This window comes from Sphingobium cupriresistens LL01 (genome assembly GCF_001046645.1).
GTDB classification, from domain to species: domain Bacteria; phylum Pseudomonadota; class Alphaproteobacteria; order Sphingomonadales; family Sphingomonadaceae; genus Sphingobium; species Sphingobium cupriresistens.
The window spans coordinates 1,417,909-1,471,075 of record NZ_KQ130434.1; the positions used below are offsets into that span (position 1 = coordinate 1,417,909).

Annotated in this window: 64 protein-coding genes, 3 tRNA genes and 2 pseudogenes (1 of these 69 cut by a window edge); 45 read left to right on the forward strand and 24 right to left on the reverse strand. The window is 62.8% G+C overall.

Annotation, left to right across the window (positions count from 1 at the left end; genetic code table 11):
- The 16 genes from V473_RS06890 (at position 1) to V473_RS06975 (ending at position 8,607) form a co-directional block, all read left to right on the forward strand.
- The gene (locus tag V473_RS06890; RefSeq protein ID WP_148648336.1) at positions 1-450 is read left to right on the forward strand and encodes a hypothetical protein; all 450 of its coding nucleotides are present in this window, start codon (positions 1-3) and stop codon (positions 448-450) included.
- A 1-nt stretch (position 451) separates the two neighbouring features.
- Positions 452-910 carry a hypothetical protein gene (locus tag V473_RS06895; protein WP_066601864.1) on the forward strand — a complete coding sequence of 153 codons (459 nt, stop codon included), beginning with the start codon at positions 452-454 and terminating at the stop codon, positions 908-910.
- Positions 911-1,012: 102 nt separating this feature from the next.
- Positions 1,013-1,225, forward strand: coding sequence for a hypothetical protein (locus V473_RS23465; protein WP_148648337.1), 213 nt, complete (start codon positions 1,013-1,015; stop codon positions 1,223-1,225).
- Complete coding sequence (locus V473_RS06905) at positions 1,218-1,970, forward strand: hypothetical protein (protein ID WP_066601869.1); 753 nt, start codon at positions 1,218-1,220, stop codon at positions 1,968-1,970. Before V473_RS23465 ends, V473_RS06905 begins: the two co-directional genes overlap by 8 nt.
- An 11-nt stretch (positions 1,971-1,981) precedes the next feature.
- On the forward strand, positions 1,982-2,953 hold the full coding sequence (locus V473_RS06910) for a hypothetical protein (RefSeq protein WP_066601872.1): 972 nt from the start codon (positions 1,982-1,984) through the stop codon (positions 2,951-2,953).
- On the forward strand, positions 2,953-3,447 hold the full coding sequence (locus V473_RS24245; protein ID WP_082678999.1) for an HNH endonuclease signature motif containing protein: 495 nt from the start codon (positions 2,953-2,955) through the stop codon (positions 3,445-3,447). The genes V473_RS06910 and V473_RS24245 overlap by 1 nt, the downstream gene beginning before the upstream one ends.
- Positions 3,432-3,908: a single-stranded DNA-binding protein gene (gene ssb, locus V473_RS06920; protein WP_066601876.1), complete on the forward strand. Its 477-nt coding sequence runs from the start codon at positions 3,432-3,434 to the stop codon at positions 3,906-3,908. The genes V473_RS24245 and ssb overlap by 16 nt, the downstream gene beginning before the upstream one ends.
- The gene (locus tag V473_RS22805) at positions 3,908-4,246 is read left to right on the forward strand and encodes a DUF968 domain-containing protein (RefSeq protein ID WP_082679000.1); all 339 of its coding nucleotides are present in this window, start codon (positions 3,908-3,910) and stop codon (positions 4,244-4,246) included. Before ssb ends, V473_RS22805 begins: the two co-directional genes overlap by 1 nt.
- Positions 4,239-4,643 (forward strand): recombination protein NinB, encoded by a 405-nt coding sequence (locus tag V473_RS06930; protein WP_066601878.1) that lies wholly within the window; start codon positions 4,239-4,241, stop codon positions 4,641-4,643. The genes V473_RS22805 and V473_RS06930 overlap by 8 nt, the downstream gene beginning before the upstream one ends.
- Positions 4,615-4,941 (forward strand): hypothetical protein, encoded by a 327-nt coding sequence (locus tag V473_RS06935; RefSeq protein WP_148648338.1) that lies wholly within the window; start codon positions 4,615-4,617, stop codon positions 4,939-4,941. The genes V473_RS06930 and V473_RS06935 overlap by 29 nt, the downstream gene beginning before the upstream one ends.
- A gap of 364 nt (positions 4,942-5,305) precedes the next feature.
- Positions 5,306-5,968 carry a hypothetical protein gene (locus V473_RS06940; RefSeq protein WP_066601884.1) on the forward strand — a complete coding sequence of 221 codons (663 nt, stop codon included), beginning with the start codon at positions 5,306-5,308 and terminating at the stop codon, positions 5,966-5,968.
- A gap of 408 nt (positions 5,969-6,376) precedes the next feature.
- On the forward strand, positions 6,377-6,856 hold the full coding sequence (locus tag V473_RS06955) for a hypothetical protein (RefSeq protein ID WP_066601891.1): 480 nt from the start codon (positions 6,377-6,379) through the stop codon (positions 6,854-6,856).
- Positions 6,853-7,137, forward strand: a complete 285-nt coding sequence (locus V473_RS06960; RefSeq protein WP_066601894.1) for a hypothetical protein — start codon at positions 6,853-6,855, stop codon at positions 7,135-7,137. Before V473_RS06955 ends, V473_RS06960 begins: the two co-directional genes overlap by 4 nt.
- Before the next feature lie 47 nt (positions 7,138-7,184).
- Positions 7,185-7,361: a DUF4326 domain-containing protein gene (locus V473_RS24250; RefSeq protein ID WP_269076435.1), complete on the forward strand. Its 177-nt coding sequence runs from the start codon at positions 7,185-7,187 to the stop codon at positions 7,359-7,361.
- A gap of 17 nt (positions 7,362-7,378) precedes the next feature.
- Positions 7,379-7,741, forward strand: a complete 363-nt coding sequence (locus V473_RS24615; RefSeq protein ID WP_408021506.1) for a helix-turn-helix domain-containing protein — start codon at positions 7,379-7,381, stop codon at positions 7,739-7,741.
- Positions 7,741-8,607, forward strand: a complete 867-nt coding sequence (locus V473_RS06975) for a tyrosine-type recombinase/integrase (RefSeq protein ID WP_066601900.1) — start codon at positions 7,741-7,743, stop codon at positions 8,605-8,607. Before V473_RS24615 ends, V473_RS06975 begins: the two co-directional genes overlap by 1 nt.
- A 70-nt stretch (positions 8,608-8,677) precedes the next feature.
- Here the strand turns inward: V473_RS06975 and V473_RS06980 are convergent.
- The 4 genes from V473_RS06980 to dapB all read right to left on the reverse strand — a co-directional run bounded on the left by V473_RS06980 (position 8,678) and on the right by dapB (position 10,802).
- Positions 8,678-8,754, reverse strand: a tRNA-Arg gene (locus tag V473_RS06980).
- 132 nt (positions 8,755-8,886) lie between these two features.
- The gene (locus V473_RS06985; protein ID WP_066601901.1) at positions 8,887-9,273 is read right to left on the reverse strand and encodes a hypothetical protein; all 387 of its coding nucleotides are present in this window, start codon (positions 9,271-9,273) and stop codon (positions 8,887-8,889) included.
- Positions 9,274-9,374: 101 nt separating this feature from the next.
- On the reverse strand, positions 9,375-10,037 hold the full coding sequence (gene nth, locus V473_RS06990) for an endonuclease III (protein ID WP_066601902.1): 663 nt from the start codon (positions 10,035-10,037) through the stop codon (positions 9,375-9,377).
- Entirely contained in the window at positions 10,038-10,802 is a 765-nt protein-coding gene (gene dapB, locus V473_RS06995) for a 4-hydroxy-tetrahydrodipicolinate reductase (protein ID WP_066605252.1), read from the reverse strand.
- 106 nt (positions 10,803-10,908) lie between these two features.
- Between dapB and V473_RS07000 the strand changes: the two genes are divergently transcribed.
- From V473_RS07000 to V473_RS07025, 6 genes are all read left to right on the forward strand, one after another.
- Positions 10,909-11,610: an NAD-dependent deacylase gene (locus tag V473_RS07000; RefSeq protein WP_066601903.1), complete on the forward strand. Its 702-nt coding sequence runs from the start codon at positions 10,909-10,911 to the stop codon at positions 11,608-11,610.
- An 84-nt stretch (positions 11,611-11,694) separates the two neighbouring features.
- Positions 11,695-12,447, forward strand: a complete 753-nt coding sequence (locus V473_RS07005; protein ID WP_066601906.1) for a class I SAM-dependent methyltransferase — start codon at positions 11,695-11,697, stop codon at positions 12,445-12,447.
- A complete protein-coding gene (locus V473_RS07010) occupies positions 12,444-13,748 on the forward strand; it encodes a hypothetical protein (RefSeq protein WP_201785485.1) in 1,305 nt (434 codons plus the stop codon). Before V473_RS07005 ends, V473_RS07010 begins: the two co-directional genes overlap by 4 nt.
- Positions 13,745-14,890 carry a glycosyltransferase family 4 protein gene (locus V473_RS07015; protein WP_066601909.1) on the forward strand — a complete coding sequence of 382 codons (1,146 nt, stop codon included), beginning with the start codon at positions 13,745-13,747 and terminating at the stop codon, positions 14,888-14,890. The genes V473_RS07010 and V473_RS07015 overlap by 4 nt, the downstream gene beginning before the upstream one ends.
- Positions 14,887-15,633: an FkbM family methyltransferase gene (locus V473_RS07020; protein ID WP_066601913.1), complete on the forward strand. Its 747-nt coding sequence runs from the start codon at positions 14,887-14,889 to the stop codon at positions 15,631-15,633. Before V473_RS07015 ends, V473_RS07020 begins: the two co-directional genes overlap by 4 nt.
- 2 nt (positions 15,634-15,635) lie before the next feature.
- Positions 15,636-17,378 (forward strand): MFS transporter, encoded by a 1,743-nt coding sequence (locus V473_RS07025; RefSeq protein WP_066601915.1) that lies wholly within the window; start codon positions 15,636-15,638, stop codon positions 17,376-17,378.
- Between the two features lie 3 nt (positions 17,379-17,381).
- On the opposite strand, the gene V473_RS07030 is transcribed toward V473_RS07025, so the two are convergent.
- From V473_RS07030 to V473_RS07040, 3 genes are all read right to left on the reverse strand, one after another.
- Positions 17,382-18,410, reverse strand: a complete 1,029-nt coding sequence (locus tag V473_RS07030) for a FecR family protein (protein ID WP_066601918.1) — start codon at positions 18,408-18,410, stop codon at positions 17,382-17,384.
- Positions 18,328-18,933 (reverse strand): sigma-70 family RNA polymerase sigma factor, encoded by a 606-nt coding sequence (locus tag V473_RS07035; protein ID WP_066601922.1) that lies wholly within the window; start codon positions 18,931-18,933, stop codon positions 18,328-18,330. The genes V473_RS07030 and V473_RS07035 overlap by 83 nt, the downstream gene beginning before the upstream one ends.
- Before the next feature lie 211 nt (positions 18,934-19,144).
- Positions 19,145-19,342 (reverse strand): hypothetical protein, encoded by a 198-nt coding sequence (locus V473_RS07040; protein WP_066605257.1) that lies wholly within the window; start codon positions 19,340-19,342, stop codon positions 19,145-19,147.
- 125 nt (positions 19,343-19,467) lie between these two features.
- Between V473_RS07040 and V473_RS07045 the strand changes: the two genes are divergently transcribed.
- The 6 genes from V473_RS07045 to V473_RS07070 all read left to right on the forward strand — a co-directional run bounded on the left by V473_RS07045 (position 19,468) and on the right by V473_RS07070 (position 27,412).
- Positions 19,468-19,552 (forward strand) — tRNA-Leu (locus V473_RS07045).
- Between the two features lie 59 nt (positions 19,553-19,611).
- Positions 19,612-21,207, forward strand: coding sequence for a trigger factor (gene tig, locus V473_RS07050; RefSeq protein WP_066601925.1), 1,596 nt, complete (start codon positions 19,612-19,614; stop codon positions 21,205-21,207).
- A gap of 150 nt (positions 21,208-21,357) precedes the next feature.
- Positions 21,358-22,347 (forward strand): glycosyltransferase family 2 protein, encoded by a 990-nt coding sequence (locus V473_RS07055; RefSeq protein WP_066601927.1) that lies wholly within the window; start codon positions 21,358-21,360, stop codon positions 22,345-22,347.
- An 89-nt stretch (positions 22,348-22,436) separates the two neighbouring features.
- Complete coding sequence (clpP, locus tag V473_RS07060; protein ID WP_066601929.1) at positions 22,437-23,072, forward strand: ATP-dependent Clp endopeptidase proteolytic subunit ClpP; 636 nt, start codon at positions 22,437-22,439, stop codon at positions 23,070-23,072.
- 140 nt (positions 23,073-23,212) lie between these two features.
- A complete protein-coding gene (gene clpX / locus V473_RS07065; RefSeq protein ID WP_066601934.1) occupies positions 23,213-24,481 on the forward strand; it encodes an ATP-dependent Clp protease ATP-binding subunit ClpX in 1,269 nt (422 codons plus the stop codon).
- A 369-nt stretch (positions 24,482-24,850) separates the two neighbouring features.
- Positions 24,851-27,412: a TonB-dependent receptor gene (locus V473_RS07070; protein WP_066601935.1), complete on the forward strand. Its 2,562-nt coding sequence runs from the start codon at positions 24,851-24,853 to the stop codon at positions 27,410-27,412.
- A gap of 151 nt (positions 27,413-27,563) precedes the next feature.
- On the opposite strand, the gene mtgA is transcribed toward V473_RS07070, so the two are convergent.
- Positions 27,564-28,259 carry a monofunctional biosynthetic peptidoglycan transglycosylase gene (gene mtgA / locus V473_RS07075; protein ID WP_066601939.1) on the reverse strand — a complete coding sequence of 232 codons (696 nt, stop codon included), beginning with the start codon at positions 28,257-28,259 and terminating at the stop codon, positions 27,564-27,566.
- A gap of 33 nt (positions 28,260-28,292) precedes the next feature.
- The gene (locus V473_RS07080; RefSeq protein WP_066601940.1) at positions 28,293-29,585 is read right to left on the reverse strand and encodes an MFS transporter; all 1,293 of its coding nucleotides are present in this window, start codon (positions 29,583-29,585) and stop codon (positions 28,293-28,295) included.
- Between the two features lie 87 nt (positions 29,586-29,672).
- On the opposite strand from V473_RS07080, the gene V473_RS07085 reads away from it, so the two are divergent.
- Both V473_RS07085 and V473_RS07090 read left to right on the forward strand, forming a co-directional pair.
- Positions 29,673-30,236, forward strand: coding sequence for a TetR/AcrR family transcriptional regulator (locus tag V473_RS07085; protein ID WP_066605259.1), 564 nt, complete (start codon positions 29,673-29,675; stop codon positions 30,234-30,236).
- Positions 30,237-30,250: 14 nt separating this feature from the next.
- The gene (locus tag V473_RS07090) at positions 30,251-30,712 is read left to right on the forward strand and encodes a GNAT family N-acetyltransferase (RefSeq protein WP_244884345.1); all 462 of its coding nucleotides are present in this window, start codon (positions 30,251-30,253) and stop codon (positions 30,710-30,712) included.
- A gap of 81 nt (positions 30,713-30,793) precedes the next feature.
- On the opposite strand, the gene rpoH is transcribed toward V473_RS07090, so the two are convergent.
- Together rpoH and V473_RS07100 are read right to left on the reverse strand one after the other, a co-directional pair.
- Positions 30,794-31,705, reverse strand: a complete 912-nt coding sequence (gene rpoH / locus V473_RS07095; RefSeq protein ID WP_066605261.1) for an RNA polymerase sigma factor RpoH — start codon at positions 31,703-31,705, stop codon at positions 30,794-30,796.
- A 76-nt stretch (positions 31,706-31,781) separates the two neighbouring features.
- Entirely contained in the window at positions 31,782-32,735 is a 954-nt protein-coding gene (locus tag V473_RS07100; RefSeq protein ID WP_066601945.1) for an RluA family pseudouridine synthase, read from the reverse strand.
- A gap of 17 nt (positions 32,736-32,752) precedes the next feature.
- Between V473_RS07100 and V473_RS07105 the strand changes: the two genes are divergently transcribed.
- Positions 32,753-33,154 (forward strand): M67 family metallopeptidase, encoded by a 402-nt coding sequence (locus V473_RS07105; RefSeq protein ID WP_066601948.1) that lies wholly within the window; start codon positions 32,753-32,755, stop codon positions 33,152-33,154.
- A gap of 97 nt (positions 33,155-33,251) precedes the next feature.
- Complete coding sequence (locus tag V473_RS07110) at positions 33,252-33,908, forward strand: histidine phosphotransferase family protein (RefSeq protein ID WP_066601950.1); 657 nt, start codon at positions 33,252-33,254, stop codon at positions 33,906-33,908.
- A 43-nt stretch (positions 33,909-33,951) separates the two neighbouring features.
- On the opposite strand, the gene V473_RS07115 is transcribed toward V473_RS07110, so the two are convergent.
- The 4 genes from V473_RS07115 to map all read right to left on the reverse strand — a co-directional run bounded on the left by V473_RS07115 (position 33,952) and on the right by map (position 38,012).
- Positions 33,952-35,013 carry an NAD(P)H-dependent flavin oxidoreductase gene (locus tag V473_RS07115; protein WP_066601952.1) on the reverse strand — a complete coding sequence of 354 codons (1,062 nt, stop codon included), beginning with the start codon at positions 35,011-35,013 and terminating at the stop codon, positions 33,952-33,954.
- 89 nt (positions 35,014-35,102) lie between these two features.
- Positions 35,103-36,515 (reverse strand): type I glutamate--ammonia ligase, encoded by a 1,413-nt coding sequence (gene glnA / locus V473_RS07120; RefSeq protein WP_066601954.1) that lies wholly within the window; start codon positions 36,513-36,515, stop codon positions 35,103-35,105.
- An 84-nt stretch (positions 36,516-36,599) separates the two neighbouring features.
- The gene (locus V473_RS07125) at positions 36,600-36,938 is read right to left on the reverse strand and encodes a P-II family nitrogen regulator (protein ID WP_066601956.1); all 339 of its coding nucleotides are present in this window, start codon (positions 36,936-36,938) and stop codon (positions 36,600-36,602) included.
- A gap of 243 nt (positions 36,939-37,181) precedes the next feature.
- Positions 37,182-38,012 carry a type I methionyl aminopeptidase gene (gene map / locus V473_RS07130; RefSeq protein ID WP_066601959.1) on the reverse strand — a complete coding sequence of 277 codons (831 nt, stop codon included), beginning with the start codon at positions 38,010-38,012 and terminating at the stop codon, positions 37,182-37,184.
- An 80-nt stretch (positions 38,013-38,092) separates the two neighbouring features.
- Between map and V473_RS07135 the strand changes: the two genes are divergently transcribed.
- Positions 38,093-38,854 (forward strand): competence/damage-inducible protein A, encoded by a 762-nt coding sequence (locus V473_RS07135; protein ID WP_066601964.1) that lies wholly within the window; start codon positions 38,093-38,095, stop codon positions 38,852-38,854.
- A 7-nt stretch (positions 38,855-38,861) separates the two neighbouring features.
- Here the strand turns inward: V473_RS07135 and V473_RS07140 are convergent, their stop codons facing one another.
- The 3 genes and pseudogenes from V473_RS07140 to V473_RS22815 form a co-directional block, all read right to left on the reverse strand.
- Positions 38,862-39,245: a c-type cytochrome gene (locus V473_RS07140; protein ID WP_066601967.1), complete on the reverse strand. Its 384-nt coding sequence runs from the start codon at positions 39,243-39,245 to the stop codon at positions 38,862-38,864.
- Between the two features lie 253 nt (positions 39,246-39,498).
- A pseudogene (locus V473_RS22810) lies at positions 39,499-39,731 on the reverse strand (deoxyribodipyrimidine photo-lyase); the annotation flags it as partial.
- 19 nt (positions 39,732-39,750) lie between these two features.
- A pseudogene (locus tag V473_RS22815) lies at positions 39,751-39,876 on the reverse strand (IS5-like element IS711 family transposase); the annotation flags it as partial.
- A gap of 189 nt (positions 39,877-40,065) precedes the next feature.
- On the opposite strand from V473_RS22815, the gene V473_RS22820 reads away from it, so the two are divergent.
- Positions 40,066-40,215: a DUF2256 domain-containing protein gene (locus tag V473_RS22820; RefSeq protein ID WP_082679002.1), complete on the forward strand. Its 150-nt coding sequence runs from the start codon at positions 40,066-40,068 to the stop codon at positions 40,213-40,215.
- A 58-nt stretch (positions 40,216-40,273) separates the two neighbouring features.
- Here V473_RS22820 and V473_RS07145 read toward each other — a convergent pair whose 3' ends face one another.
- Together V473_RS07145 and V473_RS07150 are read right to left on the reverse strand one after the other, a co-directional pair.
- A complete protein-coding gene (locus V473_RS07145; RefSeq protein WP_066605265.1) occupies positions 40,274-41,446 on the reverse strand; it encodes an acetyl-CoA C-acetyltransferase in 1,173 nt (390 codons plus the stop codon).
- 47 nt (positions 41,447-41,493) lie between these two features.
- Positions 41,494-42,582, reverse strand: a complete 1,089-nt coding sequence (locus V473_RS07150; protein ID WP_244884346.1) for an alpha/beta hydrolase — start codon at positions 42,580-42,582, stop codon at positions 41,494-41,496.
- Here V473_RS07150 and phaR point away from each other — a divergent pair.
- The 3 genes from phaR (at position 42,581) to proS (ending at position 45,178) form a co-directional block, all read left to right on the forward strand.
- Entirely contained in the window at positions 42,581-43,201 is a 621-nt protein-coding gene (gene phaR, locus V473_RS07155; protein WP_066601974.1) for a polyhydroxyalkanoate synthesis repressor PhaR, read from the forward strand. The two genes, V473_RS07150 and phaR, sit on opposite strands and share 2 nt — an antisense overlap.
- A gap of 4 nt (positions 43,202-43,205) precedes the next feature.
- Entirely contained in the window at positions 43,206-43,550 is a 345-nt protein-coding gene (locus V473_RS07160; protein ID WP_066601977.1) for a hypothetical protein, read from the forward strand.
- Between the two features lie 101 nt (positions 43,551-43,651).
- Positions 43,652-45,178 carry a proline--tRNA ligase gene (gene proS, locus V473_RS07165; protein WP_066601979.1) on the forward strand — a complete coding sequence of 509 codons (1,527 nt, stop codon included), beginning with the start codon at positions 43,652-43,654 and terminating at the stop codon, positions 45,176-45,178.
- 106 nt (positions 45,179-45,284) lie between these two features.
- Here proS and hslU read toward each other — a convergent pair whose 3' ends face one another.
- Together hslU and hslV are read right to left on the reverse strand one after the other, a co-directional pair.
- A complete protein-coding gene (hslU, locus tag V473_RS07170; RefSeq protein ID WP_066601980.1) occupies positions 45,285-46,586 on the reverse strand; it encodes an ATP-dependent protease ATPase subunit HslU in 1,302 nt (433 codons plus the stop codon).
- Positions 46,587-46,629: 43 nt separating this feature from the next.
- Positions 46,630-47,172, reverse strand: a complete 543-nt coding sequence (gene hslV / locus V473_RS07175; RefSeq protein ID WP_201785510.1) for an ATP-dependent protease subunit HslV — start codon at positions 47,170-47,172, stop codon at positions 46,630-46,632.
- 200 nt (positions 47,173-47,372) lie between these two features.
- On the opposite strand from hslV, the gene V473_RS07180 reads away from it, so the two are divergent.
- Positions 47,373-47,561 (forward strand): hypothetical protein, encoded by a 189-nt coding sequence (locus V473_RS07180; protein ID WP_066601986.1) that lies wholly within the window; start codon positions 47,373-47,375, stop codon positions 47,559-47,561.
- A gap of 4 nt (positions 47,562-47,565) precedes the next feature.
- Here the strand turns inward: V473_RS07180 and V473_RS07185 are convergent, their stop codons facing one another.
- Positions 47,566-47,694: an entericidin A/B family lipoprotein gene (locus V473_RS07185; protein WP_066601988.1), complete on the reverse strand. Its 129-nt coding sequence runs from the start codon at positions 47,692-47,694 to the stop codon at positions 47,566-47,568.
- Positions 47,695-47,828: 134 nt separating this feature from the next.
- On the opposite strand from V473_RS07185, the gene V473_RS07190 reads away from it, so the two are divergent.
- Both V473_RS07190 and V473_RS07195 read left to right on the forward strand, forming a co-directional pair.
- Positions 47,829-47,903: transfer RNA gene (locus V473_RS07190), tRNA-Val, on the forward strand.
- A 116-nt stretch (positions 47,904-48,019) separates the two neighbouring features.
- Positions 48,020-50,236, forward strand: a complete 2,217-nt coding sequence (locus V473_RS07195) for a S9 family peptidase (protein ID WP_066601989.1) — start codon at positions 48,020-48,022, stop codon at positions 50,234-50,236.
- Positions 50,237-50,248: 12 nt separating this feature from the next.
- Here V473_RS07195 and V473_RS07200 read toward each other — a convergent pair whose 3' ends face one another.
- The gene (locus V473_RS07200; protein WP_066601991.1) at positions 50,249-50,959 is read right to left on the reverse strand and encodes a class I SAM-dependent methyltransferase; all 711 of its coding nucleotides are present in this window, start codon (positions 50,957-50,959) and stop codon (positions 50,249-50,251) included.
- A gap of 140 nt (positions 50,960-51,099) precedes the next feature.
- Here V473_RS07200 and V473_RS07205 point away from each other — a divergent pair, with 140 nt between their 5' ends.
- The 5 genes from V473_RS07205 to V473_RS07215 all read left to right on the forward strand — a co-directional run.
- Positions 51,100-52,125, forward strand: coding sequence for an aspartate-semialdehyde dehydrogenase (locus tag V473_RS07205; protein ID WP_066601999.1), 1,026 nt, complete (start codon positions 51,100-51,102; stop codon positions 52,123-52,125).
- A gap of 45 nt (positions 52,126-52,170) precedes the next feature.
- On the forward strand, positions 52,171-52,413 hold the full coding sequence (locus V473_RS07210; protein ID WP_066602001.1) for a FitA-like ribbon-helix-helix domain-containing protein: 243 nt from the start codon (positions 52,171-52,173) through the stop codon (positions 52,411-52,413).
- Entirely contained in the window at positions 52,413-52,583 is a 171-nt protein-coding gene (locus V473_RS23475; protein WP_148648339.1) for a type II toxin-antitoxin system VapC family toxin, read from the forward strand. The genes V473_RS07210 and V473_RS23475 overlap by 1 nt, the downstream gene beginning before the upstream one ends.
- Before the next feature lie 87 nt (positions 52,584-52,670).
- The gene (locus V473_RS23480) at positions 52,671-52,847 is read left to right on the forward strand and encodes a PIN domain-containing protein (RefSeq protein ID WP_148648340.1); all 177 of its coding nucleotides are present in this window, start codon (positions 52,671-52,673) and stop codon (positions 52,845-52,847) included.
- Positions 52,848-52,919: 72 nt separating this feature from the next.
- Positions 52,920-53,167 carry the 5' portion of an alpha/beta fold hydrolase gene (locus tag V473_RS07215; protein WP_066602003.1) on the forward strand. Its footprint extends 526 nt past the window's final position, so only the first 248 of its 774 coding nucleotides appear in the window; it begins with the start codon at positions 52,920-52,922; the stop codon falls past the right edge of the window.

Here is a 53,167-nt window from a genome sequence, read left to right on the forward strand (position 1 = left end):
TTGCAGATGCAGAAAAGCCCGGTTGATCGGACACTTGCTTTCCTGCGCAATGCCGCTCGCCGCGCCAATGATGATCGCGGCCCGCTGCGGACTATTGGCGAGGTCAAGCAGGCGATCGGCGCAGATAAGGAGGCTGTTCGCGGCTACCTTATCAAGCTGGTCGCTCGCGGAGATATCCTGTTGCACGATTGGTCTGGCGGCCAGTGCTGGGAAGCGGTCATGCCGAAGAAGGTAGCGCCGGTTGAAGTGGCTGACGGCCATTTCATTCTCCAGCGCGAGTTGCTGGACGGCAACCGCAGCTCTTGGTTTGATGCCGAGACTTTCACGAACTTCGCCCGCGCAAAGCAGGCTCTTGAGTTCGCCAAGTCCGCCGAACTGGCACGGTCGCAGGAATTTTTCGGCCGCCGTGCCCAGCGCATCCGCCTCCTCTCCGTGCCGATGGGAGCCTGACATGCTCCACCCCATAGCAGCCTTCGCAGCCCACCCCAGCGACTTTACCCGCGCGCAAATCCTGATCCAAGGTCACATCGCGCAGATTGACGCAGCGCTTGTCCAATTGCGGCTGCATCGGGCATCGATGGTCCCGTCGATTGCTGACATGCATGAGGCTGGCTTGCATCGCTACCGTGACGCGCTGATCCGCGATCTGGATGCCGTGCTGGCCGCCCCTGATGGCGCTCAGGGATATGCGGGGGTTTGGGGCGGCGATGGTCATGGTCCGCGCATCGCTGACGCCTGCGAGGCTGTGGATCGCTCCATCAGCAAGCGCAACGCCTATCGCGACATGCTCGCGGCCCGGCGTGGCAGCCCCACCAACGACAACCACCGCCAGAAATGCGGCTACTGCGAGGACATCGTTTCGGGTCCGTGCGCGCATCCGAGGTGTCCGGCGAAGGGGGCGAGGAAGTGACCCGCCTCCTCACCATCCCGCAGATGCTCGCATGGGCCTCCATGCTAACCCTGACTTTTTACGCAGCTTTGATGCTGCTGCCTAATCCCGGAGGAATTTGAGATGGACCATTTTGCCAGTCTCGAAAAAGCGGTTCAGCGCCTCAATCCTCTCCCTGCCCAGCGCCGCGAATGGGCTGAACAGGACGCCATTCTGCATCAACGCCTCGCCGCCATGGCTGAGTGCGATGCCAACGCCGCATGGATCATCAGCGCCGCCGAAGCTGGCCGCAATGACCCCGATCCGTTTTTCTCGAAAGGCCAGAACCATGACTGACGCCGTGTCGGCGCTCGCCAAGCTGCGCGAGCCTTTTGCCGCCAACCACATCAGCAAATTGCCGAAGCCGACCAAGGCGCAAACCGAAGCAGTACGCGCTGATTTCAAGAAGGGCGTCCGCTGCAAGGATTGCGGTAGCTGGCATCATCCCGACGTTGTCCACCTAGACTATGTCGGCCACGCCGCCCTGACTGACCGGCTGTTGGACACCGATCCCCTATGGTCATGGGAGCCTGTCGCTTTTCGTGATGGCCTTCCCGCCTTCGACCAGACTGGCGGCCTTTGGATCAAGCTGACCGTCTGCGGCGTCACGCGCCTTGGATATGGCCACGCCGCGTCCAAGCAGGGCGTCGATCCCGGCGCGCGGGAAAAGGAGGTCATTGGCGATGCGTTGCGCAATGCCGCGATGCGCTTCGGTGCGGCGCTCGACCTCTGGCACAAGGGCGATCTCCACGGCGATGATGCTGCTGACGAAAAGCAGGATAGCGGCCAGTCCGATCGCCAGAAGGTGGAGCGCATCACTCCTGCGCAGGAAATTATGCTTGAAGACAAGATGCGGGAGGCAGGGGTTGATCCGGCCAAGTTCCTCGCGCCTTCCGACGTATCCTGCGCCCGCGATCTTCCCGCTGGTCACTTCGCCGCCGCCATGAAGTCGCTGAACGACAGGATCACCAAGCAGAGCAAACAGCAGCGGCAGCAAAGCCAGTCGCCGAGCGCCGATCTGGATGACGAAATCCCCTACTGAAAGGATCGGCCATGACCATGTATCTTTCGAGCAAAGGGGCGGTCCCTATCGCCACCATGCCGTTCCCGTACGCCACCAACGCGCTCAAGAAATTGAACAGGGAAAGCCCTGAGCGTATCGAAGAAATCAAGGCCCTCACCGAGCATATCGCCAAGCTGGAAGCGGAAGGCCCCGACAACTCGCGCGCCGTCGTAGGCGATAATCAGCCGCCGGAAGACGTGGCGCCTGCGGTCAAGATTTCGGGACGGGCAGCGATCGACGCGCATGTCTCCGATCTTCTGACTGAGGCCGTGAATTGGGCCGATGGCGTGGCGATCGAAAACGAGGGTCAGGCTGCTGAGGTCGGCAAGCTGTATCGCTCGCTGCAACAGGCCGCCGAGCTGGTCAAGGACAATGCTGCTGCGGAGAAAAAGCCGCACAACGACGCGGTGACCGAAATCCAGTCGTGGAACAATGGCTATGTCGCCAAGGGCCTCAAGGGCACGCCGGACGGCACCTTGACGAAAGCCATCGCCGCCACCGGTCGGCTCTCCACCGCATGGATGACAAAACAGGAAGACGAGCGGAAGGCGCGCGAGAAGATCGCTGCGGACGCCGCACTGGCTGCTGCCAAGGAAGCAATGGCGCTGCGCGAAGAGGCGAAGGAAACCACCGATATCGCGGTGATGGATCGCGCTGAGGATGCACTGGCTGGTGCGAAAGCGCTGTTGCGGCAGGCTGATGGCGTGGCCAAGGAAAAGGTGCGGGTTGCTGCGGGGCAGGGCGTCCGCGCTGTTGGCCTGCGCTCTGTCTGGCATGCTGATCTTGTCGATGGCCCGAATAGCTGGGCGCTGGCCTACAGCCATTACAAGCAGAACCCGGAGTTCATGGCCGAATTTCACGCGCTGATAAAGCGCTGGGCTGATCGTGACGCCAAAATCGAAGCGCACCGTGGCGCTGGCGTTCCCGGCTTCAACTTCCGTGAAGAAAAGGTGGCAGCATAATGGACCAGTCCAAGTCCTGCGAGGTGTGCGGAGCCTCATACGCCCGCCGCGCGCGGGACAGCCAGTCACAGTGGGAGGCTCGGCAGTTCTGTTCGTGCGCTTGCGCCAATAAAGTCAAAAAGGCGAAACCGATTTCGGCTGCACTTCTCCGCAACTTGGCGGGCGATCGGTGCATAGTCTGGGGCGGAACCTTCAATGGCCACGGCTATGGCGTTGTCCAGCATGATGGCAAGCGGTGGATGGCGCATCGTCTGGCTTATGTGCTGGCTTACGGTGAGATCGATGATGATCAGATTGTCTGTCACCGCTGCGACAATCCCGGCTGCGTAAATCCGAAGCATCTGTTCGCCGGAACGCAAGCTGACAACGCCCAGGACATGGCCCGCAAGGGCCGAATGAATCCGTCATCCATCCTCAATCTTCGCCCCGGCAAGCGCGGCTTCCACGGCGCGGGGCCACTTTCTCGAAAGGAACTCGCATGGCGGGCTCAGTGAATAAGGTCATTTTGGTCGGAAATCTTGGTTCTGATCCAGAAGTTAAATCCTTCGCCAGCGGCGGCAAAATCGCAAATCTTAGGATCGCGACCACCGAAAGCTGGAAGGATAAACAGTCCGGCGAGCGTAAAACCAGAACCGAATGGCACAGCGTAACCATCATGGGTGACGGACTGGTCGGGGTTGCCGAGCGGTTCCTGCGCAAGGGCAGCAAGGTCTATATCGAAGGCCAGTTGCGCACGCGCAAGTGGCAGGACCAGACCGGCAATGACCGCTACAGTACCGAGGTTGTCTTGTCCGGTCCCGGCGCGGTTCTAACCATGCTGGATAGCTCCAACGGCGGGGAGGGTGGTCAGCGCGAACTTACCCACCATAATCAGAACGGCTTCGGCGTCGGCGACCGCGGCGGCGGGTCGTGGGGCAATGACCTTGATGACGACTTCGTGCCGGGCTTCGACTGATGCTGCCGCGTCGGATTTCGAAGGCGCCCAAGCGCTCAACCCGCTGGCGGTCCCAAGCGCATTGCAACTTCGTGCGCTCGCACGCTTGCAGCGCTTGCGCCTCCACGGCGGCGATCGAGGTCGCCCATGTGCGCACCGGAACCGGCGCAGGCATGGGCCAGAAGCCGCACGATTACTGGACGATATCGCTGTGCCGAGATTGTCACGCAACGCAGCACCGCATCGGTGAAACCACATTTGAGCGGATGCACAACATCAACATGAAGGCGCTGGCGGAAGAGTTTGCCGCCAAGTCCCCGCGCCGGGTCGAGATCATGGAGGCAAAGCGCAATGGCTGACGGACAGACGATCATCCTGACCAGCGATTACCGCCGTATGGAGGCGCATCGCTTGATCGAGAAAGTGCCGGCTGGCGCGGTGCTAAATATACGCCCTGCGCGCCGCACCAACGACCAGAACGCCCTTATGTGGGCGCTCCTCTCGCAGATCAGCCGGGCAAAGCCTGATGGCCGCTGCCTGTCGCCGGAAGTTTGGAAGTGCCTGTTCATGAACGCGGCGGGCTTCACCTGCACCTTTGAGCCGTCGCTGGACGGATCGGGCGTAGTTCCGCTTGGATTCAAGTCCTCGCGACTGAACAAGGCCGAATTTTCCGATCTTATCGAGGCGATCCACGCCTTTGCCGCCGAGAAGGGCATCGCCCTCTCGGATGAAATTCACCCGGCCCGCGCGGCTTAACCCAGGGAGACGAGAAATGTCCTTTTTGGAAAAATTCGGATTGATGACAGTGAAGGCGCATGAGGCGGCGATGGCCGTGTTCATCAGCGATCGGGCGAAGGCGATGGTTGACGCGCAGCAGGAACGCGAAACGGCGGGCCGATTGCTGGGCAAGAACGTGGCCCTGCGGTCCGAGGTTGCTGCGCTGACCGCAGAACTCGCCACCCTCAAAGCCGAGCGCGACCGCCGCATGGCCCCGCTGATCGCTGCCAATGCTGAACGTGCCGCAAAGGCCAAGCGCAGGCAGCAGGCCGCCTAACCGTTCCCCCAGAAGGCGGGGCGCCAGTCTAACAAACGGCCCCGGAAATTTCGATGACCCGTGACCCCGCCCTATCCCAAGCGATCCGCGCGAAGACGCTGGCCCTGATGAGCAACCCTCTACGTCCGATCGATCCGAAACCCCGCGGCCATCGCGAATGGATGGTGCCGCTTGCTGAGAGGAAAAGCCGGTGAGTGATTCCCAAAACCCCGCGCAGGATTTGCGGAGCGCGCTGGAGCCTTGCCCGTTTTGTGGCGGTCCAGCCAAAAAGATAGATTTTGGATCGCGCGTCGGCATCAAATGTGCGGACGGACATTGTGGAGGAACGACTAGGCTGGCGCTCCCCGGCGAAGATTACGCGGCGATGTGGAACGCCCGCGCCGCCCTCGCCCAACCCGCAGAAAACGCAAAGTCGGGAGGGCTTGGTCGTTTCGGCCATTTGCTCAAACTTGTCGATCGCGGCGCGGCGGAAAACGCAAAGGGCGGGGAGGTGGTGGCTGATGCGATCATCGCAGCGAAAGCGCGTGAAGCTCTTGGGACTTGGCTGGCATGGCCTGATGCGCCTCGCGACGGCCCTCGCCTAGTCACGAATGGGCAGATCGAAAGCTGGCTGGCTGGCCTACCCAACCGCCTAGCCCACCCTCCCGCCGCTGAGCCGGTTGGGCTGCGGGAGGCGGCGCGTACTCTTCTTGGGGACATTGCGGACCATCCAGATGCGTCACGCCGCCTGTCCGGCAAAAAGATCCTGGCGCTCAGCGCAGCCCTCGCCACCCCGGCGCGAACGGATGATGCCGCGCAGGCGGGTGGGGCGGTGGCGGAGGTGTGCGCATTCAATCGCGGCGATCACGTCGAGAAAATCAGCGGATCGAAATGGCGTGGCGTAGTGGTTGGTGAATATTCGACCAGTCTGACGCCAGAAGGTTACGCCGTCGAAAGCGATACTGAAACCGGCAGCGTGCAAATTTACCCGGCGAAGGCCCTGCGCTCCACCTCGGCCGCCGCCCTCCACCAAGGATCGGGCCAATGAGCGGGGAGATAGAGCGTGCTGCCACCGGCTTGGACGCGCAGCATCTTTCCGTTCTGGACGCTTTGGCGGAGGGTCGTCGGTTGGGCTTGGCGTCGCGGAACCAGGACAAAATTAGGCGTAAACTCCGCGAGCGGGGCTTGATCGCGTATTGCGGGAACCCGAAGCGCTGGCAGATTAGCGGCGACGGCTTGGCAGTTCGCGCGACCATGAAGGAACTCCAGCCATGAAGCGCGGACGGGACCAATGCGCCATGTCCGAAGCGTGCGCCGGCAAAGATGCGGACCACGGCCTGATGTGCGCCGAACACAGGGCCGAAGATCGAGAGATCACGCGCATGTTTTCCGACGATGTTCAGCCCAGCCAGAGGCCGCCGTTGCCTTTGCGGGTGGTGGAAACGAGGATCAACCAATGACTGACACCATCGCAGAACTGCGCGAGTTGCTGGCGGCTTGCACGAAAGGCGACCTAACGACTGCTGAGCGGCGCATCGCCTGTGAAACGGTTGAATGCCCTGCTTGCCAAGGTGACGGCGAAGTCGAGGCCGCGGATTACTGCAACTTCGATAGCGTGGCGCTCGGTGTCCAGTTCTATGGCATCGGTCAGGAGTTTGGCGTGCATGAGAAGCTGTGGACCGCTGTCGTTGCAGCCCTTCCCGCCCTGCTGGATCGGGTGGAGGCGGGGGAGGTGTGGCGGAAGCACTATTTTGACATGGCGAAGGCGGCAGGGGATTTGAAGGCGGCGATCAGGCCGCAGTTGGATGCCATGACATTCGCCGATCATGCCGAAGTACGGAAAGCATTCAACGACATCGCTATCGTGGCAGGCAGGGCGCTCGATCACATGCAGGGATCAATGAAACCACCTCAGAAGAAGGCCGACATCCCATGAGCAAGATGATTGAGAGGGTGGCCTTGGCCATCCTCAACAGCGATCGACGGGCGGCGGGACTGACGCCAGTCAATAGCCGGGGCCGTATCCCTGACAGCGACGGTTATGTTCGCAATGCGATAGCCGCAATCAATGAGATGCGCGTGCCAACCGAAGAAATGATCGTGGCGATGCACGACGGCGCAATGGGCGGCTTTGGTGAGGACATGGGCGATGCTCAGCGGCAATATGTCGTTGATTGCTGGGCCGACATGATCGTTGCGGCGGGGGCGGACCAATGAGCCGCCAACCAATGCGCGTCCAACTGCGCCGGACCAAGGGATGGAGGATGCCTGAGAGTGGTGTCGAGAGCGAGGCAAGGCGGTCTGTTATCTTGGCTGAGATTGCAAACCTGCGGGGCAAGAACCTCGCCTGCTGGTGTCCGCTCGATCAACCATGCCACGCCGACGTGCTGCTGGAGATCGCTAATGCACCGATCGACGCTGTTTTGCGGGGGGAGGGGTGATGGAAGCCATGCATCTCATGACAGCCGAACAGGTGGCGCAGGACTTCGGCTTGCCGTCGAAGCGAACCGTCCGCACCATGCGCGATCAGGGGCTTCCCTCTGTCCGTCTGGGCAAGGGCTACCTATACGACCGCGCCGATGTGATCGCCTTTATCCAGGGGGCAAAGGAAACGAGATGCCAAGACCGAATCGCGGTGCCTACCTCAAATGGATCGAGGAGAGGGGCTGCTTCTATATCCAGTGGTATGAGCAGGGACGCCCACGAAAGCGCTCGACTGGTTTTGCAGATGTGCGGGAGGCAGAGCAAGCCCTCTCCGAGTTCATCGCGAGCCGGCAACGTGAGCGCGTTTCCGGGCCGTCCGAGCCGGGACGCCTCCTAGTGACCGACGCGCTCGCCTATTATGTGGAGCATCACGCCGACACGACCGCCGATCCAACGCGGATCAAGCAGGCGGTCAAGGCGCTGGTCCCGTTCTGGCTGGGCGTCCTGATCGACGGCGTGACTAAAGGGACATGCCAGCGATACCAGAAGCAGCGGGAGAAGGCTGTTGCAACCGTGCGACGCGAGCTGACGACATTGCGCGCTGCGATCAACTTCGCCCACAGCGAAGGCATCCTGACTCGGCCGGTCCCGGTATGGTTGCCTGAGAAGCCGGACAGCAAGGATCGCTGGCTGACCCGCGCGGAGGCGGCGCGGCTGATGAATCATGCGCGCACCGGGCGCAGCGACGTGCGCGCCTATCTGCCGCTGTTCATTGTGCTGGGCCTCTACACCGGCAAGCGGAAGCAGGCGATCCTCGACCTTCGCTGGCCGCAGGTGGACTTCAAAAACCGGCTGATCGATTTTCGCGGGCGCGATGATAAAGGTGACCTCAAAGCGAAGACCAGCAAGCGCCGGGGTCGGCAACCGATACCCAACCGGCTGATGACGTTCCTGCGACTGGCCTATCGTCGCCGGCATAGCGATATCGGCTATGTGATCCACGACAAGGGCCGCCGCATCATCGACATTGGCGACGGCAAGAGCGGCAGCTTTGGCACGGCCTGCAAGAACGCGAAACTGATCGGGGTCACCCCTCACACGCTGCGCCATACATGCGGGACATGGCTCGCGCAAAAAGGGGTGCCGCTGTTCCAGATCGGCGGCTGGCTGGATCACTCAGATAGCCGGACAACCGAACTCTACGCGCATCATCATCCCGATTTTCAGGGGGAAGCATTGGACGCTTTCAACCGCCGAAATTGAGGGTAACATACACATTACCGCACACAAATTTCTCAACGCGAGAGAAAGGATCAGCTAAGTGATTGAAAATTGGTGCACCCAAGTGGATTCGAACCACTGGCCTTTGCCTTCGGAGGGCAACGCTCTATCCAGCTGAGCTATGGGTGCAAGACGCTGGTCAGGAGGGGCGGGTAGCAAAGTCCACCGCGCTGCGCCAGCGTCAAAATCACCCTGAAGCGATTTCTAATCAGATGGAATCATCTGATGACTCGAAAATCGCCTTACAATCGCCAATCCATCTTATTTCGAGGCCTTCTCCATCGGCTGGAACTTGCCCAGGCCGCAACTCGCGCCCTGCTGCAATCCGGGGCCGCCATTCCACAGCACGGTTATGATATCGACCGAACAAAGCTGCGACAGGCTCGTCTTATAAAGGAACCGCTTCTCGAAGCCCAGGCTGGGGCAGCTATTGGGGAGGATGTTCCGATAGACCTTGTTGCCGTTCATGATGAAATCGATGGTGCGGTCGTCACGCACATCGGTCGACCGGATCGACTGAATCTGGACGCAGTTGACCGGCTCTCCCTTGGCCATAAAGGGATCGGGCTTGTCCTTGGCGATGGCGGGCAGGGCGGCGCAGCTAAGCGCCAGGCTCAGTGCGAGCCGGGCAGGGGCAAAGATGGACATGGCTTCTCTCCTCATATCATGCCGAATCGACGGCACGGCGCACGCCTTTCCGTCATGCTCCTAGCGAGCCATGGCTGAACAGGGAGCGAATGGATGCGTGCCTAAGCGGCCTTCGCAGTCGCTATCTTGGGCGCAGGCGTCTTGGGCTTGAACCGGCACAGATCGGCGACGATGCAGCGCCAACATTCGGGCTTGCGCGCCTTGCACACATAGCGGCCATGCAGGATCAGCCAGTGATGCGCATCGCGGCGGAACGGGCCGGGCACTTTCTTGTCCAACTGCTGTTCGACCGCCAGCACCGTCTTGCCCGGCGCCAACCCGGTGCGATTGCCGACGCGGAAAATATGGGTGTCGACCGCGAACGTCTCCTGCCCGAAGGCGGTGTTGACCACCACATTGGCGGTCTTGCGCCCGACGCCGGGCAGGGTGGTCAGCGTGTCGCGATCCTCCGGTACCTCGCCGCCGAAATCGCGCACCAATATCTCCGACAGGCCGATGACATTTTTCGCCTTGGTATTGAACAGGCCGATGGTCTTGATATGCGCCTTCAATCCCTCTTCGCCCAGGTCGACCATCTGCTGCGGCGTCTCGACCTCGCGGAACAGCGCGCGGGTCGCCTTGTTCACCCCGACATCGGTCGCCTGCGCCGACAGCGTCACCGCGACCAGCAACTGATAGGGATTGCCATATTCCAGCTCGGTCACCGGCGCGGGATTGGCTTCGGCCAGGCGGCTGAAAAAGTCGAATATATCGGCCTTCTTCATCTACAGCCCCAGCACGCCTTTCATGTCATAACGCCCGGCCGGTTGCCCTACCAGCCAGCGCGCCGCCTTCACCGCGCCGCGTGCAAAGATGGTGCGGTTTTCCGCGCGATGACCGATCTCGATCCGCTCGCCTTCGGCCGCGAAGATCACCTGATGATCCCCCGCGACTGATCCGCCGCGCAGCGCGGCAAAGCCGATCGCGCCCTTCGCCCGCGCGCCGGTAATGCCGTCGCGCCCACGCTCGCTATGCTGCGCCAACGCGATCCCGCGCCCCCGCGCCGCCGCCTCGCCCAGCAGCAGCGCCGTGCCGGACGGCGCATCGACCTTGTGCCGATGATGCATCTCGACGATCTCGATATCCCAATCGTCGCCCAAACCCGCTGCCGCCTGCTCGACCAGCGCGGCGAGCAGGTTGACGCCCAGCGACGTATTGCCCGTCTGCAACACCGCAATATGGACGGCAGCTTCGTCGATCAGCGCATGATGCACCGCCTCCAGTCCGGTGGTGCCGATCAGCACCGGCTTGCGCGCAGCGATACAGGCGTCCAGATGCGCGCTGAGCGCACCTGGCACCGAAAAGTCGATCAGCACCGCGCTCGCCTCCGCCAGCGCAAGCGGATCGGCGGTCATGGCGATGCCCGGCGCGATCTCGCCCGCCGGATCGCGATCGGTGCCGCCCGCAATGCCCAGGCCCGCATCGGTCGCCGCCTGTGCAATCGCCCGGCCCATGCGGCCCGCCGCCCCGAAAATGCCGATCGTCGTCATGATGGTCCGTTTCATTATCTGTACTCGCTCCGCCGATGCCAGAGCAGCGCGACTTTGTCATCCCTCCGCCTTGGCGCGGACGCATGACGTCTCTAGAAGTTCAGCCATGAACCCCGACATCCACAACATCGTCATCCTCACTGGCGCGGGTATTTCCGCCGAAAGCGGTCTCGCCACCTTCCGCGGTCCCGATGGCCTGTGGGAAGGCCATCGCGTCGAGGACGTCTGCACGCCAGAGGCGCTGGCCCGCGACGAAGCGCTCGTACATCGCTTCTACGATGAGCGCCGCGCCAAGCTGGCGGAGGTCCAGCCCAATGCCGCGCATCAGGCGCTGGCCGCGCTCGACGCACAGTGGCCGGGCGACCTGCTGATCGTCACCCAGAATGTCGATGACCTGCACGAACGGGCAGGGGCCACGCGCCTCATCCACATGCACGGAGAACTCAAATCGGCGCTTTGCGCGGCCTGCGGCAAGGCAGTTCCCTGGGCCGCAGCCTTGCCGCCCGGCACGCCCTGCGACGGGTGCCGCAAACCCGCACTCCGCCCCGACATCGTCTTTTTCGGCGAAATGCCATACGAAATGGATCGGATCGACGCCGCCGTGCGCGACGCGGATCTGTTCGTGTCGATCGGCACGTCGGGCGCGGTCTATCCGGCAGCGGGCTTCGTCCAGACTGCCCGCCATGTCGGCGCGCGCACGCTGGAACTCAATCTCGATCCGTCGGCGGGCAGTATCTATTTCCACGAAACCCGACTGGGGCCGGCCAGTGCGCTGGTGCCCGATCTGGTACGCGAACTGCTGGCCTGATCGGGACGAACCCCGAAACCCCCTCGCATTGCCCGGCGCTTATAGTATAGCGCGGCCTTTCCCCATGACGGCGCGGAGCGATCGGTGATTACTGTCCAGCGGGTGGCCAAGGCCGCCGGCAAGCATCTGACCAAGGCGGCGTTGACGCTGCGCAAGGCCCTCGGCGCGCGCGCGACGCGCAGCTGCCCGGCCTGCGGCTCTGCCGTGGTCGGCTTCTTCCGCTATGGTGATAACGCGGAATGGGGCTGCCCCGCCTGCGGCGCATCTCCGCGCGAGCGTCTCATGAATTGGTTGGTCCAGCAAGGCACGCTCGATGTGCCCACGGACGGCGCCATCCTGCATATGGCCCCCAATGAGCGCAGTCTGGTGCGTCGTTTCTCTTCAGCCGCCGACTACACCCCCGCCGATCTCGACCCATCGCGTTACGTCGTTGCCGATATGCGCCGCGTCGATCTGATGGACTTCTCCGAGCGCGATCGCTACGACCTCTTCTACGCCAGCCATGTGATGGAGCATGTGCCGGACGACATGGCCGTGCTGCGCAACATCTACCATGCGTTGAAGCCCGGCGGCGAAGCCTGGCTGATCGTGCCATTATGGGACAGGCCTACCGAGGATGGCAGCTTCGACATCCCACCGCGCGAACGCGAACGCCGCTTTGGCCAATGGGATCATGTCCGCCAGTATGGCCCCGATTTCGCTGATCGAATCCGCGCTGCCGGCTTCGATCTGGAGGAAATCGACGCCGCAGCGATCGACACGGACACGCGCCATTTCCACGGCTTGGACGACCGTTTGTTCCGCGCGCGCAAGCCGGGCGGAGAACCCGCGCGGTGAGCCGCCTCGCGCGGCTGGAAGGGTCCGCCCGCTTCCTGGCGCTGGTGAAGCTCGCCAATGTCGGGCTGGTGCTGATCTGGGGCTTCGCCGTGACCTTCGTCTTCGTGCGCGTCCTGCCGATCGCCGAGTTTCAGGCGTTCCTGCTGCTCGTCGCCTTCGGTAACTTCACCATTTCGGCGGAATTTGGCCTCACCAGCATCATCTATGCCCGGCTGCGTCGCCATTGGCTGAATGATGGCGCTGGCGACGATGATGATGGCGGCTTCCGGCTGGAGGAAATGGGCGTCCTCTTCCTTTTCCTCGGCCTGCTGGTCGTGGGCGCCAGCCTGATCCTGATCGTCGCGCTGGCTTTGGGCTGGCTCTCAACCGGCCTGCCTTTGCTCTTACTGCTCTTCTTCCTATCTGCAAGCCTCAACCTGCCGGCCCTGCTCGCCAAGCGGGCGCTGGCGGCGGTCGATGGCAATTTCCTGTGGGAAGGGGTGGATTGCGCGCGGCGTGTGGTGACGATCGGGCTGTTGCTGGCGATGCTGGCGGGCATGGACCCGCGCCTGTCGGTGGCGTTGCAACTGGCCGTCAGCATCGTGGTGATCGCCTATGCGATCAGCCATGTCCATCGCCGCCTGGACATGAAGCGCAGCCATTGGCTCGCCTTCCGCGTCGGCGGGGGCCATGTCCGCGCGCATTATCTGCGCGACATCGGCGCATCGGCGGCCTTCACCGTCTCCGATATCGTCGCCTACAACGCGCCCTATTTCACCATTGCGCTGGCGACCAGCGACCCAAGGCCGATGCTCATCTTCGACTTCTTCTTCAAGGTGTCCAGGTCGCTGTCCATGTTGGTCCGCGCCACGGTGGAGGCCGCCCTGCCGCGCATCACCCGCGCCTATCATGCCGGCGACCGGGTCCGTCTGGGCCAATTGCTGGGCCGCGCGCTCGGCGCGGCGATGATCTTCGCGGTCGGCCTGTCCGCCGTGCTGCTGCTGGCGGGCGACCGGTTGTTCACGATCCTGTTCGACGGCCGCGCCACCATCGACCGGGCGGATATCACCTTCATCATCCTGGCGCTGTTCGCGCTGACCCTGCTCTGCGTCTCTGTCTATGTGCAGGCGGCGCTCGGCCGGTTTAGCGCGTTGCTCGCACGCTCGCTCCCTTTCCTCGCCGGTTCCTTGGCGAGCGCCCCGCTGGCGCTGCTCCTCTGGCCCGGCCGCTTCGACCTCGCCTTCCTCGGCCTCTACGCGCTCGCGTTGCTGGCCGTGGCCGGGCTGCACCTCGTCTCGCTGCGCAGGCTGGCGCGGACATGAAGGTGGCCATGCTCGATCCCTCGCTCTTCACCGGGCGCTATGACGACAGCCTGTGCGCCGCACTGGCGGGCGAGGGTGCCGACGTCACCCTGCTCGGCCGCCCGATGCGTCCCACCGACGCGATCATGCCGCAGGGCTATCTGTACAAGCCGCATTTCTTTCCCCGCAGCGAAGCCTTGCGCGCGCGGCTGGGCGAAGGCCGCGCCTTCCGCGTCGCCAAGGCGGTGGAATATGGCCTTGCTTGCGCACTGGGCGACATGAGCGCGCTCACCAACGCCCCCGTCGTCCACGCCCAGTGGCTCCCGCTCGCTCCCGCCGACGCCTTGATGCTCAAACGGCTGAAGGGCCGCACCGCGCTGGTTCACACCGTGCACAATGCCGACGCCTACCATGCCGATGCCGGCCTGCAGGGGCGCGGCTACCGCGCGCTGCTCGACCTGTTCGATGCTCTGATCGTCCATGGCGACACGACCCGCGCCGCGCTGTTAGGGCAGGGCATCGACCCCGCCCGCATCCATGTGACCCCGCACCCGCCGATGCGCCTTGCCCCCGCAACCCCGGCTGATCTCGCCGCCATCTCCGTGCCCACGGTCCCGCGCCTGCTCTTCTTCGGCACGATCCGCCCATACAAAGGCGTCGATATCCTGATCGACGCCTGCCTCCAGCTTTGGCGCGCCGCGCATGTGTTCGAACTGGTGCTGGTGGGCAAGCCCTTCATGGACCTCGCCCCTTTCCTGGACGCCGTAACCCAGGCCGGGTTCGCCGACCGCCTCGTCACCGATTTCGGCTTCCTCACCGAATCCCGGCTCGACGCCCACATGGTCCGCGCCGACATGATCGCCTTCCCCTATCGCCATATCGATTCGAGCGGCGCTTTCCTCTCCGCGCTCCACCATGGCAAGGCGATGGTGACGTCGGACGCGGGCATGTTCGGCCAGTTGCCCGACGATGTCGCCGTCCGCGCCCGCGCGGGAAATGCGCCTGCATTGGCCCAAGCCCTCTTGCCGCTGATCGAAAGCGCGGCCATCAGGCAAGGCCATGGCGCACGCGCGCGCGATTACGGGAATGCAATGGGAAGCTGGAAGGATATGGCCGTGGCGACGATCGGCATCTATCGCACCGTGTTGGCCGCGCGCGCATGAACCGCTATCTGCGTGAATTGAGCGATCGCGCCCTGGCCCTGCGCCTGGCCGTAGCCGGGCGCGTCCATCAATATCCCGAAATCCAGGCCTTGAAGCGCTTCCTGTCGGCTTTCGCCGTCGATTGCCTCTTCGACGTCGGCGCCAATCGCGGCCAATATGCGACGACGGCGCGCAAGGACGCCGGCTATCAGGGGCTGATCCTTTCCTTCGAACCCAACCCGGACGTTTTCGCCGATCTGCATAAGCAGGCGGCATCCGATCGCAACTGGCATGTCTTCAACATGGCCCTGTCGGACTTCGACGGGACGGCCAGTTTCAACATCATGGCCGCAGACCAGTTCAGCTCGCTCAAAAAACCCTCGGACGCGCAGGACGCGATCTTCGCCGACCGCAACAAGGTGACGAAGACGGTGGAGATGCGATGCCGTCGCCTCGATACGCTGCTGCCCGAACTGGCCGCGCAGCATGGCTTTGCGCGTCCCTTCCTGAAAATGGATACGCAGGGCCATGACCTCTCCGTCTGCGAAGGCGCGGGCGATGTCCTGACCACCATGCTGGGCATCCAGACCGAACTGGGCGTCCGACCCATTTATGAAGGCGGCGTCGGCTATCGCGCGATGATCGACTGGCTGGAGTCGCGCGGTTTCGTCCCTTCCGCCTTCTTCGCCAATAATAAGGGCCATTTTCCGCAACTGGTCGAAATGGACGGCATTTTCGTCAACCGGACCCTGGTTCAGGCCTGACCATGGGGCAGGGGAGCCGCATCGTCAGCGCGCGCCGCCTGTTTTTGGCGGGCGCGATCGGGCTGGCGCTGTGGCTGGGCGCGACCTTCCTGTGGCACGTCACCTATCGGCAGGGGGTCAGCCTGGCGGTGATCCTGCTGCTGGATCAGGATTTCCCCGCGTTGCTCGGATCTCTGCTGCTGTTGGCGCTGGCCGCGCCTTGGGCGGAGGGGAAGGGGATCGCGCTTCCCCGGCCCACCGCCCGGATCGTCGTGCCGCTGATCGTCCTGCTCGGCATGGCGGCGTGGGCCGGCCATTATGCGCTGTTTCAGGATTACGCGATCAGCCGGGACGAAGAAGTCGCCCGCTTCGCCGCCGCCTACATGCGCGAAGGACTGTTCGCGCGCCCCATCCCGGTCGAGTGGGAACCCTATCGCCGGGCGATCATGCCCGAATTTTTCTCCCCTTTCGGCGCGGCGGATTATTGGACGGCGGCCTATCTGCCCGTGAACAGTGCGATCCAGGCGCTGTTCTGGCAATTGGGCGATCCCAACCTGGCTGGTCCCGCGCTTCTGATGGCGGGCCTGTTCGCGCTATGGCGGGTGGCGCTGCACCTGATGCCCGATCGCCCGGATGCGGTCTGGGTAACGGTGCTGCTCGGCTTCTCGTCCAGCCAACTCTGGGTCACGGCGATGACCCCCTATGCCATGACCGGCCATTTCGCGCTCAACATGGTCTGGCTGGCGTTGGTGCTGCGCGGCGGGGTGGTCGGTCATGTCGCCGCAGGCCTCGTCGCTCTGATCGCCGCCGGGCTGCACCAATGGCATTTCCCGCCCATCTTCATCGCCCCCTTCATCCTGTGGATGCTGCTGGCGCGGCGCTGGACCGTCGCGGCTTTCCATGCGCTGACATTGGCGGCGATCGTCATCATCTGGGCTAAACTCTGGCCCGGCTTCCTGATGCACGCTTTGGGCGCCCCCGCCGACGTCCGCCCCTCCGCCGGGGTCGCGGACAAGGTCGGCAGCCTGTTCCAGCGGCTGGGCGATCGCTGGCAGCCACTGGTGAATCTCACGCGCTATGTCGCCTGGAACAACATATTGATGGTCCCCCTGGCCATGCTCGGCATCGCCGCCATGCGCTGGCGCACGATGATCCGCGGGCAGGAAATCGCGCTGCCGCTGGCGCTGGGCTGCCTCGCCGGCAGCCTGCTCGCGCTGGCGCAAGGCTATGGCTGGGGATTCCGCTACGCCCATGGCTTCATCGGCCCCTTCTGCCTGCTCGCGGGCCTTGGTTGGGCGCGCTTCCGGCCGCAGCGGGCGTTACGGCCGCTGCTGATCGGTCTGGTCATCACCGGCCTCGCCAGCAGTTTTCTGGTGTGGCGCACCCATGTCTTCGTCGAACCCTACGCGGCCAGCCACCGGCTGATCGATTCGAGCGAGGCCGATGTCGTTCTGGTCGATCCGCGCGGCGGCCTTTACGTCACGGATCTGGTGCGGGGGCGCAACGGCGTGCCGGGCAAGCCGATGGTGATGAACCTGGGGATGCTTACGCTGGAGCAGGTCGATGCGCTGTGCGAGGCCTATGTCGTCCAACTGTTCGACCGCGCCGAATTTCGGCCCTTGGGCGTGCCGCTGGCGCGCTGGAACCTCGGCCGGATGGACGCGCTGCGCGCCCATATGAAGGAAGAAGGCTGCGACCGTCCGGTCCAGCCGCCGCTCCCCGATACATTCGAAGACGCCCTGAACGCCGCCGACAACGCGATGTAAGGCCTACAGCGCCGCGCTATTGTCCGCTGGCGCCGGGTCTTCGTCGCGATAGAGCAGCATCACCGATCCGTCCTCGCCATGCACCGCACGGATCGGCAGGCTCAGTTGCAGCGCCGAGAGAAACTCCCGGCTGTCGCTGGTGCGGAACCGGCCGCCGATGCGCAGCGACGACACGCGGGTATCGCCGATCAGGATCGGCGCGGCGCGATAGCGGTTGAACTCGCCCGCCGCCTGCTCGATCGTTTCGCCGTCCAGTTCGACCATCTGTTCGCGCCAGGCGGTGCGCTGGTCGATCAGCTTGGGGCCTAGCCGGGTCAGCGCGACGGTGCGCGGCTGGATCACCGCGCCGCTGCCGGCCGCGACCTTCTGCGCCGCGCCGCCGCCCGAATGGACGGTCACTATGCCCTGCGTCACCGTCAGTTCGACAAGGGACGGGCGCATCCGCACGTTGAAGGCGGTGCCGACCGCACGGATCAGCGCGGACCGGGCTTCGACATCGAACGGGCGCTTTCGGTCATGGGCAATGTCGAAGGACGCTTCGCCCTTGATGATGCGCACTTTGCGGCCATTCGATGTGAAGCGGACCTCCGCTTCGCTGTCGCTGTTCAGATGAAGAGTGGACCCGTCGTCCAGCGCGATGTCGCGATATTCGCCTATGCCCGTCTGATAGCGGTCGATGCCGCTGAAAGTACGGACTGTGACTATCGCGGCGACCAGGAAAAAGAGGACTGCGACGGCGGCGGCGATCATGATGTTGCGCGACAGGCGACGCTGCTGCTCTTCGCTGACAATTTCGGCGAGCGGCGGCAGGCTGATGTCGGCGGCGGCGCTCTTCAACCGCTCGGCGGCCTCCCACGCGGCTTCGGCGCGGGCAAAGGCTACGGCATGGCGCGGATCGCTCTCGATCCAGGCGCAAATCTCCGCTTCGTCCTCCGATGTGGGGGCGTTGTTAAGCTTGGCCAGCAGGCGCGCGGCTTGCGCCTCCATCGCGTCCCTGCCGCCGTTGCTCGAACCTGGTTCCGACGCCTGCACGCTCGAAGTCCGTTTCCTCACGTTCCGCCCAGGCCCGCATAACTATCGCGATGGCTTTGGCCAGATGTTTTTCAACAGTAGAAACGGACAGAGACATCTCGTCCGCTATTTCCAGCATCGATTTTTCGTGAATGCGGCGAAGAATGAATACGCGGCGGCATTGGGCGGGCAACGACTCGACAATGGCTTCGACTTGGCGCAGCGCTTCGCGGGCGTGAAGTTGCGCCTCGATATTATTCTCGCCGCCCAGCAATTCCAGGTCGGCAATGGTTTCGAAGCTGACCACCTTGTTGCGGCGGGCGGTGTCGATGACGAGGTTGCGGGCGATGGTGAACAGATAGGCGCGGCCCGTCGTCACATTCTCCCAATTTTCCGTAGCATAGGCGCGGGTCATCACCTCTGCGACCATATCCTCCAGCTCATGGGTGGATGGCAATATCCGGCGCAGGCGTCCACGCAAAGCGGCTTCCTGCGGGAGGATGACGGTCTTGAACCATTCCAGTTTAGCGCGAACCCGTTGCACGACGACCCCCTGTTTTTTTCAGCCGGGCCTCTCCGCTTTTCTTTTCTATGTCATATTTCAATCATGGATGCAGGGAGCTGTCCAGACGCAGGAACGTCATAATCAAGACGATCGACCAAAAAAGTTCCCGCCATGGCAATTTAATTGTGGATATGTTGCCGTGAGCGCACACGTATATCGCGCAATCTTTTGCTGGCGATGCGGTGACCGCTCAGTCGGGCGGCGGGGGCAATTCCATCGGCGCGCTGTCAGGTTGGTCATAATCGGGGCCGACCGGCGTGATTTCGTCAGGCTCGGTCATCGGCGTTTCATCGGGCGCATGGGGCGGGGGCATCTCGTCGGGCGACTGCGGCTGGATTGTGTCGGGCGGCGGAACCCCATCGGGTCCGGTATCGGGGCGGGTGGCCATCATTGTCTCTCCTGTGTAACGCATGAGCCCTACGTTCGGGCAGCATAAGCGGTTCCGCAGAGGCGCTCCACTATCCCTTGCCTCTTCTCACGCTTTTCTCTATGCCGCGCCGACCGGCGACCGATGCGGGCGTGGCGAAACTGGTAGACGCGCCAGATTTAGGTTCTGGTATCGCAAGATGTGGGGGTTCGAGTCCCTTCGCCCGCACCAGGATGCCGACCGTGGCAGCGCCACCGAAATTCAGCTGAAGAAAGCGTTTGAGAGAAGAGATGCAGACTGTCGAGACGTTGAACGAGGGCCTTAAGCGCGCCTACACCGTAACCATCACGTCGAAGGATATCGACGCCCGTGTCGACAAGGAAGTGAAGGCGATCGCACCGCAGGTGCGGATGCCCGGCTTCCGCGCCGGCAAGGTGCCCGCGAACCTCGTCAAGAAGATGCATGGTGAATCGCTGCAGCGTGACGCCCTCAACAATTCGATCCAGGAAAGCATCCAGAAGCTGATCGCCGATCAGAAGCTGCGTCCTGCCATGCAGCCGTCGGTCGAACTCGACGAAGGATTCGAATTCGGCAAGGATGCCGAAATCAAGGTCGCGCTGGAAGTGCTGCCCGACATCGCAGCGCCCAGCATCGAGGGCTTGAAGCTGGAGCGTCTGACCGTCGAAGTTGCCGACGCGCAGGTCGATGAGGCTGCCGGCCGCATAGCCACCCAGCAGGGCGCGCTCGAAGAACATGCCGCCAGCCACAAGGCGAAGGACGGCGATACGCTCAAGATCGATTTCGTCGGCAAGGTCGATGGCGAACCTTTCGAAGGCGGTTCCGCCGAGGGCGTCAATCTCAAGATCGGCGCGGGCCAGTTCATTCCCGGCTTCGAAGAGCAGTTGACCGGCGTCAAGAAGGGCGAGGAAAAGACCATCGAGGTCACCTTCCCGGAAGATTATGGCGCAGAGCATCTGGCCGGCAAGGCCGCGACCTTCGACATCACCGTCCAGGCTATCCTGAACGGCGACAAGCCCAAGCTGGACGACGAGTTCGCCAAGTCGCTGGGTCTGGAAGGCCTCGACAAGCTCAAGGAACTGCTCAAGGGGCAGATCGAGCAGGAACATAACGGCCTGACCCGCACCCATATGAAGCGCAAGCTGCTCGACCAGCTCGCTGCTGCTCATGATTTCGACGTGCCGCCCAGCATGGTGGAAGCCGAGTTCGAGCAGATCTGGCAGCAGCTTCAGCATGAAGCGACCCATGAGGAAGATCCGGCCGCCGCGATCGCCGAAATGGAAGCCGAGAAGGAAGATTATCGCGCGATCGCCGTGCGTCGCGTCCGCCTGGGCCTGCTCCTCTCGGAAATCGGCCAGGCCAATGGCGTGATCGTCAACGACCAGGAAATGAACCGCCTGATCATGCAGGCCGCGCAGCAATACGGCCCGCAGGACCGCGAGCGCTTCGTGCAATATGTGCGTCAGGACCCGATGGCCGCGGCCCAGCTGCGCGCGCCTCTCTATGAGGACAAGGTCGTCGACTTCCTGTTCGAAAAGGCGGAAGTCACCGATCGCGCCGTGACCAAGGAAGAGCTGGAAGCGGCTATCGAAGCCGAAGACGGCGACATCAAGCCCCATGTTCATGGTCCGAACTGTGGTCACGACCATGACGAGAAGCCCAAGGCCAAGAAGGCTGCGAAGAAGGGTGAGGCTGAAGCCGACGCTCCGGCCGCCGACGAAGCGCCGGCAGCCGAGGAAGCGCCCAAAAAAGCCGCACCCAAGAAGGCCGCCGCCAAGAAGGACGAAGCCGTAGCCGAAGACGCAACCGTTGAAGAGAAGCCCAAGAAGAAGGCTGCTCCCAAGAAGGCCGCCGCCAAGGCCGAGTAAGCCGTTCGACCCTATGGAATGAGCGCCCGCCTTCCTTGTGAAGCGCGGGCGCTTTTCATTTCGGGGCCGGCATGGCAGACGAAATATTAAGGATGATGTTCGATGCAGGCGGCATAGGGCAGCCAGCGTGGAACGGGGCAAGTCGCGACGATGAAGGAATATCCGCCAGTGAATCTCGCCGTGAATAGCGAAACGGCCATGGTGACTCCGCGCGTCGCGGTCATCCTGCCCTGCTACAACGAAGCCGGCGCGATCGTACAGACGGTGGAGGATTTTCGCCAAGCCTTGCCCGCCGCCGACATCTACGTGTTCGACAATAACAGCAGCGACGGCAGTCGCGACCTTGCCGCCCGGGCAGGGGCGATCGTGCGCCGCGTCGGCCAGCAGGGCAAGGGTCATGTCGTGCGCCGCATGTTCGCCGACGTCGATGCCGACATCTACATCATGGCCGATGGCGATGCGACCTATGAGGCCGCCGCCGCCCCCGCGATGATCGCCGCCATGTTGGAGGATAATCTCGACATGGTGGTCGGTTGCCGCCGGGAAGAGGCGGACGCCGCCTATCGTCGTGGCCATCGCTTCGGCAACTGGGCGCTCACCAGCCTCTTGAAGCAGCTTTTCGGCCGCAGCTTCACCGATATCCTGTCTGGCTACCGCGTCTTCTCCCGCCGCTTCGTCAAGAGCTTCCCGGTTCTGTCGGCCGGTTTCGAGATCGAGACGGAGATTAGCGTCCACGCGCTTGAACTCGCCATGCCGGTCGCCGAAGTGATGACCGCCTACGGCGCCCGTCCCGAAGGATCGGTCAGCAAGCTCAGCACCTATCGCGACGGGTTCCGTATCCTGCGGACCATCATCACCCTCTACCGCATCGAGCGGCCGGTCCTCTTCTTCGGCATTATCGCGACCTTCTTGGCGGCGCTGGGTCTTGGCCTCGCCGCGCCGCTGATCGTCACCTATCTCCACACCGGCCTGGTCCCGCGTTTCCCGACCGCGATCCTGGTGACCGGCCTCATGATCCTGGCCACTTTGTCGACCATGTGCGGCCTCATCCTAGACACCGTGGTCCGCGGCCGGCGGGAGGTGCGACGTCTCGCCTATCTCGCCTTCCGCGCGCCGTCCGACTTCGCCCGTCGCGACTGACCCCGCAACGCCAAGCGCCTTCCCCCTTGAACCATTCGCCTTTTGTGCCGATGTAGGGGTGGGCAAAAGCACCTGACTGAAAGAGTATAATGACCAACATCATGCATGATCCCATGGCCGCGCTGGTCCCCATCGTCATCGAACAGTCGAACCGCGGCGAGCGCAGCTTCGACATTTATTCGCGGCTTCTGCGGGAACGGATCATCTTCGTCACCGGCCAGGTCGAGGATCATATGGCCTCGCTGATCGTCGCCCAGCTCCTGTTCCTCGAATCGGAAAATCCGAAAAAGGACATATGGATGTACATCAACTCGCCCGGCGGCGTGGTGACGGCCGGCATGGCGATCCACGACACGATGAAATATATCCGTCCCCAGGTCGGCACCGTGTGCATCGGCCAGGCCGCTTCGATGGGCAGCTTCCTGCTCGCCGCGGGCGAACCGGGCAAGCGCATCGCGGCGGGCAATGCGCGCATCATGGTGCATCAGCCGTCCGGCGGCGCGCAGGGCATGGCGTCGGATATCGAGATCCAGGCCAAGGAAATCCTGCGGATTCGCCGTCGCCTGAACGACCTCTATGTCAAATATACCGGCCAGACGCTGGAAGCGGTGGAAAAGGCCATGGATCGCGACACTTTCCTCGAAGCGGACGAGGCGAAGGCCTTCGGTCTGGTCGACGAGGTGTTCGACCGCCGCCCTGCCGCGCCGGAATCTGCCGACGCTTAAAGACTATCTTTACCGGGTCGCGCCACTTTCTTCCCTTGTGGAACGAGCGCGCCCCGGTCTAATATGGCCTTTGGACCAGAAAATCCCTCACCGAACGCGGTTCTGGTGACTGTAGACCGGGGGGGAAGAGAGAATGGCGAATGACTAAGCTTACCGGTTCGGATTCGAAAAGCACGCTTTACTGCTCCTTCTGCGGCAAGTCGCAGCATGAGGTGCGTAAGCTGATCGCGGGGCCGACCGTGTTCATCTGCGACGAATGCGTGGAATTGTGCAACGACATCATCCGTGAGGAGACCAAGGGCGGTCTTGTCGGGCGGAAGGATGGCGGCGTGCCGACCCCGCAGGAAATCTGCGATGTGCTCGACGATTATGTGATCGGCCAGAAGCGCGCCAAGCGCGTCCTCTCGGTCGCGGTCCACAATCATTACAAGCGCCTCAACCACGGCTCCAAGCCGGGCGAGGTCGAACTGGCCAAATCCAACATCCTGCTCGTCGGGCCCACCGGTTGCGGCAAGACGCTGCTGGCGCAGACGCTGGCCAAGACCTTCGATGTGCCCTTCACCATGGCCGACGCGACGACCCTGACCGAAGCCGGCTATGTCGGTGAGGATGTGGAGAACATCATCCTGAAGCTGCTCCAGGCGTCGGATTACAACGTCGAAAAGGCGCAGCGCGGCATTGTCTATATCGACGAAATCGACAAGATCAGCCGCAAGGCGGAAAATCCCTCCATCACCCGCGACGTGTCGGGCGAAGGCGTGCAGCAGGCGCTGCTCAAGCTGATGGAAGGCACCACCGCCTCCGTCCCGCCGCAGGGTGGCCGCAAGCATCCGCAGCAGGAGTTCCTGCAGGTCGACACGACCAACATCCTGTTCATCTGTGGCGGCGCCTTTGCGGGCCTGGAAAAGATCATCGGCGACCGTCTGGAAGCCAAGTCGATCGGCTTCGGCGCCTATGTCGCCGCGCCCGAAGAGCGCAAGACTGGCGAACTGCTCAAGTCGAGCGAACCGGAAGATCTGCTCAAATTCGGCCTGATCCCCGAATTTGTCGGTCGTCTGCCCGTCATCGCGACGCTGGAGGATCTCGACGTTTCGGCGCTGGTGAAAATCCTGGGCGAACCGAAGAACGCGCTGGTCAAGCAATATGGCAAGCTGTTCGACATGGAGAATGTCGAACTGAGCTTCACCGATGACGCATTGGTGGCGATCGCGAAGAAGGCGATCGAGCGCAAGACCGGCGCGCGCGGCCTGCGTTCGATCCTCGAAGCGATCCTGCTCGACACCATGTTCGACCTGCCCTCGATGGAGGGCGTCGGTGAAGTGGTGGTCGACAAGGATGTCGTGGCGGGCACCAAGGAGCCGATTCGCGTGTTCAGCGAGAAGGAAAAGCGGGCCGAAGACGCGGCCTGATCCACACCCTTTTTTACCCGCTTTTTAAGGGGCCGGCGCGCGATCGCCGGCCCTTTTTCGTTACGCCAGCGTGCGCTGCACAAAAATTCTTGCTGCGTTGCAAAATTGCACCACCGTCAAACTATTGTGTGTTATCGGAATTTTATCACTAAACTTCAATAGTTTATGACCAAATGGCGCAGGTCCCAAAGCGCAGGCGAAAGGGGCAGGGGAGGATTGTGACAGTCCTGTTGGTGCATTGTAACAAAATTGCAATCGACGCATCACAGGGCCGTCGTCAGTAGCCGCCATGAGCGGCGCCGGCTTGAAAGAGCAGACTATTTGCAGGGGTGCGGCGACGCGCCACTCTTGAAAAGGGACAAGGGTCACATGAAAACATTTCTGATGGGCAGCGCCGCGTTGATCGCCGTCGCCGCCCCCTCCGCCGCCTTCGCGCAGTCGACCGGTTCGTCGGACTTCGAAGACAGCATCATCGTCACCGGCGCGCGCATCGACCAGGGCGTCGGCGGCGTCAAGATTCCCGACTCGCCCAAGGCGAAGGTCGTTCTGGGTCAGGAAATCATCCAGGCGCAGCGCCCCGGCCAGACGATCAACGAAATCATCAACCTGGTGCCGGGCGTCAGCTTCACCAATAACGATCCCTGGGGTTCGTCGGGCGGCAGCTTCACCATCCGCGGCTTCAGCTCGGACCGTATTTCGCAGACCTTCGACGGTATTCCGCTCAACGATTCGGGCAACTATGCGATCTACACCAACCAGCAGGTCGATGCCGAACTGATCCAGAACGTCAACGTCAACCTGGGTTCGACCGACGTGGACAGCCCGACGGCGGCGGCCGTTGGCGGCACCGTCAACATCCAGACAATGGAACCGAGCGACGAATATGGCGTCCTGGCCAGCGTCAGCTACGGCAATATCCTCGCCGATGGTTCGGGCGATCGCCCCTATTTCCGCATGTTCGGCGTCGTCAATACCGGCGACCTGACCGGCCATGGCACCAAGGCCTGGTTCTCGGCGTCGCGCCTGAAGAACGACGCGGCCTTCGCCAACTATGGGAAGGTCTACAAGCAGCAATATAACGCCAAACTCTGGCAGGACATCGGCGACAATGGCGATTTCATCTCGATCGCCGGTCACTACAATCAGAACCGCAACAATTTCGGCGGTTCGCCGCTGCGCGCCAGCGCCTTCACTGGCAACAAATCCGGCCGTTTCTACGACATCGCCGGCGGTTATCCCTGCAACGTCAGCCAGACCAGCACGCCCAACAGCTGCGGCACCGATTTCGAGCGTCGTTTCAACCCGTCGAACACCGGCAACGTCCGCCTGAACTCGAAGTTCACCCTGACCGATCGCCTGACCTTCTCGGTCGATGGCGCTTATCAGTGGGTGAAGGCGAATGGCGGCGGCACCACGGGCGCCAACGAAACGCTCTTCACGGACGCGACCGGTTTCTCCGGCACCGGCAACTATAATGGCAGCTTCTATTTCGGTCGGGATCTGAACGGCGACGGCGTGCTTGGCCGCGTGACCGTGCTGCAGCCCAGCCAGACCAACACCCGCCGCTGGGTCGGCATCGCCAACCTCGCTTATGAGATCAGCGATGCGCATCGCGTCCGCCTGTCTTATTCCTACGACCGTGCGCGTCACCGCCAGACCGGCGCTGCCGGCTTCCTGGATCAGGGCGGCACGCCGTTCGACGTGTTCCCGATCAACGATCCGATCGCTGACGCGGCTGGCAACGTCCTGCAAAAGCGTGATCGCAAGTCGATCGCCGAACTGAACCAGGTCGCAGCTGAATATCGCGGCCAGTTCTTCCAGGACCAGTTGACTGTCCTGATCGGTGGCCGTCTGCCCTTCTTCAAGCGTGAGCTGAACCAGAACTGCTTCACCACCAGTTCAGGCGGCTTCGTCAACTGCGTCCCCACCGACCAGATTGCCGACTATATCGCGACCCACCCCTACAGCTACGACGAGACCACTGGCCGGGCGACGGGTTCCGCCCTGCCGCAGGCGCGCAAGCTGAAATATGACAAATTCCTGCCCAACGTCGGCGCGACCTTCAAGATCACGCCGGAAATCAGCATCGCGGGCAGCTATGCCAAGAACATCTCGGTGCCCAGCACCGACGCGCTCTACAATGCGTTCGTCTTCCCGGCGGACAGCGACTCGGCCTACCGCGTCGCCGAAACGTCGGACAGCTTCGACGCCAGCATCCGCTACAATTCATCGAAGGTGCAGGCGGCGATCACCGGCTGGTATTCGAAGTATAAGAACCGCCTCGTGACTGCCTATGACATTGACGGCAACGGCACCGACACGAACCTTGGGCCGGTGAAGAAATATGGCGTCGACGCCAGCATTTCCTACAGCCCGGTCAAGGAAATCACCGCCTACTTGTTCGGATCCTACATCAAGTCGGAAATCCAGAATGATGCCATCACCACGACCAGCGCGTGTGACGCGGCCACCGATGAATTCGTCAAGGCTGGACTGTGCTATGTGTCGGATGGAGTCACCTATCTGCGTACGGCCGGTAAGCGCGAGCGCGGTGCACCGAAATATCTTTTCGGTGGCCGTTTGCAGGGTAATCTGGGCGACTTCACCTTGGGCGTGCAGGCAAAGAAGACCAGCTCGCGTTATCTGAACGACGTTAACGGTGAAGTCGTTTTCAATGCTGATGGCACGCTTCAGAGCGCTGCCGGAGCGAAGTTCGGCGCCTACACCATCGTCGATCTGGACCTGCGCTACTCGCTCGCCAGCCTCGGCATGGAAAAGGGCGCGATCCAGCTGAACGTCAGCAACCTGTTCGACAAATTCTATGTCGGCTCATTCAGCGGCGGTCTGGACACGCTCGCCAGTTCTTCGTCGGCCTTCGTGAACTTCGGTTCGCCGCGTGCGATCAGCGCCTCGCTGATCGTCGGCTTCTAAAAGCCGCAGCGACACCGCAAACAGAAAAAGGCGGGGAGCAATCCCCGCCCTTTTTCTATGCTTATAAACGGCCTTCGCGTTTTCCGATAGGACCAACCCGGCGTAACTTTATGTAGAAGCCGGCGCGAAATATGCGAAATTACGGGATGCTTTACCGCAGGCAGCTATCCAGCCCGTCCCGCTGCACCACGCCGATCCGCGCCGTGATCGTGTTGCCATAGCGCCGCGTGAAGCCGCTTGGCGCCACCGCCGCGCGCTTCTTGGGCAGCGGCAGCACCGCGGCGATGCGCCCGGCTTCCGCCTTGCTCAGCTTGCCCGCGCCATGGTGGAAATAACGGACCGCTCCAGCTTGCACGCCATAGGTGCCAATCCCCGTCTCCGCGACGTTCAGATAGACTTCCATGATCCGCTGCTTGCCCCACATCGCCTCGATCAATACGGTGAACCAGGCCTCCAGCCCCTTGCGCACGAAGCCGCCGCCCTGCCACAGGAAGACATTCTTGGCGGTCTGCTGGCTGATGGTCGATCCGCCGCGGATGCGGCCGCCGCTGGCGTTATGGATCGCCGCCTTGGCGATCGCGTCCACATCGAAGCCGTGATGGCTGCAAAACTTCCCATCTTCCCCCGCAATCGCCGCCCGCGCCATGTCCGGGTCGATCGCGTCCAGCGATGTCCAGTCCTTGGTGATCCCATTGGGGTCGAACAGCATCGTCAGCGTCACCGGCGGCGGCACGAAGCGATAGATCGCCACCATCAGCAGCGACAGGGCGATGAAGCCGAACAATATCTTGATCGGGATGATGATCCAGCGGGAACGGCGGCGGTGCGATGCGATGGGTGCGGTCATGCCGCCTGTCGTAGCGCGGTCCACTTCCCCGGTTCAAGCGGTCGCGAACGTCTCCCGCCTTTGGTCGCGATTGATGAGCAGAACCAGCCCCGCACCGATCAGGCACAATATGCCCGCGCCGATGAACGCCGGCATGTAACTGAGCCACAGGGTTCGGGCAAGTCCGCCGCCCAGCGCCGCGCTGGCCGCGCCCAGTTGATGCCCCGCGAATATCCAGCCAAAGACGATATTCGCCCGCTCCGCCCCGAAACGCTGCGCCGTAAGCTTCACCGTCGGCGGCACCGTCGCGACCCAGTCGAGGCCGTAGAAGATTGCGAAGATCGACAGGCTGTAGAGCGAAAAGTCGCTGAAGGGCAGATAGAGCAGCGAAAGCCCGCGCAGCCCATAATAGCAGAAGAGCAGCCATCGATTGTCGAACCGGTCGGACAGCCAGCCCGACGCCAGCGTCCCGCCGAAATCGAACAATCCCATCATCGCCAGCATCGACGCCGCGCCGACCGCCGCCAGCCCGTAATCGCCGCACAATGCGATGAAATGGGTCTGCACCAATCCATTGGTGCTCGCCCCGCAAATATAGAAGGAGAAGAAGAGGATCCAGAAGGTCGGCGCCTTCGCCGCGTCGCGCAGCACGGTCAGCGGGGTCATCAGCAGCGCGCCGAAGCTGGCGGGCTGGGGAGGCGCAGGCTGGACATGCGTTTCGCCATAGGGCGCCAGCTCCAGATCAGCGGGCCGGTCGCGCATCAGCAGCAGCACGACGACCGCCGCCACGACGAACGCGCCGCACACCAGCAACATTGCCGCGCGCCAGCCATGACTTTCGGTCAGGCTCGCAAGCAGCGGCAGAAAGGCGAGCTGCCCGGTCGCCGTGCTGGCCGACAACAGCCCCATGACAAGGCCGCGCCGCTGCCCGAACCAGCGCGTCGCAACCGTGGCGCCCAGCACCATCGCCGTCAGGCCGGTCCCTATGCCGATCACCACGCCCCACAGCAGCACCAGTTGCCACAACTGCGTCATGCCCAGCGACAGCAACATCCCGCCAATGACGATCGACAGCGAAATCAACATCATGCGCCGCACGCCGAAGCGGTTCATGAAGGCGGCGGCGAACGGCCCCATGCCGCCGAACAGCAGGAACCGTATCGCGAGCGCGCCGCTGATATCCGCCGCGCTCCAGCCGAACTCCTTTTGCAACGGCACGATCAGGACGCCGGGCGCCCCGACCGCGCCGGCCACGACCAGCATGGTGAGAAAAGTCGTGCCGGCGACTGCCCAGCCATAATGAATGTTGCGCGCAGCCAAGCGGTGCGCAAACAGGGTCGACAGCATCAGCTTTCCCTTCGGGTCCCGTTCGGACTGGCGTTAAATGATAGACATCATATATAAGGTCAAGAGGCCAGTCGAAGGATGCAGGATATGAAGGTCAGCCGCGATCAGGCTGCGCGGAATCGGGAAAAGGTGGTCGATGCCGCATCGCGCCTGTTTCGTGCCCGCGGCTTAGAGGGGGTTGGCATTGGGGAGGTGATGCGCGAATGCGGCCTCACCCATGGCGGCTTCTACAATCAGTTCAACTCGAAAGAGGCGCTGGCGGCCGAAGCCTGCGCCGCGTCGCTGGCTACCAGCGCCCAGCGTTGGCGGGGGCTGGCGGAGGCGGCCGGGCAGGGCGATGCGCCCGCAGCGATCGCCGACAATTATCTCAGCCCCCGCAATCGCGACGCGCCGGAAACCGGCTGCGCCCTCGTCGCCCTTGCGCCGGACGCCGCGCGGCGCGGCGGCGATCTCGCTCATGCCTTTTGTCACGGATTTGAAGAACTGGCCGCCATCCTCGAACAGGCCGGGCCGGAGATGAACCGGCAGGACGCCCTGGCGCGTATGGCGCAGATGGTCGGAGCCATGGCGCTGGCGCGCGGCGTGGGCGATCCGGTGCTGTCGGACGAGATATTGGCCGCGACCCGCCACGCATTGGGTCTGTCCGCATGAGTCCCTGGCGACCGATGCGATGGCCCGATATTCCGGCGGTTGCGGCAATCTCCGACGCGGTGCACGGCGCCTATACCGAACATGCCGACATCTACGCTGAACGTCTGCAACTCTACCCGGCGGGATGCTGGACGCTGGAGCGTGCCGGGGAAGCGGTGGGTTATCTCATCAGCCATCCTTGGCAGGACGATCATTCGCCAGCGCTCAATGCCCCCATCCTCGCCATTCCTGCGAAGGCTGATCGCTATTATCTTCACGACCTGGCGCTCCTGCCACAGGCGCGCGGTGCCGGCGCGGCGGCGCAGGCGGTACAGTTGGTCCTCGATCAGGCGGATAGCGCGGGATTCGCGCGCATCACGCTGACCGCCGTCAACGGCGCTGACGCCTTCTGGCGGAAACAGGGCTTCCTGCCTGTGAACGACGGAGCGGGCTATGGCGAGGACAGCCTCGCCATGGAACGGACGATATCCCAATGATCCGCCGCCCCGCTGCCAGCAGGAGGCACAAAAAAGCCCCGGATCGCTCCGGGGCTTCTTGGTTTCACTCTGATCGCACGATCAGGCCAGGGCGAACCGCGCCATCTTTCCCAGCTTGTCGCCGGCGATGCGCATCATCGCCTTTTGCAGCTTTTCGAAGGCGCGAACCTCAATCTGGCGAACGCGCTCGCGCGACACGCCATAAACCTGGGACAGTTCTTCCAGCGTCTTGGGCTCTTCCGCCAGACGACGTTCGGCCAGGATATGCTTCTCGCGGTCGTTGAGGTCGGTCATCGCCTCCACCAGCATCTCATGCCGCTGGGTGCGCTCCTGCTCTTCCGCGACGCGCTCGTCCTGCAAAGGGTCGTTGTCCTGCAACCAATCCTGCCACTGACCTTCGCCATCTTCGCGCATCGGGACGTTCAGCGACGTGTCGCCGCCCATCGCCATCCGACGGTTCATGGACACGACATCCTGCTCGCTGACGCCCAGGTCGGTCGCGATCTTGGTCACATCTTCGGGTCGCAGGTCGCCATCCTCGAACGCTTCGATATTGTTCTTCATGCGACGCAGGTTGAAAAACAGCTTCTTCTGCGACGCGGTGGTGCCCATCTTGACCAGCGACCAGCTACGCAGGATGAATTCCTGGATCGATGCCCGGATCCACCACATGGCATAGGTCGCCAGGCGGAAACCGCGTTCGGCCTCGAATTTCTTAACGCCCTGCATCAGGCCGATATTGCCTTCGGAAATCAGCTCGCTGACCGGCAGGCCATAGCCGCGATAGCCCATCGCGATCTTCGCCACCAGGCGCAGATGCGATGTCACCAACTGGGCTGCGGCCTCAGGGTCCTGATGCTCCTCATAACGCTTGGCGAGCATATATTCCTGCTCAGGCGTCAACAGCGGAAACTTGCGGATTTCCGACAGATAGCGGTTGAGGCTGGCTTCACCGCCCAGCGCCGGAACCGCGGGGACATTGCTCTTGGCCATGTCGTCACCTTTCCCTTTCATTGCGCGGCGGGACCCAGAAGAGGCGTCACAGGCGCCGTCGCAAATTTGTTAATCTCTATACGTGGAGCTGGCTTAACAGTTCCTGCATGTCGGTGGGCAGTGCACTTTGGAACATAAGCCGTTCGCTCGTTACCGGATGTATGAACCCCAGGCTTTTGGCGTGCAATGCCTGCCTTTTGAAACCCAGCGTTTCCAGTATTGATTTGAAACCTTTTCTTTCCCTACCGTAAACCGGGTCACCGATCAAGGGGTGGCCGATATGGTGCATATGCACGCGAACCTGATGCGTGCGGCCGGTTTCCAGCTTGCATTCCACCAGCGCTGCGTCGCGCAATCTCTGTGTCGTGCGATAATGGGTAACGGCGTGCTTGCCGCGTCCTTCCCGATGAACCGCCATCTTCTTTCGATCAGCGTCGGATCGGCCGATCCAGGTATCGACCGTCCCGGCCGCCGGATTGGGCACGGCATAGACGATAGCGGCATAAAGCCGATCGATGCTGTGATCCTTGAACTGGCGGGCCAGCCCCTCATGCGCTTTGTCCGACTTGGCGACCACCAGCAGACCGGACGTATCCTTGTCGATGCGATGTACGATGCCGGGCCGGGCGAATCCGCCGATACCGGACAGGCGCCCCTCGCAATGATGCAGCAGCGCGTTGACCAGCGTGCCGTCCAGATTGCCGGCGGCGGGATGGACGACCAACCCTGCGGGTTTGTCGACGACAATCAGGTCGGCGTCTTCATGGACGATGGTCAGCGGAATATCCTGCGCCACCGTATCCAGCGGCGCAGGCGGCGGCAGGGTGATGGTGAACATCTGCCCGGCCGCGACCTTCATCGACACGCTGATCTTGCCGACGTTGGCGGACTGCACCTGTCCCTCGCCGATCAGGCCCTTCAGCCGCTCGCGCGACAGGTCGGGCAAAAGGTCCGCCAGCGCACGATCGAGGCGCCAGCCTTGCTGCGCTTCGCCAATGGCTGCTTCGATGATGGAAACCCCCGGACCCATTGGCTAGAGATGTAGGAATGCGGGTCGAAATTTCAAGGATTCTGTTGGAACGGATCATGGCCCTGGCGGCCGGTGATGTTCATGAGGTGTGCGGCCTTTTGCTGGGCTCCGATGACCGGATCGAGGCGATCGCGCCCGCGGTCAATGTGGCGCCCGATCCCGCGCGCCATTTCGAACTGGACCCAGCGACCCTGATCGCCGCGCATCGGGCGGCGCGATCGGGTGGGCCCAAGATCATTGGCCATTATCATTCGCATCCATCGGGCGTCGCCGCGCCTTCCGCGACCGATGCGGCCTGCGCGGCGCCCGATGGAAATTTATGGCTGATCGTCGGGGCGGGGGACGCGACTATATGGCGGGCAGGGCCGGGGACGGCGGTTAACGTCCATTTCACCAAAATGCATCTCGACAGTCGGTGAGCGAAAGGCGGCCAGCCGGGCTTGCATCGGCGCGCGGCGCGGCGCATTAGCCAAAGACCCGCTTATTTCCTCCACAATCCGGTGACCCAGACCTCGCATGACCAACCCGACCGACAGCATCGAATTTGCCAGCCTGCTTTGTTCGCGCCTGTGCCATGACCTGCTGAGCCCCGTCGGCGCGCTCAACAATGGTCTGGAGCTGATGGCGGATGAAACCGACCCGGAAATGCGCCAGCGTTGCCTGGACCTGCTGGGCGACAGCGCCCGCACTTCGGCGAACAAACTGAAATTCTTCCGCCTCGCCTTCGGCTCCGCTGGCGGCTTTGGCGACGCCGTGCCGCCGCATGAGGCGAAGGTGGCGATCGAAGGCATGTTTGCGACCACGGGCCGGGTCAAAGTCGGTTGGCTGGTCGAAGAACAGATGCTCGACAAACTGGCGGCCAAAATCTTGCTTAACCTGGCGCTGATCGCCGGCGACGCGCTGGTGCGTGGCGGGCAGTTGGATATCGGCGCGGAAAAGCGGCCGGGCCTGACCGAGATCGTTGTGCGCGGCGAAGGCCCCAAGGTCGTGCTCGACCCGGACCTGCGGGCCGCGCTGGCCGGCACCCTGCCGATCGAAGGGCTGGCCTCCCGCACCGCCGCCGCCTGGATGATACGCCAGATGGTGGCCGAATCGGGCGGCGAGATCGCCCTGTCGCCGCCGGGCGAGCCCGTACTGCTGTTCGGTGCGTCGATCCCCGATCGTACGCGATAATCGCGTACAACTGTCGCAGTCGCTGTCTCAGCGCCTGCTCTGTCTATCCGTCGCCCCGCGCTTGTCGCATTTCCGCGACCAACAGCGCCACCAGATCGGCGGCGGGCAATGCGCGGGCGAGCGGCGCGCCTTGTCCGGCCCATTGCGCGCCATAACCGCCTTCGCCGGCCGTTTTTGCCGCCTGGTTGAGCGCCTTGCCCGCATCATAGGCGATCGGATAATCGGGCGGCTGTCGGTCGCTTTGCCGCCCCCAGGCGGTGAAGCGATTGGCGAGGCAGCGGGCGGGCCGTCCTGATACGACACGAGTCATGACCGTATGCGCCGCGGCCGGGCTGAACAGCGCCGCGCGATAGGCCGCGTCGGCGCTGCTTTCCGGGCAGGCGATGAAGGCCGTGCCCAATTGCGCAGCCACAGCCCCCAGATCGATCGCCGCCTGCACGCCCCGACCGTCCATGATGCCGCCCGCCGCTATGACGGGCAGGCCGGAGCGTTCGATCAGCAGACGGGTCAGCGCAACGGCGCCCAAGCTATCGTCCGGCCCATCAGGATCGAACATCCCGCGATGGCCACCCGCTTCGAAACCCTGCGCCACCACGGCATCGATGCCTGCCGCCTCGGCCGCCAGCGCTTCATCGAGGTTGGTCACGCTGGCCAGCAGCAGGCAGCCCGCAGACTTCAAAAGGTCGATTTTTCGGCGGTCGGGTAATCCGAAATGAAAGCTGACGACCGCTGGCCGCGTATCGACCAGCATGTCCAGCATCGCCTCGTTCTCCGCAAAGCTGCGATAGATTTCGCGGAGCGTTGGCGGTGGCTGTGCGCCATGTTCGGCAAATAGCGGCGCGAGCGTACTGATCCAGCGCCGCTCCAAATCCGGCCTTGCTCTGGCGGGCGCATGGACGAAGAGATTGACGTTGAACGGGCGATCCGTCTGCATGCGCACCGCGTCGATCATGCTGCGCCCGGCGGGGGCATCGACGGCGCCCACGGCGATCGATCCCAGTGCGCCAGCGTTGCTGACGGCCGCCGCCATTTGCGGCGTGGACACGCCGGCCATCGGCGCCTGGACGATCGGGTGGGCAAGGCCAAGTATGGCGAGCGGGTTCATGCGCCCTATTTGGGCGCATCGCTCATAAAGGAAAAGGCCTGGCCGCTTGTCGCGACCGGGCCTTTTTCCCAAAAACAGCGCTGAAAGGATCAGCCGCTATAGTACATGTCGAATTCGACCGGCGACGGCGCCATTTCCCAGGCATATACCTCAGGCCATTTCAGTTCGATATAGGCATCGATCTGGTCCTTGGTGAACACGCCGCCCTTGAGCAGGAAATCGTGGTCGGCAGCGAGGCTGTCCAGCGCTTCACGCAGCGAACCGCAGACGGTCGGCACCTGGCTCAGTTCGGCGGGCGGCAGGTCGTACAGATTCTTGTCCATCGGACCGCCGGGGTGGATCTTGTTCTCGATCCCGTCGATGCCGGCCATCAGCAGCGCCGAGGTGGCGAGATAGCTGTTGGCGAGCGGATCGGGGAAGCGGAATTCGACGCGCTTCGCCTTGGTGCCGGCGCCATAGGGGATGCGGCACGATGCCGAACGGTTGCGCGCCGAATAGGCGAGCAGCACAGGGGCTTCGAAGCCGGGCACCAGGCGCTTGTAGCTGTTGGTGGTCGGGTTCGTGAAGGCGTTGATCGCCTTGGCGTGCTTGATGACGCCGCCGATGAAGAACAGGCAGGTTTCCGACAGGCCGGCATAGCCGTCACCGGCGAAGGTGTTCTTGCCTTCGTTCCAGATCGAGATGTGGGTGTGCATCCCCGAACCATTGTCGGCCTTGATCGGCTTGGGCATGAAGGTCGCGGTCTTGCCATAGGCCTGGGCGACCATCTTCACGACATATTTGTAGATCTGGATGCGGTCGCAGGTTTCGACCAGCTTGCCGAAAGTCAGGCCCAACTCGTGCTGGCTGCCCGCGACTTCATGGTGATGCTTGTCCATGGGCAGACCCATTTCCAGCAGGGTGGACACCATTTCGGCGCGGATGTCGGTGGTGACATCGACAGGGCCGACCGGGAAGTAACCACCCTTGGCGCGCGGGCGGTGGCCCATATTGCCGCCTTCATAAGTGGTGTTCGAGTTGGTTGGCAGTTCAACGTCGTCCAGCTTGTACGAACTGGAGTTGTAGCTGTTCTCGAACTTCACGTCGTCGAACATGAAGAATTCGGGTTCCGGGCCGATATAGACAGTATCGCCAAGGCCGGTGGTCTTGAGGAAGGCTTCGGCGCGCTTGGCAGTCGAGCGCGGGTCGCGGGCATAAAGCGAGCCATCTTCGGGTTCGACGATGTCGCAAACCAGGATCAGCATCGGCGTGGCGCTGAACGGATCGACATAGACCGCGTCCAGATCCGGCTTCAGGATCATGTCCGATTCGTTGATTTCCTTCCAGCCCTCGATCGAGGAGCCGTCGAACATCAGGCCATCGGTCAGTTCATCTTCGCCGATCACGCCTGCGCACATGGTCAGATGGTGCCAGGCGCCCTTCGTATCGGTGAAGCGGACATCGACCCATTCGATCTCCTTTTCTTCGATCATCTTCAGGATGTCTTTTGGCGTATTGGCCATGTGCTTTTGCCCTTCTCTCAAAAATACCCCCCCGAAGGGGCAGTTGAAGTCTGTTCCCGCCCGGCTCGGCGAAAATTGGTTAAATCAGATCGCGTCGCTGTCCCGCTCGCCGGTGCGGATACGCACGGCGCCTTCGACCGCGGAAATGAAGATTTTGCCGTCGCCGATGCGACCGGTCTGCGCCGCAGAACAAATCGCCTCGACCACGCGGTCGGCCAGCGAATCGTCGACAACGACCTCCAGCTTCACTTTGGGCAGGAAATCGACGACATATTCTGCGCCGCGATACAGTTCGGTATGCCCCTTCTGGCGGCCGAAGCCCTTGGCCTCGGTTACGGTGATGCCAGACACGCCCACTTCGTGGAGCGCTTCCTTCACCTCGTCCAGCTTGAATGGCTTTATGATCGCTTCGATCTTTTTCATCACTCGTAATCCCAACCCATGACGCACGCACAGAATGCGGGGGCGACCCGCATTCCTCTCTCCTTGAGGGAACGATCGTCATGCCCCCCAAGGCCGGCGCCGTTCCCCTTAACAATCAATTACCGTGCCAAGTGGCGAATCGCTAGGACATGCTTTCGGCGATGCAGCAATCTTTGTCCATATTGCCCGGATTCAGGGCAATATCATAACTCTCTGCCCGTTTTTTGGGCAGTGTTCCGATCGTCAGAGCGCGTAAGGCGGACAGTCCAGGCCCGCAGGGCTCTTGGTGAATATCTCGCAGCCTGTTTCGGTGATGCCGATGCTATGTTCGAATTGGGCCGACAGAGTCCGGTCGCGCGTCACCGCGGTCCAACCATCGTCCATCATCTTCACGCCGGGCTTCCCGATGTTGATCATCGGCTCGATCGTGAAGAACATGCCGGGGCGCAGTTCAGGGCCGGTGCCGGGACGGCCGACATGGACGACTTCGGGGCTGTCATGAAACACTCGGCCCAGGCCATGGCCGCAAAAATCGCGCACTACGCCATATCGGTGCTTTTCGGCGTGCCGCTGGATCACATAGCCAATGTCGCCCAGATGATTGCCGGGCTTGGCCTGCTCGATGCCCAGCATCAGACATTCATAGGTGACTTCGACCAGCCGCCGCGCCTTGATCGCGGCGTCGCCGACTATGAACATGCGGCTGGTGTCGCCATGCCAGCCATCGACCAGCGGTGTGACGTCGATATTCAGGATATCGCCGTCCTTCAGTCGATGGTCGCCTGGAATGCCGTGGCAGATCACATTATTGAGCGAGATGCAGCAGCTATGGGTATAGCCGCGATACCCCAGGGTCGCGGGCACCCCGCCGCCGTCCAGCGACATGCGGCGCACGATGTCGTCCAGTTCGCCGGTGGTGACGCCCGGCACGACATGCGGCACGAGCGCGTCCAATATCTCTGCGGCGAGCCGCCCGGCCTTGCGCATACCGGCGAAACCGGATTCGTCATACAGTTTGATCGCAGCGGAGCGGGAAATCGGCGCATCGGCCGTCATCGTCATATAGTCGGTCATGCCCTATTTATAGGCGTAATAGCGGCATAATGCGAGAGGGCGACTAGGCAGGGCGTCCGGGGCAGGCTATGGGCTGGCGCATGGCCGATCCGACCCGCATCTGGACCGCAGCGCTGATCGTGATCGGCGACGAAATCCTTTCTGGCCGCACCCAGGACAAGAATATCGCCCAAGTCGCCAGTTGGCTGGGCGTCCAGGGTATTCGCCTGCGCGAAGTGCGCGTCGTGCCCGATGTGCAGGACGCGATTGTCGAGGCGGTCAACGCTCTGCGCGCGCGCAACGATTATCTGTTCACGACCGGCGGCATTGGCCCGACTCATGACGATATCACGGTGGACGCGATTGCCGCGGCGCTGGGTGTGGAGGTGGAAATCCACGAAGGTGCGCGCGCCATTCTGTCCGGCTATTATGAAACCCGCGGCGGATTGACCGAGGCGCGATTGCGTATGGCGCGGGTGCCTGCTGGCGCGGACCTGATCGAAAATCACATGTCCGGCGCGCCCGGCATCCGCCATGGCAATATCTTCATCATGGCCGGCGTGCCCTATATCACCGCTGGTATGCTCGACAGCCTGACCGGCACGCTGGAAGGCGGCCTGCCGCTGCTGTCCGCGACGATCGGCTGCTGGGTGGCCGAAAGCGAGATCGCCGACCTGCTTGCCTCGACCGAACGCGCGCATGAGGATTGCCAGATCGGCAGCTATCCCTTTTTCCGCGAAGGCCGCACCGGCGCCAATTTCGTGATTCGTTCGACCGATGCGACGACGCTAAACGCCTGCGCCGCCGATCTCGGCGCCGCGCTGGAACGCGGCGGCTGGACCGTGACGGCGGGCGGGATCTAGCAGTCGTTTACTTGGCTTCGGCCTTCAAATAGGCGATCAGGTTGGCGCGGTCGACCGGGTTGGGCACGCCGGCAAAGGCCATGCGGTTGCCCGGCACCAGTCCGCTCGGCTTGGTCAGGAAGGTATCGATGCTCTTGGCGTCCCAGCGAATCTTCGCCTTTTGCATCGCGGGCGAATAGGTGAAGCCCGCCATGGTGCCCGACGTGCGGCCGAATATCCCGGCGAGCGACGGACCCATCTTCTTCGGCCCTGCCTTCACATCATGGCATAGCGCGCAGCGTGCGAACACCGTCTTCCCTTTGACCGGATCGCCCGCCTGCGCGATTGCAGGGGAAGTGGCTGCGCACAGGGCAGTCAGGACGAACAGTCTCGATACGATCGCAAGCGGCATGAAAAGTTTCCCTTGAAAGATGAAACGGCGGGGCTTGGGCCTTTCTGCCGCTCATGCGCCTTTATGGCTTTCCGTCTGAATGGGAGTTTAAGCGTATGGACGTCAACTGGCGCGGCTTATAATGTGATGCGCCATTCGCTGACATACGGCGTTTTGCCGCAGAGAGACCGTCGGTGTCAGAGATCACCGCGAGGGTCGCGGTCCGCTACCAGCACGCATATCGCGCAGACTTTCATCCAGCCGGGCAAGGTTATCGCGACGTCCCCTCGATCGAGGGCAGGTTGCGGGCGGTCGGATAATAGCTGGCCTTATCGACAAAATTCGCAACATTGGCGCGCGCCCTCCTCGCCCGGCGTCCAGTCCGGCATCGTCGGCAGGCCGCCAGCCCCGGTACGCACCGCCCCCGGCGGCGGCAACAGGCCGCCGTTATGGAGGCAGAGTGCGCCACCGGGGTTCATAATGATGTAGTGCATGGACCCGCGACGCATGCGGTTGCACCGAGGTCATTGGCGATGACATGGCCAACCTGCAAACCGGACAGGAGCGCCTCGGACTGTGGGCAATCGCCATATTGCCCCGATGTTGGATGGATTCGCAGCGGCAGGCCGATCGCATCGACGACCTTGAAGAGAACTCATCAGCAAACGGAATCCTCTAAATGCAGACAGCACCTAGGCCTTGACGGCGTTATGTCGAACCATCTTGTTCCGTTCGTTTCGAGCGAAGTCGAGCAACGTGGGTATGGCGCTACAGGCTTCTCGACTTCGCTCGAAGCGAACGGCTGAATGTAAAGCCATAAGGCTCCAAGGGAACGAACCATATGCCACGCGGAGTTGCCAAACGCGATCTGCCGACCAAGATGTGCCCTGTGTGTCAGCGCCCCTTTGCCTGGCGCAAGAAGTGGGAGCAGAATTGGGACAATGTCGTCTATTGTTCCGATCGGTGTCGAGCCGGCGCGAAGAATGGCTGACATGAAAAAGGCGGCCGCTCTGGTGGGAGCGGCCGCCTTTTTTTGGCAGGTCAGGCGATCAGCGTTCGATGCACATGGCGACGCCCATGCCGCCGCCGATGCACAGGGTGGCGAGGCCCTTCTTGGCGTCGCGCTTGGCCATTTCGTAGAGAAGAGTGGTCAGCACGCGCGCGCCCGACGCGCCGATCGGGTGGCCGATGGCGATCGCGCCGCCATTGACGTTGACCTTCTCGGCGTCCCAGCCCAGTTCCTGGCCGACCGACAGAGCCTGCGCGGCGAAGGCTTCATTGGCTTCGATCAGGTCGAGGTCCGCGACCGACCAGCCGGCCTTTTCCAGCGCCTTGCGGCTGGCCGGGGCGGGGCCGATCCCCATGATCGCCGGATCGACGCCGCAGGTAGCGAAGCCGGCGATGCGACCCAGGATGGTCGCGCCGCGCTTGGCGGCGGCATCGGCGGTCATCAGCACCAGCGCGGCGGCGCCGTCATTGAGGCCGCTAGCGTTGGCGGCGGTGACGGTGCCGTCCTTCTTGAAGGCGGGCTTGAGCTTTTCCATCGCCTCGATGGTGGCGCCGGCGCGGATATATTCGTCGGCATCGACGATGGTGTCGCCCTTGCGCCCCTTGATCGTAACCGGCACGATTTCGTCGGCGAAGCGGCCCGATGCGCGTGCGGCTTCGGCCTTGTTCTGGCTGGCGACGGCGAAGATATCCTGCGCTTCGCGGCTGATCTGATATTTCTCGGCCAGATTTTCGGCCGTGATGCCCATATGATAATTGTTGAAGGCGTCGGTCAGGCCGTCATGGATCATCGTGTCAATGAGGCTGACATTGCCCATCTTGCTGCCGGCGCGCAGATATTGCGCATGGGGAGCGAGCGACATGCTTTCCTGGCCGCCCGCGACCATGATGTTGGCGTCGCCGGCGCGGATCGCCTGCGCCGCGAGCGCGACGGCGCGCAGGCCCGAACCGCATAGCTGGTTGAGGCCGATGGCGGTGCGTTCGACCGGGATGCCGGCGTTGACGGCGGCCTGACGCGCGGGGTTCTGGCCCTGGCCGGCGGCCAATACCTGGCCCAGGATCACTTCGTCCACTTCATCGGGCGCGACGCCCGCCTGCGCGAGCGCGGCGATGATCGCCTGGCGGCCAAGTTCGTGCGCAGGGGTCGAGCCGAAAGCGCCCATGAAGCTGCCGACGGCGGTGCGCTTGGCGGCGGTGATGACGATGTCTGACAAAGGCTTGATCCTCGATTCCGGTGGTTGTTTTCGCAGGCGCAATAGCATCAACCGCCATGGCTGAAAAGCCAGTGGGACAGCGGTTCCCAAAGCGTTTCGCGGGCGCCGCCACCCACCACCATGCCGACATGGCCGAGCGAAAGGCTGCGTTCTTCGCGCAAGCGAGGGCCGGCGGCGGCGGGCACGATGCGGTCGCTGGTCGACACGATCGACAGGGTCGGGCAATCGAGCGCGGCAGGGTCCACGGGGCGGCCATCGATGCGCCATTGGCCACGGCCGCTGACATTGCCGGCGTAGAAATGATCGAACAGATCGCGCCCCGCCGCGAAGGTCAGCGGTGCGCCGCCATTGGCCCAATCCTCCACAGCCAGGAAGGCGCGTTCGGCGTCCGACCCTGCTTCCATGTCGGCGAAGGCGGCATATTTGCGAATGGTGCGGGCCGGGTCCATCGCCCAGAAACCCGATTGGAGCACCTCCATGGGGACATAGCCGATCCGCTCGCTCATCGCCCGCGCGCCGTTCCACAAGCCTCCGATCAATTGCAGATCAGCGGCGGGGAAGGCATCGAACCGCCAGGGTGCAGCGATGCTCGCTACCGCGGGAAAGGCGGCCATGGCTGCTGCGCCCAGCGCCAGGCTGCCGCCCAGGCAATAGCCGACCAGGATCGGCGGGCGGGGCAGCGTGGCGAGAAGGGGCAGCAGCCGATGGATGACATGGCCATCGAGGCCGAGCATAGCGTCCTGCGATGTGGGGGTGCCCCAATCGATCAGGTGCGCGTCATGGCCCGCTGCAACCATGTGGCGCAGCAAGGACCGGCTTTGCGACAGGTCCAGCACGCGCGGCGGATTGATGAGCGAAGGGATGAAAACAACCGGGGAACGGCCATTTTCCGCACCATGCTGCAGCAATCGGGCAGGGCCGGCGGTGGCGACGCAAGGCGCGGACGGCGGGGCGGCGGGGCGGGCGGCGTCCTGATATTTACGCAACCCCTGAAACGCGCGGCGGCGCAGGTCAGGATTTCCCTCCGTTTCGCGCCATAAAATATTGAGAAAAAGGGGTAATGGCCGCGGCCCATGTTGCGGTGCGGCATCGCCCTGTGCTAATGCGAGATGTTCAGGTGTGGGAGAGGAATCCATGGCCAAATCTAAGACCGCTAATGAATCGGAGCCGGTCGTTATCAAGAAGTACGCCAATCGGCGGCTCTATAATACCGAAACTTCAAGCTATATCACGCTGGACCTTTTGTCGCAGATGACGCGCGAAGGACGCGAATTCACCGTGGTCGACGCCAAGACCGGCGAGGACATAACCCATAATGTCCTGACCCAGATCATCATGGAGGAGGAGCAGCGCGGCAAGAATATGCTGCCGGTCAACTTCCTGCGCCAGTTGATCGCCATGTATGGCGATTCGATGCAATCGATGGTGCCGCAATATCTGGAGGCGTCGATGGACGCATTCCGCAAAAACCAGCAGCAGTTTCAGGAAGCTATGAAGGGCGCCTTCGGCGGCGGTCCTTTGGCCGATATCGCCAAGCGCAACATGCAAATGTTCGAAGCGGCGGCCAGCGCCTTCGGCAATGGCGTGCCGGGGATGCCGGGTATCCCGGGGATCCCGGGTATCCCTGGAATGCCAGGCATGACGCCACCCCCCGTCGTCACCCCGGCGGCGACCGATGGCAGCAAGGACGACGAGATCAACGATCTGAAGGCCCAGCTCGCCGCGCTCAACGCCAAGATCGACAAGCTGACCTGAAGCGATGGCGAAGGCGGACAGGCTGGAACGGTTGGACGTCCGCCGAGAAGAGGTGGAGGCTGAGTATCGCGATGCGTTGATCGCGGCCCTGCGGGTGGCGGCGAGCGGGCAATGGGGCCTGTTCGACCATCAGAAGGACAAGGTCGCGCGCACGCGCGTCGCGCCCGTCATAGCGGCGCTGGGGGAACTGGCGGACGAGATTGACGGGATGCGCGATACGCTGGGGCTGGAGCCCTTTGCGCTGCATCAGCGCTTCATGGCGGCGCGCGGTCCCGCCGCGGCCGATGCGGTCGGCGAACCCAGGCAGGCGAAGGCCTGGCTGGAAGAGATGGGCGCGGCGACCGCCTGACGCGCCGCCGATCGGCACGCGCCCTGTCGTCGGGGGTCGACAGGGACGCCGCCTTTGGCTTATGGCGCGCCATTCCCTTTTTACGTCAGGTTTTCGATCCCGTGAAACACGCCCTTTCCGTCACCCGCGAACAGGATTTTTCCGCCTGGTATCAGGCCGTCATTTCGGAGGCCGACCTGGCCGAGGAAAGCGGCGTGCGCGGCTGCATGGTCATCCGCCCCTGGGGCTATGGCATATGGGAGCGTATTCAGGCGCTGCTCGACGCGCGGATCAAAGCGACAGGGCATGAAAACTGTTATTTCCCGCTGTTCATTCCGCTCTCCTATTTCGAGAAGGAGGCTGAGCATGTCGACGGCTTCGCCAAGGAAATGGCGGTCGTCACCCATCACCGGCTGATCCAGAAGGATGGCAAGCTGGTGCCCGACCCCGACGCGAAGCTGGAAGAGCCGCTGGTCGTGCGGCCGACGTCCGAAACCGTGATCGGCGCGGCGTTCAGCCGCTGGGTGCAGAGCTGGCGCGACCTGCCGGTGCTGATCAACCAATGGGCCAATGTCGTGCGCTGGGAAATGCGCACGCGCATGTTCCTGCGCACCAGCGAGTTCCTGTGGCAGGAGGGCCATACCGCGCACGCCACCGTCGATGAGGCGATGGAAGAGACGATGAAGATGCTGGAAGTCTATCGCAGCTTCGCCGAGGAGTGCGTCGGCCTGCCGGTGGTCGCGGGCGAGAAGCCGGAGAATGAACGCTTCCCCGGCGCCGTTGCGACCTATTCGATCGAGGCGATGATGCAGGATGGCAAGGCGCTGCAGGCGGGCACGTCGCATTTCCTGGGCACGACTTTCAGCCAGGCGCAGAATATAAAGTTCCAGAATGCCGAAGGTAGCCAAGAGCTGGCGCAGACGACCAGCTGGGGCATGTCCACCCGCATGATCGGCGGCCTCATCATGGTCCATGGCGACGATGATGGCCTGCGCGTGCCGCCGCGCGTCGCGCCCTATCAGGTCGTCGTGGTGCCGATGCTGCGCGACAATGACGAGGACGCCGCGATTTTGGATTATTGCGGCGAACTGGTGGCGTCCCTCAATGAGCTGGACGCCTTCCGCGAGCCGGTCCGCGCGCTGCTCGACAAGCGGCCGGCCAAGGCCGCGACCAAGCGCTGGGGCTGGGTGAAGAAGGGCGCGCCGATCGTGATCGAGGTCGGCGGGCGTGACGTCGCCGGCGGCAATGTATCGGTGATCCGCCGCGATCGCCTCTATCGCGAGGATGGCAAGCTCGACAGCCAGATCGTCGCCAAGGGCGATTTCGTGACGGGCGCAACCGCCATGCTGGAGGATATTCAGGCGTCCCTCTTCGCCGACGCCAAAGGCCGACTGGACGGCAGCATCGATCGCTCGATCGGCACGCTCGACGCGCTGAAAGCCTATTTCAACGCCAGCGCCAGGCCCGGCTGGGCGCTGGTCCAGTGGGCCAGGCCGACCGGCGAGGCGCTGGAGAAGGTGGTGCAGTGGCTCAAGGGCGAGAAGCTGACGCTGCGCAACGTGCCGCTGGATGCGGACGCAGCGGACGGCGCGTGTATCTTCACCGGCGGGCAGGCCGTGGAGCGCGTGCTGGTTGGGCGTAGTTACTGAGCAACTGACTTTTAATCAGTAGATCGTTCGTTTCGAGCGAACGGAAATTTGGTAAATCGGAGCGGGATGAGAGGATGGCTTCCCCTCTCATCCCGTTTTCGCCTAATTACAGAACATATTTGCTGAGGTCGGTGTCGTGAGCGACCGCTGACAATTGTTTCTCGACATAGACCGCATCGATCACGAGCGTTTCGCCGCGGCGGTCTTCGGCTTCGAAGCTGACATCCTCCAGCAGCTTTTCCATCACCGTCTGGAGGCGGCGGGCGCCGATATTCTCGATCTCGCTGTTCACGTCGGCGGCGATCTTCGCGACGGCGCGGATGCCGTCGGGCGTCAGGTCGATCGTCACCTCCTCGGTCGCCAGCAGCGCGCGATATTGGGCGACGAGGCTGGCCTTGGTATCGGAGAGGATGGCGACGAAATCCTCCTCGGTCAGCGCCTTCAACTCGACGCGGATCGGCAGGCGGCCCTGGAGTTCGGGCAGCAGGTCGCTGGGCTTGGCGACGTGGAAGGCGCCCGACGCGATGAAGAGGATATGGTCGGTCTTGAGCGGGCCATATTTGGTCGCGACGGTCGTGCCCTCGATCAGCGGGAGCAGATCGCGCTGCACGCCTTCGCGGCTGACGGAGCCGCCGCGCACATCGCTGACCGCGATCTTGTCGATCTCGTCGAGGAAAACGATGCCATTCTGCTCGGCGCTGGTGATCGCGGTGCGCGCGACGTCGTCCTGGTCCAGTCGCTTGTCCTGCTCTTCCTCGACCAGTTTGTCCCAGGCTTCGGCAACGCGCATCTTGCGGCGCTTCTTTTGTTGCTGGCCGAACGCCTTGGACATCATGTCGGACAGGTTGATCATGCCGACTTGTCCGCCCATGCCGGGGATTTCCATCGGCATGGAGGGGCTGTCGGCGACCTCGACCTCGACCTCGACCTCGTTCATCTGGTCGGCTTCGATCTTCTGGCGGAAGGAGAGGCGTGTGGCTTCGCTCGCTTCCTTGCCGGTAAGCGCATCGAGCAGCCGCGCCATGGCGGCTTCGGAGGCGGCTTCGCGCACGGCTTCGCGGCGGCGGTCCTTCTCCAGCCGCACAGCTTCCTCGACCAGATCGCGGACGATCTGTTCGACGTCGCGGCCGACATAGCCGACCTCGGTGAATTTAGTCGCCTCGACCTTGACGAAGGGGGCGTCGGCCAGCTTGGCGAGGCGGCGGCTGATCTCGGTCTTGCCGCAGCCCGTCGGCCCGATCATGAGGATATTCTTGGGCGTCACCTCGTCGCGCAAATCGGCGGACAGGTGCTGGCGGCGCCAGCGGTTGCGCAGCGCGACCGCAACGGCGCGCTTGGCGTCCTGCTGGCCGATGATATGTGCGTCGAGCGCGGCGACGATGGCTTTGGGGGTCAGGTTGTCGTTCATTAAAAGACTCCCCCCTCCCTTTCAAGGGAGGGGCTTTTTTAGTTTAGGCGGCGCTGTCCAGCGTTTCGATGGTCAACTGGTCGTTGGTGTAGACGCAGATGTCGGCCGCGACGGCCATCGCCTTGCGGGCGAGAGTTTCGGCGTCTTCCTCATATTCCATCAGCGCGCGCGCGGCGGCGAGGGCGAAATTACCGCCCGAACCGATCGCGGCAACGCCGTTCAGCGGCTCCAGCACGTCGCCATTGCCGGTCAGGATCAGGGTGACATCCTTGTCCGCGACGATCATCATCGCTTCCAGGTTGCGCAGATATTTGTCGGTGCGCCAGTCCTTGGCCAGTTCGACCGCGGATCGCATCAACTGGCCGTTATGGCGCTCCAGCTTGGCTTCGAGCCGTTCGAACAGGGTGAAGGCGTCGGCGGTGGCGCCGGCGAAGCCGCCGATTACGCTGCCGTCGTGCAGCCGGCGGACCTTGCGGGCATTGGGCTTCATTACGGTCTGGCCCATGGACACCTGGCCATCGCCGGCGACGACGACCTTTCCATTCTTGCGGGCTGACATGATGGTGGTGCCATGCCAGACGGGCATGGACGAGCTGCGTTGGTCGTTCATGACGCGGCATATGGGACGCTGCGCCGTCGCGTGCAAGTCAGGGGTGGCGATGGGGCGAAGCGTGTCATTTCAGCGACAATATTCTTACAAATTGTTCAGGAACAAATGTCCATCAATTGACATTGTGCATCGCAACATCAATTATCCACGTCCCACAGATTAGGGGGAGGACACGCATGACTCTCAAGGCCAGGGCGCAGGAAAAGGTCGAGCGAGCGGGCATCTCCAACTATTCCTTCGACCATGACATATTGGTCATGTGTGGCGTGCGTTATACCATCGAAGTGTGCGAATGTGGCGAGCCGGATTGCGACGGCGTGCGCCTGCGCAAGAATATGACGGCGATGAGCCGCATCCTCCAATAATTCGTCAGTGCATCGCGTCTTTGCCGGCGCGTCCGACCGATTCGATGTCCCGACCCACGCCCTGCACCGTATTGCAGGCGGCCAGCGCCGTGAGCAGCAGGCTTGCGATCAGCAGGGCAAGAGACTTTGACATCAAGGCTGGCTCCGTAATTTCCACAGCCCCTTATAGAGGGCGATGCGGCCGCGCGAAAACGCTTTTGCGTCAAATCGATCCCAGGATATTGACAGGGCGCGCGGCCGATGCCAAAGGCCGCCTCCTCCTTACAGGGGCGCGTAGCTCAGTGGTAGAGCACACCCTTCACACGGGTGGGGTCGCAGGTTCAATCCCTGCCGCGCCCACCATGATCCAGGCGATCATGGCAGGACAGATAATTTCCCGGCATTGATCTTTTCTAATGTGTGGCGCTAAATCCGCGCTATCATTCGGTGCGTTTGCGCGCCGACCGGAAAGGACAATTATGCCCCCCTATCTGAAAGCCGGCGCGGCCTTTGGTGCGCTGCTGCTCTCCACACTTCCCGCCAGCGCGCAGGAACAGCTCACGCTGGAGCGCGTGTTCGCCAGCCCCGACCTGGCCGGGCCGCTGCCGCGCGCGCTGAAATTGTCGCCGGATGGATCGTTGGTGACGCTGCTCAAGCCCCGCGCCGACGAGAAGGAACGGCTCGACCTGTGGGCGATCGACAGCAAGACCGGCGCGGAACGGATGCTGGTCGATTCGAAGAAGACCGGCAGCGGCGCCGAGCTTTCCGAAGCGGAGAAGATGCAGCGGGAGCGCGATCGGAGCGTCGCGGGGAGCACGGGCATCACCAGCTATGACTGGGCGCCTGACGGCAAGAGCCTGTTGGTGCCGGTGGATGGCGACCTGTACCTCGCCGGACTGGACGGGAAGGTCATGCGGCTGACCGATACGCCCGACGGCGAACTGAACGGCGTGGTCAGTCCCAAGGGCGGCTTTGTGTCCTTCGTGCGCGGCGGCAATTTGTTCACCCAGCCGATCGGCGGCGCGGAACGGCAAGTTACGCAGGGTGCCGGCGACACGCTGAGTTGGGGTACGGCGGAGTTTGTGGCACAGGAGGAAATGGACCGGCGCACCGGTTACTGGTGGTCGCCCGACGATGCGCGGATCGCGGTCGCCCGCGTCGATGAAAGCCCGGTCGGCATCGTAACCCGCACCGCGATCGGCGGCGAGGGGACGAAAGTCTATCAACAGCGCTATCCCGCCGCCGGCACGCCCAACGCGATCGTGGACCTCTATGTCATGAAGCCCGATGGGTCGGGCCAGGTGAAGGTCGATCTGGGCGCGGAGAAGGACATCTACCTCGCCCGCGTCGATTGGTCGAAGGACGGCAAGACGCTATATGTGCCGCGGGAGAGCCGCGACCAAAAGCGTCTCGACCTGCTGGCGGTCGATCCTGTTACGGGCAAGGCGCGGGTGGTGCTGACCGAGACGGCGAAAAGCTGGATCAACCTGTCGAACAATTTCCATGCGCTAAAGGACGGCAGCTTCCTGTGGTGGTCGGAAAAGAGCGGCCATGGGCATCTCTATCGAGTGCGCGGCGCGAAATGGACCGCGCTGACCAGCGGCGACTGGGAAGTGCGCGATGTCGTGGGCGTGGATGAGGAGAAGGGGCTGGTCTATTTCACCGGCAATCGCGAAACGCCGCTGGAGCAGCAACTATATGTGACGGCCTTGGCCAAGGCCGGGCAGGCGCGGGCGCTGACGGCCAGGGGCTGGTGGAACGACGCTGTCATGGACGGCGCGGCGAGCCGGGTGGTGGTGACGCGCCAGAATAGCGACCAGCCCAAGCAGGTCTATCTGGCCGACAGCAGCGGCAAGCAATTGCAATGGCTGTCGGAAAATGCGCTGACGGGCAGCCACCCCTATGCGCCCTATGTCGCGGGCCATGTGAAGACGGTGTTCGGCACGGTGAAGGCGGCGGACGGGACGACGCTGTACACCAAGATCATGACGCCTAAGATGGAGGCGGGGAAACGCTACCCGGTGTTCATGATCCATTATGGCGGTCCGGGCGGCGGGCGGCAGGTGACGAACATATGGTCAGGCGCGCTCAACCAATATCTGGTGGATCGTGGCTGGATCGTGTTCGCCATCGACAATCGCGGTACGCCTGATCGCGGCAAGGCGTTCGAGGATCATCTGTATCGCGCGATGGGTACGGTCGAGGTGGATGACCAGTTGAAGGGCGTGGAGTGGCTCAAGGCGCAGCCGTTCGTGGACCCTCAGCGGATCGCGACCTATGGCTGGTCCTATGGCGGCTATATGTCCTTGAAGCTGCTGGAGAAGGCGCCGGGCGTGTTCGCCGCGGCGGTGGCGGGCGCGCCGGTGACCAAATGGGAACTTTACGACACCCATTATACCGAACGCTATCTGGGCCAGCCGCAGGACAAGGCCAGCGCCTATCCGGCGTCGGGCGCGGTGGACGAGGCGGTAAAGATCGCCGATCCGCTGCTGCTGATCCACGGCATGTCCGACGATAATGTCGTGTTCGACAATGCGACCGCGTTGATGGCGAAGATGCAGAGCGCAGCTGCGCCGTTCGAGATGATGGCCTATCCGGGCCAGACCCATCGCGTCGGCGGGCCGGGCATCAGCGTCCACCTGTGGAAGACGATCGGGCATTTCCTGGCTGAACATGCGGGTGGCCCGGCCGATTGATGACGCCAGACGCTATCGCCAGGCGTGGAAGATCGCCCGGCGATAGCGGTCCTTTTTGCGGAATGGCATCGCCAACTTCCGCCAGCCCTGATTGTCGAGCGCTTCGGGCAGCACCTGGAAACGCGAATAGCCAAAGCGCACGCACATTTCGCGCAGCGCCAGGATGTTGGGCGCCCAGAAATTGGTTGGATCGCGGTCCAGTTCCAGTTCAGTGAACAGGCGCATCGCGGGCACCGGTTCATGTCGCAGCGCCGTTACCGTTTCGATCACCAGATGATCGCGGCTCATCGCGGCGGCGGCCTCCAGCGTGAGATAGGGGTCGGTGACATGATACAGGACGCCCAGCAGCAGCACCATGTCGAACTGGCCAAGGTCAGCGACGCGATGGTCGGCGACGTCGAGGTCGCGCGAGCGGACCTGCGACCCGAAACGGGCGTGGGCATGATCGAAGCCCCGCTTGTCGCCCCATCCCTGACCCGACCAGCAGAAATGGTCGGTCGCCAGCACTTCGGCTGCGCCGCGCCGTTCGGCCTGGAAGGAAAAGAAGCCGTCCCATGCGCCGATATCGAGTACGCGCTTACCGGCCAGTGGGGTGGGAAAGATCAGGTCGGCTTCCTCCTGCAAGGATTCCAGCGGCTTGATGCCATCGACACGCGCACCATCGGGAAAGGCGAAGCTGTGAAACCATTGGTCGGGCAGGGGCGGCAAGGAGGTGAGCGACATGGAGCGGGCTGATACTTTCAGTTATTCTGCAAACAAGAAGAGGCTTTTACGAACGGACAAGCCCTTCTTTCTGGACAACGCGCCCAGTATCGCTATGGCGCCAACTCCGCAATATTTCCGTTGGAGTGGAGTGTTTAGTCATGGGTTATAGGGTCGTCGTCGTTGGTGCCACCGGTAATGTGGGCCGCGAAATGTTGACCATTCTCGCCGAGCGCGAGTTCCCGATTGACGAGATTGCAGCGGTCGCATCGTCGCGGTCGCAGGGCCTGACCATCGATTTTGGTGAGACCGGCAAGACCATCAAATGCCAGAATATCGAGCATTTCGACTTCGCCGGATGGGACATCGCCCTGTTCGCGGCGGGCAGCGGCCCGACCGAAATCTATGCGCCCAAGGCGGCGGCGGCCGGTTGCGTCGTGATCGACAACAGCTCGCTTTATCGCATGGACCCGGACGTCCCCCTGATCGTGCCGGAAGTGAACCCGGACGCGATCGACGGATACAAGAAGAAGAACATCATCGCCAATCCCAACTGCTCCACCGCGCAGATGGTCGTGGCGCTGAAGCCGTTGCATGACGCCGCGAAGATCAAGCGCGTGGTTGTCTCGACCTACCAGTCGGTGTCGGGCGCTGGCAAGGCGGGCATGGACGAACTGTTCGAGCAGAGCCGCAACATCTTCGTCGGCGATCCGGCCGAGCCGAAGAAGTTCACCAAGCAGATCGCCTTCAACGTGATCCCGCATATCGACGTTTTCCTGGACGATGGGTCGACCAAGGAAGAATGGAAGATGGTCGCGGAAACCAAGAAGATCCTTGATCCCAAGGTAAAGGTCACCGCGACCTGCGTGCGCGTGCCGGTGTTCGTCGGCCATTCGGAATCGATCAACATCGAGTTCGAGAATGAGATTTCGGCGAAGGAAGCGCAGGATATCCTGCGCGAAGCGCCGGGCATCATGCTGGTCGATAAGCGCGAGGACGGCGGATATATCACGCCGATCGAATGCGTGGGCGATTTCGCGACCTTCATCAGCCGCGTGCGTGAGGATTCGACGATCGAAAACGGCATCAACCTGTGGTGCGTCAGCGACAATCTGCGCAAGGGCGCGGCGCTGAACGCGGTGCAGATCGCCGAACTGCTCGGCCGTCGCCACCTCAAGAAGGGCTAATTCGGCTTCCTTGCCGCCATGCTATCATCATGATAGCATGGCGATATGGGACAGGTGCTGATCCGCAATCTCGACGATGATGTCATCGCGGCGTATCGCGAATTGGCTGTGCGCAACCAGCGTTCGCTGGAAGCGGAATTACGTGATGCTCTGACGCGCGGAAAGCCGATGACGGGCGAGCGCCTGAGCGGCATGTTGGCGCGGCTGGAAACCATCCACGCCATGACGCCAAAACTTGTGCGGCAAACACCCGCTGAAGATTTGCTCCGGGATGACGATCGCCCCTGATGCTGGTGGTGGATACCAGCGTTGCGGCCCGCTGGGTGATCGGCAGCGACGATTCCGTGCTGCCCGACGAAACAGCCATTGCACTGACGCTCTTGCCCCGCCGACTGATGGCGCCCGACCTGTTGGTGCCCGAATTTGCAAATGTCATGTGGAAGAAGGTGCGCGCGTGAATCGATGCGGCGCAGGCGCGGGAAGCTGTCGCCATATTACCCGACATTATCGATCTGATCCCGACGGCTGGACTTGCCGATCGCGCGATGGAGATCAGTCTGGCGCTCGATCATCCCGCCTATGACTGCTTCTTTCTTGCTTCGGCCGAAATGCTGGAAACGATGCTGATGTCGGCGGACAGAAAATTGGTCCGCCGTTGCGCCGACACGCCCTTTGCCCCGTTGATCGCAGGTTTGACGGATCGACCATCCTGCTCCGACTGACAGATCGCGCTCTTGCGCCGCCGGGGATGACGCCATATCGGCAAGGCGTCCCAGCCCAAGAGGAATGCCCCGATGACCGACCTGCCGATCGAACGCCATGAGATCAAGGGTTTCGACGGACTGCCGATCGCGGTGCATATGGTGGGGGCCAAGACAGAGGGCGCCCGCGACCTCGTCCTGATCCATGGCTATTTCTCCAACGCCTTCACCAATTGGATCCGCTACGGCCATGCCGCAAAGCTGGTGGAGGCGGGTTTTCGCCTGATCCTGCCGGACCTGCGCGGCCATGGGGAAAGCGCCAAGCCGCATGATCCCGCCGC

What these genes read in the sequence shown, in the direction of transcription:
- V473_RS07200 (WP_066601991.1), bottom strand. Translation starts at nt 50,959, where the DNA reads ATGTCGCTCACCTCCTTGCCGCCCCTGCCCGACCAATGGTTTCACAGC.
- V473_RS07090 (WP_244884345.1), top strand. Translation starts at nt 30,251, where the DNA reads ATGCGATGGCCCGATATTCCGGCGGTTGCGGCAATCTCCGACGCGGTG.
- V473_RS06905 (WP_066601869.1), top strand. Translation starts at nt 1,218, where the DNA reads ATGACTGACGCCGTGTCGGCGCTCGCCAAGCTGCGCGAGCCTTTTGCC.
- V473_RS07135 (WP_066601964.1), top strand. Translation starts at nt 38,093, where the DNA reads ATGGCCGATCCGACCCGCATCTGGACCGCAGCGCTGATCGTGATCGGC.
- V473_RS22805 (WP_082679000.1), top strand. Translation starts at nt 3,908, where the DNA reads ATGCTGCCGCGTCGGATTTCGAAGGCGCCCAAGCGCTCAACCCGCTGG.
- V473_RS23475 (WP_148648339.1), top strand. Translation starts at nt 52,413, where the DNA reads ATGCTGGTGGTGGATACCAGCGTTGCGGCCCGCTGGGTGATCGGCAGC.
- V473_RS07140 (WP_066601967.1), bottom strand. Translation starts at nt 39,245, where the DNA reads ATGCCGCTTGCGATCGTATCGAGACTGTTCGTCCTGACTGCCCTGTGC.
- V473_RS24615 (WP_408021506.1), top strand. Translation starts at nt 7,379, where the DNA reads ATGACAGCCGAACAGGTGGCGCAGGACTTCGGCTTGCCGTCGAAGCGA.
- V473_RS07000 (WP_066601903.1), top strand. Translation starts at nt 10,909, where the DNA reads ATGAACCCCGACATCCACAACATCGTCATCCTCACTGGCGCGGGTATT.
- hslV (WP_201785510.1), bottom strand. Translation starts at nt 47,172, where the DNA reads ATGCCCGTCTGGCATGGCACCACCATCATGTCAGCCCGCAAGAATGGA.
- clpP (WP_066601929.1), top strand. Translation starts at nt 22,437, where the DNA reads ATGACCAACATCATGCATGATCCCATGGCCGCGCTGGTCCCCATCGTC.
- V473_RS07105 (WP_066601948.1), top strand. Translation starts at nt 32,753, where the DNA reads ATGCGGGTCGAAATTTCAAGGATTCTGTTGGAACGGATCATGGCCCTG.
- V473_RS23465 (WP_148648337.1), top strand. Translation starts at nt 1,013, where the DNA reads ATGGACCATTTTGCCAGTCTCGAAAAAGCGGTTCAGCGCCTCAATCCT.
- V473_RS06910 (WP_066601872.1), top strand. Translation starts at nt 1,982, where the DNA reads ATGACCATGTATCTTTCGAGCAAAGGGGCGGTCCCTATCGCCACCATG.
- V473_RS06935 (WP_148648338.1), top strand. Translation starts at nt 4,615, where the DNA reads ATGAAATTCACCCGGCCCGCGCGGCTTAACCCAGGGAGACGAGAAATG.
- V473_RS07180 (WP_066601986.1), top strand. Translation starts at nt 47,373, where the DNA reads ATGACTCTCAAGGCCAGGGCGCAGGAAAAGGTCGAGCGAGCGGGCATC.
- V473_RS06955 (WP_066601891.1), top strand. Translation starts at nt 6,377, where the DNA reads ATGACTGACACCATCGCAGAACTGCGCGAGTTGCTGGCGGCTTGCACG.
- V473_RS06895 (WP_066601864.1), top strand. Translation starts at nt 452, where the DNA reads ATGCTCCACCCCATAGCAGCCTTCGCAGCCCACCCCAGCGACTTTACC.
- V473_RS07160 (WP_066601977.1), top strand. Translation starts at nt 43,206, where the DNA reads ATGGCGAAGGCGGACAGGCTGGAACGGTTGGACGTCCGCCGAGAAGAG.
- V473_RS07080 (WP_066601940.1), bottom strand. Translation starts at nt 29,585, where the DNA reads ATGCTGTCGACCCTGTTTGCGCACCGCTTGGCTGCGCGCAACATTCAT.
- V473_RS07115 (WP_066601952.1), bottom strand. Translation starts at nt 35,013, where the DNA reads ATGAACCCGCTCGCCATACTTGGCCTTGCCCACCCGATCGTCCAGGCG.
- V473_RS07210 (WP_066602001.1), top strand. Translation starts at nt 52,171, where the DNA reads ATGGGACAGGTGCTGATCCGCAATCTCGACGATGATGTCATCGCGGCG.
- tig (WP_066601925.1), top strand. Translation starts at nt 19,612, where the DNA reads ATGCAGACTGTCGAGACGTTGAACGAGGGCCTTAAGCGCGCCTACACC.
- V473_RS24245 (WP_082678999.1), top strand. Translation starts at nt 2,953, where the DNA reads ATGGACCAGTCCAAGTCCTGCGAGGTGTGCGGAGCCTCATACGCCCGC.
- V473_RS06940 (WP_066601884.1), top strand. Translation starts at nt 5,306, where the DNA reads ATGTGGAACGCCCGCGCCGCCCTCGCCCAACCCGCAGAAAACGCAAAG.
- V473_RS07100 (WP_066601945.1), bottom strand. Translation starts at nt 32,735, where the DNA reads ATGGGTCCGGGGGTTTCCATCATCGAAGCAGCCATTGGCGAAGCGCAG.
- V473_RS07150 (WP_244884346.1), bottom strand. Translation starts at nt 42,582, where the DNA reads ATGGATTCCTCTCCCACACCTGAACATCTCGCATTAGCACAGGGCGAT.
- V473_RS07025 (WP_066601915.1), top strand. Translation starts at nt 15,636, where the DNA reads ATGGGGCAGGGGAGCCGCATCGTCAGCGCGCGCCGCCTGTTTTTGGCG.
- V473_RS07085 (WP_066605259.1), top strand. Translation starts at nt 29,673, where the DNA reads ATGAAGGTCAGCCGCGATCAGGCTGCGCGGAATCGGGAAAAGGTGGTC.
- V473_RS06960 (WP_066601894.1), top strand. Translation starts at nt 6,853, where the DNA reads ATGAGCAAGATGATTGAGAGGGTGGCCTTGGCCATCCTCAACAGCGAT.
- mtgA (WP_066601939.1), bottom strand. Translation starts at nt 28,259, where the DNA reads ATGACCGCACCCATCGCATCGCACCGCCGCCGTTCCCGCTGGATCATC.
- V473_RS07020 (WP_066601913.1), top strand. Translation starts at nt 14,887, where the DNA reads ATGAACCGCTATCTGCGTGAATTGAGCGATCGCGCCCTGGCCCTGCGC.
- V473_RS06985 (WP_066601901.1), bottom strand. Translation starts at nt 9,273, where the DNA reads ATGTCCATCTTTGCCCCTGCCCGGCTCGCACTGAGCCTGGCGCTTAGC.
- V473_RS07125 (WP_066601956.1), bottom strand. Translation starts at nt 36,938, where the DNA reads ATGAAAAAGATCGAAGCGATCATAAAGCCATTCAAGCTGGACGAGGTG.
- V473_RS07070 (WP_066601935.1), top strand. Translation starts at nt 24,851, where the DNA reads ATGAAAACATTTCTGATGGGCAGCGCCGCGTTGATCGCCGTCGCCGCC.
- clpX (WP_066601934.1), top strand. Translation starts at nt 23,213, where the DNA reads ATGACTAAGCTTACCGGTTCGGATTCGAAAAGCACGCTTTACTGCTCC.
- glnA (WP_066601954.1), bottom strand. Translation starts at nt 36,515, where the DNA reads ATGGCCAATACGCCAAAAGACATCCTGAAGATGATCGAAGAAAAGGAG.
- V473_RS23480 (WP_148648340.1), top strand. Translation starts at nt 52,671, where the DNA reads ATGGAGATCAGTCTGGCGCTCGATCATCCCGCCTATGACTGCTTCTTT.
- V473_RS07110 (WP_066601950.1), top strand. Translation starts at nt 33,252, where the DNA reads ATGACCAACCCGACCGACAGCATCGAATTTGCCAGCCTGCTTTGTTCG.
- dapB (WP_066605252.1), bottom strand. Translation starts at nt 10,802, where the DNA reads ATGACGACGATCGGCATTTTCGGGGCGGCGGGCCGCATGGGCCGGGCG.
- hslU (WP_066601980.1), bottom strand. Translation starts at nt 46,586, where the DNA reads ATGAACGACAACCTGACCCCCAAAGCCATCGTCGCCGCGCTCGACGCA.
- V473_RS22820 (WP_082679002.1), top strand. Translation starts at nt 40,066, where the DNA reads ATGCCACGCGGAGTTGCCAAACGCGATCTGCCGACCAAGATGTGCCCT.
- map (WP_066601959.1), bottom strand. Translation starts at nt 38,012, where the DNA reads ATGACCGACTATATGACGATGACGGCCGATGCGCCGATTTCCCGCTCC.
- V473_RS07040 (WP_066605257.1), bottom strand. Translation starts at nt 19,342, where the DNA reads ATGGCCACCCGCCCCGATACCGGACCCGATGGGGTTCCGCCGCCCGAC.
- rpoH (WP_066605261.1), bottom strand. Translation starts at nt 31,705, where the DNA reads ATGGCCAAGAGCAATGTCCCCGCGGTTCCGGCGCTGGGCGGTGAAGCC.
- V473_RS07015 (WP_066601909.1), top strand. Translation starts at nt 13,745, where the DNA reads ATGAAGGTGGCCATGCTCGATCCCTCGCTCTTCACCGGGCGCTATGAC.
- V473_RS06930 (WP_066601878.1), top strand. Translation starts at nt 4,239, where the DNA reads ATGGCTGACGGACAGACGATCATCCTGACCAGCGATTACCGCCGTATG.
- V473_RS07185 (WP_066601988.1), bottom strand. Translation starts at nt 47,694, where the DNA reads ATGTCAAAGTCTCTTGCCCTGCTGATCGCAAGCCTGCTGCTCACGGCG.
- phaR (WP_066601974.1), top strand. Translation starts at nt 42,581, where the DNA reads ATGGCCAAATCTAAGACCGCTAATGAATCGGAGCCGGTCGTTATCAAG.
- V473_RS07055 (WP_066601927.1), top strand. Translation starts at nt 21,358, where the DNA reads ATGAAGGAATATCCGCCAGTGAATCTCGCCGTGAATAGCGAAACGGCC.
- V473_RS07205 (WP_066601999.1), top strand. Translation starts at nt 51,100, where the DNA reads ATGGGTTATAGGGTCGTCGTCGTTGGTGCCACCGGTAATGTGGGCCGC.
- V473_RS24250 (WP_269076435.1), top strand. Translation starts at nt 7,185, where the DNA reads ATGCCTGAGAGTGGTGTCGAGAGCGAGGCAAGGCGGTCTGTTATCTTG.
- ssb (WP_066601876.1), top strand. Translation starts at nt 3,432, where the DNA reads ATGGCGGGCTCAGTGAATAAGGTCATTTTGGTCGGAAATCTTGGTTCT.
- V473_RS07195 (WP_066601989.1), top strand. Translation starts at nt 48,020, where the DNA reads ATGCCCCCCTATCTGAAAGCCGGCGCGGCCTTTGGTGCGCTGCTGCTC.
- nth (WP_066601902.1), bottom strand. Translation starts at nt 10,037, where the DNA reads ATGAAGAAGGCCGATATATTCGACTTTTTCAGCCGCCTGGCCGAAGCC.